46 protein-coding genes (1 of these 46 running past the window's edge) are annotated in these 57,671 nt (G+C 32.1%); 2 read left to right on the top strand and 44 right to left on the bottom strand.

Annotated features, from left to right (window positions below; translation table 11 throughout):
- From KPL50_RS15805 to KPL50_RS15635, 35 genes are all read right to left on the bottom strand, one after another.
- Window positions 1–375: the beginning of an aldehyde dehydrogenase family protein gene (locus KPL50_RS15805; RefSeq protein ID WP_216299504.1), read on the bottom strand. It extends 996 nt beyond the left edge of the window; only the first 375 of its 1,371 coding nucleotides appear in the window; the start codon lies at window positions 373–375; its stop codon lies beyond the left edge, outside the window.
- Window positions 376–416: 41 nt separating this feature from the next.
- A complete protein-coding gene (locus tag KPL50_RS15800) occupies window positions 417–1,925 on the bottom strand; it encodes an acetyl-CoA hydrolase/transferase family protein (protein WP_216299503.1) in 1,509 nt (502 codons plus the stop codon).
- 16 nt (window positions 1,926–1,941) lie between these two features.
- Window positions 1,942–3,243 carry an acetyl-CoA hydrolase/transferase C-terminal domain-containing protein gene (locus KPL50_RS15795; protein WP_216299502.1) on the bottom strand — a complete coding sequence of 434 codons (1,302 nt, stop codon included), beginning with the start codon at window positions 3,241–3,243 and terminating at the stop codon, window positions 1,942–1,944.
- Between the two features lie 103 nt (window positions 3,244–3,346).
- Window positions 3,347–3,625, bottom strand: a complete 279-nt coding sequence (locus tag KPL50_RS15790) for a NifU family protein (RefSeq protein ID WP_253200657.1) — start codon at window positions 3,623–3,625, stop codon at window positions 3,347–3,349.
- A 91-nt stretch (window positions 3,626–3,716) separates the two neighbouring features.
- Window positions 3,717–5,168, bottom strand: coding sequence for a 4-hydroxyphenylacetate 3-hydroxylase family protein (locus tag KPL50_RS15785; protein ID WP_216299501.1), 1,452 nt, complete (start codon window positions 5,166–5,168; stop codon window positions 3,717–3,719).
- 120 nt (window positions 5,169–5,288) lie between these two features.
- On the bottom strand, window positions 5,289–6,554 hold the full coding sequence (locus KPL50_RS15780; RefSeq protein WP_216299500.1) for a hypothetical protein: 1,266 nt from the start codon (window positions 6,552–6,554) through the stop codon (window positions 5,289–5,291).
- Between the two features lie 411 nt (window positions 6,555–6,965).
- Entirely contained in the window at window positions 6,966–8,771 is a 1,806-nt protein-coding gene (locus tag KPL50_RS15775; RefSeq protein WP_216299499.1) for a sigma 54-interacting transcriptional regulator, read from the bottom strand.
- A gap of 142 nt (window positions 8,772–8,913) precedes the next feature.
- Window positions 8,914–10,218: an acyl-CoA reductase gene (locus tag KPL50_RS15770; RefSeq protein ID WP_216299498.1), complete on the bottom strand. Its 1,305-nt coding sequence runs from the start codon at window positions 10,216–10,218 to the stop codon at window positions 8,914–8,916.
- Window positions 10,215–11,327, bottom strand: coding sequence for an acyl-protein synthetase (locus KPL50_RS15765; protein WP_216299497.1), 1,113 nt, complete (start codon window positions 11,325–11,327; stop codon window positions 10,215–10,217). The genes KPL50_RS15770 and KPL50_RS15765 overlap by 4 nt, the downstream gene beginning before the upstream one ends.
- A 5-nt stretch (window positions 11,328–11,332) precedes the next feature.
- Window positions 11,333–12,814 (bottom strand): AMP-binding protein, encoded by a 1,482-nt coding sequence (locus KPL50_RS15760; RefSeq protein ID WP_216299496.1) that lies wholly within the window; start codon window positions 12,812–12,814, stop codon window positions 11,333–11,335.
- Entirely contained in the window at window positions 12,811–13,053 is a 243-nt protein-coding gene (locus tag KPL50_RS15755; protein WP_216299495.1) for an acyl carrier protein, read from the bottom strand. The genes KPL50_RS15760 and KPL50_RS15755 overlap by 4 nt, the downstream gene beginning before the upstream one ends.
- 67 nt (window positions 13,054–13,120) lie before the next feature.
- Window positions 13,121–14,875 carry an Eco57I restriction-modification methylase domain-containing protein gene (locus tag KPL50_RS15750; RefSeq protein WP_216299494.1) on the bottom strand — a complete coding sequence of 585 codons (1,755 nt, stop codon included), beginning with the start codon at window positions 14,873–14,875 and terminating at the stop codon, window positions 13,121–13,123.
- Between the two features lie 166 nt (window positions 14,876–15,041).
- Window positions 15,042–15,677: a cyclodeaminase/cyclohydrolase family protein gene (locus KPL50_RS15745; RefSeq protein WP_216299493.1), complete on the bottom strand. Its 636-nt coding sequence runs from the start codon at window positions 15,675–15,677 to the stop codon at window positions 15,042–15,044.
- Window positions 15,671–16,945: an imidazolonepropionase gene (hutI, locus tag KPL50_RS15740; RefSeq protein ID WP_375372931.1), complete on the bottom strand. Its 1,275-nt coding sequence runs from the start codon at window positions 16,943–16,945 to the stop codon at window positions 15,671–15,673. The genes KPL50_RS15745 and hutI overlap by 7 nt, the downstream gene beginning before the upstream one ends.
- Window positions 16,946–17,017: 72 nt before the next feature.
- The gene (gene ftcD, locus KPL50_RS15735) at window positions 17,018–17,914 is read right to left on the bottom strand and encodes a glutamate formimidoyltransferase (RefSeq protein ID WP_216299492.1); all 897 of its coding nucleotides are present in this window, start codon (window positions 17,912–17,914) and stop codon (window positions 17,018–17,020) included.
- Window positions 17,915–17,995: 81 nt separating this feature from the next.
- Window positions 17,996–19,519, bottom strand: a complete 1,524-nt coding sequence (gene hutH / locus KPL50_RS15730) for a histidine ammonia-lyase (protein ID WP_216299491.1) — start codon at window positions 19,517–19,519, stop codon at window positions 17,996–17,998.
- Between the two features lie 184 nt (window positions 19,520–19,703).
- Window positions 19,704–20,564, bottom strand: coding sequence for a DMT family transporter (locus KPL50_RS15725; protein ID WP_216299490.1), 861 nt, complete (start codon window positions 20,562–20,564; stop codon window positions 19,704–19,706).
- Between the two features lie 220 nt (window positions 20,565–20,784).
- A complete protein-coding gene (locus KPL50_RS15720; RefSeq protein ID WP_216299489.1) occupies window positions 20,785–21,327 on the bottom strand; it encodes a nitroreductase family protein in 543 nt (180 codons plus the stop codon).
- Between the two features lie 33 nt (window positions 21,328–21,360).
- A complete protein-coding gene (locus KPL50_RS15715; protein WP_216299488.1) occupies window positions 21,361–22,449 on the bottom strand; it encodes a glycosyltransferase in 1,089 nt (362 codons plus the stop codon).
- Between the two features lie 47 nt (window positions 22,450–22,496).
- Window positions 22,497–23,216: a WecB/TagA/CpsF family glycosyltransferase gene (locus tag KPL50_RS15710; RefSeq protein ID WP_216299487.1), complete on the bottom strand. Its 720-nt coding sequence runs from the start codon at window positions 23,214–23,216 to the stop codon at window positions 22,497–22,499.
- Window positions 23,217–23,326: 110 nt separating this feature from the next.
- Window positions 23,327–23,983: a sugar transferase gene (locus KPL50_RS15705; protein WP_216299486.1), complete on the bottom strand. Its 657-nt coding sequence runs from the start codon at window positions 23,981–23,983 to the stop codon at window positions 23,327–23,329.
- A 230-nt stretch (window positions 23,984–24,213) separates the two neighbouring features.
- Window positions 24,214–25,365 (bottom strand): glycosyltransferase, encoded by a 1,152-nt coding sequence (locus KPL50_RS15700; RefSeq protein WP_216299485.1) that lies wholly within the window; start codon window positions 25,363–25,365, stop codon window positions 24,214–24,216.
- Between the two features lie 62 nt (window positions 25,366–25,427).
- A complete protein-coding gene (locus tag KPL50_RS15695; protein ID WP_216299484.1) occupies window positions 25,428–26,672 on the bottom strand; it encodes an O-antigen ligase in 1,245 nt (414 codons plus the stop codon).
- Between the two features lie 35 nt (window positions 26,673–26,707).
- A complete protein-coding gene (locus KPL50_RS15690; RefSeq protein WP_216299483.1) occupies window positions 26,708–27,739 on the bottom strand; it encodes a glycosyltransferase family 2 protein in 1,032 nt (343 codons plus the stop codon).
- A gap of 25 nt (window positions 27,740–27,764) precedes the next feature.
- Window positions 27,765–28,892, bottom strand: coding sequence for a glycosyltransferase family 4 protein (locus tag KPL50_RS15685; protein WP_216299482.1), 1,128 nt, complete (start codon window positions 28,890–28,892; stop codon window positions 27,765–27,767).
- 364 nt (window positions 28,893–29,256) lie between these two features.
- Window positions 29,257–29,997 (bottom strand): acyltransferase, encoded by a 741-nt coding sequence (locus KPL50_RS15680; RefSeq protein ID WP_216299481.1) that lies wholly within the window; start codon window positions 29,995–29,997, stop codon window positions 29,257–29,259.
- 37 nt (window positions 29,998–30,034) lie between these two features.
- Complete coding sequence (locus KPL50_RS15675; protein WP_216299480.1) at window positions 30,035–31,120, bottom strand: Gfo/Idh/MocA family protein; 1,086 nt, start codon at window positions 31,118–31,120, stop codon at window positions 30,035–30,037.
- Between the two features lie 97 nt (window positions 31,121–31,217).
- Window positions 31,218–32,534 carry a nucleotide sugar dehydrogenase gene (locus KPL50_RS15670; RefSeq protein WP_216299479.1) on the bottom strand — a complete coding sequence of 439 codons (1,317 nt, stop codon included), beginning with the start codon at window positions 32,532–32,534 and terminating at the stop codon, window positions 31,218–31,220.
- A gap of 27 nt (window positions 32,535–32,561) precedes the next feature.
- Window positions 32,562–34,424: a nucleoside-diphosphate sugar epimerase/dehydratase gene (locus tag KPL50_RS15665; RefSeq protein WP_216299478.1), complete on the bottom strand. Its 1,863-nt coding sequence runs from the start codon at window positions 34,422–34,424 to the stop codon at window positions 32,562–32,564.
- Between the two features lie 320 nt (window positions 34,425–34,744).
- The gene (galU, locus tag KPL50_RS15660) at window positions 34,745–35,653 is read right to left on the bottom strand and encodes a UTP--glucose-1-phosphate uridylyltransferase GalU (RefSeq protein ID WP_216299477.1); all 909 of its coding nucleotides are present in this window, start codon (window positions 35,651–35,653) and stop codon (window positions 34,745–34,747) included.
- A gap of 108 nt (window positions 35,654–35,761) precedes the next feature.
- Window positions 35,762–36,532 carry a tyrosine-protein phosphatase gene (locus KPL50_RS15655; protein WP_216299476.1) on the bottom strand — a complete coding sequence of 257 codons (771 nt, stop codon included), beginning with the start codon at window positions 36,530–36,532 and terminating at the stop codon, window positions 35,762–35,764.
- Window positions 36,533–36,559: 27 nt separating this feature from the next.
- Complete coding sequence (locus KPL50_RS15650) at window positions 36,560–37,237, bottom strand: CpsD/CapB family tyrosine-protein kinase (RefSeq protein ID WP_216299475.1); 678 nt, start codon at window positions 37,235–37,237, stop codon at window positions 36,560–36,562.
- Between the two features lie 12 nt (window positions 37,238–37,249).
- Entirely contained in the window at window positions 37,250–37,921 is a 672-nt protein-coding gene (locus KPL50_RS15645) for a YveK family protein (protein WP_216299474.1), read from the bottom strand.
- Window positions 37,921–38,991 carry a lipopolysaccharide assembly protein LapB gene (locus KPL50_RS15640; RefSeq protein WP_216299473.1) on the bottom strand — a complete coding sequence of 357 codons (1,071 nt, stop codon included), beginning with the start codon at window positions 38,989–38,991 and terminating at the stop codon, window positions 37,921–37,923. Before KPL50_RS15640 ends, KPL50_RS15645 begins: the two co-directional genes overlap by 1 nt.
- A gap of 123 nt (window positions 38,992–39,114) precedes the next feature.
- Window positions 39,115–40,848, bottom strand: a complete 1,734-nt coding sequence (locus tag KPL50_RS15635) for a phospho-sugar mutase (protein ID WP_216299472.1) — start codon at window positions 40,846–40,848, stop codon at window positions 39,115–39,117.
- A gap of 400 nt (window positions 40,849–41,248) precedes the next feature.
- On the opposite strand from KPL50_RS15635, the gene KPL50_RS15630 reads away from it, so the two are divergent.
- Window positions 41,249–42,739, top strand: a complete 1,491-nt coding sequence (locus tag KPL50_RS15630; protein WP_216299471.1) for an aminotransferase class I/II-fold pyridoxal phosphate-dependent enzyme — start codon at window positions 41,249–41,251, stop codon at window positions 42,737–42,739.
- Window positions 42,740–42,758: 19 nt separating this feature from the next.
- On the opposite strand, the gene KPL50_RS15625 is transcribed toward KPL50_RS15630, so the two are convergent.
- The 9 genes from KPL50_RS15625 to KPL50_RS15585 all read right to left on the bottom strand — a co-directional run bounded on the left by KPL50_RS15625 (window position 42,759) and on the right by KPL50_RS15585 (window position 55,071).
- On the bottom strand, window positions 42,759–43,607 hold the full coding sequence (locus KPL50_RS15625; RefSeq protein WP_216299470.1) for a hypothetical protein: 849 nt from the start codon (window positions 43,605–43,607) through the stop codon (window positions 42,759–42,761).
- Window positions 43,608–43,856: 249 nt separating this feature from the next.
- Window positions 43,857–44,435, bottom strand: coding sequence for an indolepyruvate oxidoreductase subunit beta (locus KPL50_RS15620; RefSeq protein WP_216299469.1), 579 nt, complete (start codon window positions 44,433–44,435; stop codon window positions 43,857–43,859).
- Between the two features lie 2 nt (window positions 44,436–44,437).
- Window positions 44,438–46,204, bottom strand: a complete 1,767-nt coding sequence (gene iorA, locus KPL50_RS15615) for an indolepyruvate ferredoxin oxidoreductase subunit alpha (protein ID WP_216299468.1) — start codon at window positions 46,202–46,204, stop codon at window positions 44,438–44,440.
- Between the two features lie 44 nt (window positions 46,205–46,248).
- Window positions 46,249–47,145 (bottom strand): phosphate butyryltransferase, encoded by an 897-nt coding sequence (locus KPL50_RS15610; protein ID WP_216299467.1) that lies wholly within the window; start codon window positions 47,143–47,145, stop codon window positions 46,249–46,251.
- Between the two features lie 53 nt (window positions 47,146–47,198).
- Complete coding sequence (gene glnA, locus KPL50_RS15605; protein WP_216299466.1) at window positions 47,199–48,629, bottom strand: type I glutamate--ammonia ligase; 1,431 nt, start codon at window positions 48,627–48,629, stop codon at window positions 47,199–47,201.
- Between the two features lie 148 nt (window positions 48,630–48,777).
- Entirely contained in the window at window positions 48,778–49,791 is a 1,014-nt protein-coding gene (locus KPL50_RS15600) for an alpha-hydroxy-acid oxidizing protein (RefSeq protein WP_216299465.1), read from the bottom strand.
- Between the two features lie 14 nt (window positions 49,792–49,805).
- Window positions 49,806–50,270, bottom strand: coding sequence for a DUF523 domain-containing protein (locus KPL50_RS15595; RefSeq protein ID WP_216299464.1), 465 nt, complete (start codon window positions 50,268–50,270; stop codon window positions 49,806–49,808).
- Between the two features lie 40 nt (window positions 50,271–50,310).
- A complete protein-coding gene (locus KPL50_RS15590; RefSeq protein WP_216299463.1) occupies window positions 50,311–52,674 on the bottom strand; it encodes an endonuclease MutS2 in 2,364 nt (787 codons plus the stop codon).
- Window positions 52,675–52,692: 18 nt separating this feature from the next.
- Window positions 52,693–55,071 (bottom strand): DUF3656 domain-containing protein, encoded by a 2,379-nt coding sequence (locus KPL50_RS15585; protein WP_216299462.1) that lies wholly within the window; start codon window positions 55,069–55,071, stop codon window positions 52,693–52,695.
- Between the two features lie 213 nt (window positions 55,072–55,284).
- Between KPL50_RS15585 and KPL50_RS15580 the strand changes: the two genes are divergently transcribed.
- Entirely contained in the window at window positions 55,285–57,279 is a 1,995-nt protein-coding gene (locus KPL50_RS15580) for a translation factor GTPase family protein (RefSeq protein ID WP_216299461.1), read from the top strand.
- Window positions 57,280–57,671: the final 392 nt, after the last annotated feature.

Here is a 57,671-nt window from a genome sequence, read left to right as displayed (position 1 = left end):
AAACATAGCATTACACATTGGTGTAACTATTGGATTTGTTGTTGGTGTAATAGAACCTATAACCCCCTTTGGTTTAGCTACTAGTAGTATTCCTTCTTTTCCTTCTTCAGGTCCCATGATATCTACTGATTTTTTACCTTTTAAGCTATTCCATATAGTCCTTGATTTTCCCATATTCTTAGCTACCTTATCTTCATAAACTCCCATTCTTGTTTCTGTAACTGCTTCTTTTGCAAGTACCTCTGCATTATCAAATATAACTTTACCAATTACTCTAACTAACGCATCCACCTGTTCTTGATTATAGTTTGCAATACCTGCTTGAGCTTTCCTTGCTTTAACCATCATTTCATTTATATAAGCTTTGTTATCCATTATTATTTTCCTCCTAAAAATTGTATATTATTATTCATTAATTATACTAATTTCTCCTTCATGGATCCTGTATCTAAAAATCTACTATGCCATCCTAAAGATTTATTTAGCATATGTGGTGTATGTTTTGCTCCAGTGAGTTGAGCATCTTCAAAATATTTCATAAGAGCTACTTTATAATCTGGATGTGCACAATTGTTAATTATTTTTAGTGCTCTTTCTCTTGGGCACAATCCTCTTAAATCAGCTACCCCTTGATCTGTTACAATAACCATAACATCATGCTCTGTGTGATCTACATGCGATACCATTGGAACAATTGAAGAGATATCTCCTTTTTTTGCAATGGACTCAGTTGTGAATATTGTTAAGTAAGCATTTCTTGCAAAATCTCCGGATCCACCAATACCATTCATCATTTTGCTTCCCATTATATGTGTTGAATTAACATTACCGTATATATCCACCTCTATAGCTGTGTTCATAGCAATAACACCTATTCTTCTCGCAATTTCAGGATTATTACTTATTTCTTGAGGCCTTAATACTATCTTATCTTTATAAAAATCTATTTCTTCTTTAAATTGAACCATTCTCTCTGGGGAAGGACTTATGGCTGTGGAGGATGCTACTGTTACTTTCCCACATTTTAATAAATCTAACATAGAATCTTGAATTACCTCTGTATAACAAGTCAAATTTTCAAAATTTGACTTGCAAAGACCACCAAGCACTGCATTAGCAACACTACCTACCCCAGATTGAAGTGGTAATAAATTCTCTGGTAGTTTACCTTCTTCTACTTCTTTCTCTAAAAACTCAATTAGATTCTTAGAAATTTTCTTTGATGCTTCATCAATTGCTGCAAGTGGCCTTGTTTTGTCTAAAAGATCTGTCATAACAATGGCAGCAATTTTCTCAATTCCACAAGGTATGCAGGTTGTTCCAATTCTATCTCCTGGATGTATTAGTGGAATTGGTTTTCTAAAAGGTGGTTTTTCTGTCATATATATGTCTGCCATTCCTTCTAGTTGGATGGGCTGACTTTCATTCACTTCCACAATTACAAAATCTGCATTTTTTATATAACATGCAGCATTTCCAATGGCGGTACTTGGTACAATACATCCATCTTCTGTAATTGCAACAGCCTCAATAATCGCTACATTTATTTTAGGAATAACTCCACAATCTACATATTGGGTACTATGACTTAAATGCATATCTATATAATCAATGTCTCCACTATTAATGCTATTTCTTACTTCATTATTGGTTTGGTATGGTAATCTCTTTGAAATAATTCCTGCTTCAGCCCATGCGCCATCGATTTCTGCCCCGACGGAAGCACCACTATATAAGGTTACTTTCATTTTTTCACCAGTAGCTTTTACTCTAGCGGCTAAAGCCAATGGAACTGCTTTTGGATAACCTGATGGTGTAAAACCACTTACTCCTACTACCATTTTATCCACTATTAACTTTGCAGCTTCCTCAGCAGTCATTATTTTACCTTCTAGACTTGCATTTCTTATTCTATCAGTATTCATACTTTCACCCCACCTTTTAAAATTTTCTCTTAAATCTTTTTTCCCACTCTTTTATAAGTTCTAATCTAAAATTCGGATGTGCAATACCTATTAGTGCTTTTCCTCTTTCACTTAGTGTTTTCCCCTTAAGTTCAGCAATACCATACTCTGTAATTACATAATGAACATCATTTCTAGATGTAGTTACTGCTGCACCTTCATCTAGTAATGGTACAATTCTAGACATTGTTCCTTTACTTGCTGTGGATGGCATAGCAATAATAGATTTTCCGCCTTTTGCCATTGCAGCTCCCCTTGTAAAGTCAACTTGTCCACCAACTCCACTGAATTGCTTAAGTCCTATACTCTCTGCTACTACTTGACCCATGAGGTCTACTTGTATACAGGAATTGATACACACCATCTTATGGTTTTGCATAATTACCACAGGATCGTTTACATAGTCCACAGAATGCATGGAAATCATAGGGTTATTATCTGCAAAATCAAAAAGTCTCTTGGACCCCATTAAAAAGGTAACTATGATTTTACCTGGATGTAAGGTCTTCATTTTATTTGTTATAACGCCAGCCTCTACTAGTTCAACCACTCCATCTGAAATCATTTCAGAATGAATTCCCAAATCTTTTTTGTCTTTTAAAAATAAGAGTACAGCATCTGGAATTGCTCCAATTCCCAATTGTAACGTAGATCCATCTTCAATCAAACTTGCACAATTTTCTCCAATTATCTTTTCCATATCACCTATTTTAGCTGCTTTTAACTCTATAATAGGATTAGAGGTTTCAACAATATAGTCAATATCTGAAACATGAATGAAGTTATCTCCCATTATTCTTGGCATGAGTGTATTTACTTCTGCAATTACTATCTTTGCGCATTCTGTAGCGGGCTTTGTATAATCATTAGATAACCCATAGCTGCAATAGCCATGTTCATCTGGAGTGCTAATTTGAATTATAGCAACATCTACTGGTAATCCACCTTCCCGAAAAAGTTCTGGAACTTTATAAAAAAAACACGGGGTGAAATCTGCTCTTCCCTCAGCTATAGCGATTCTTGTGCCACCACCTACAAAAAGTGCATTGTGATGAAAATACGGTTCCATTCCATCCTTTACATAACCCCCTTTTCCTAAAGACAACATGTGTACAATTTCTACATCTCGATAATTTTCTTTATTTGTAATCATAGCCTCTATAACATCAATTGGTTCTGAACAAGCATGTCCTGTTACAACTCTATCACCAGATTTGATTTTAGCTGCAGCTAATTTTGGAGAAACCACCTTACTTTTATAAGTTTCTTGCCAATTCACCTTTGTCACCTCTTCTTTTCATTTATAAATTTTTTGAATTTAAATTCACGATATTGTCTTATATTTCACAAAGTGAATAAAAATTTTTTAATGTGTTTCATTCTTAATTATCTTTTTTAATAATCTTTTTATAGGTATCCCACAATTCCGAACTTACATCATAAATTTGTATAACTTTCTTTACCTCTGGAATCTTTTTCTTTAAAGCTTTCTCTACTACATCTTCTATAGTAACTTTAGCAGAAGGACAACCTTTACAAGCTCCTAAAAACTTGATTTCCACAATTCCATTTTCCACCTTGATAACTTCAATATCACCATCATGTAATGCTAACTGTGGTTTTACTTCTTCTTCAATTACCTTTTTAATTTTATCAATCATAATAACCTCATATATAACAGGGGGATGCCCCCTGCTTTCTTTTAAATATTTTCTATAGTACATTCATATTCATTATCATAGATTTATTAATCTATTCGATTACATTGGCTATAGCTTTTGCTAATTTTTTCTTATATGCTAGGTTGCCCTGTCTTGCAATCATGATTCTTTGTGCTTGTGGTGATCCAGCTCCGTGCATGGATTCTGTTCTATAGCCCACTGCTGCTGTTCCAAGAGTCATGTTTTCTATTAACCTTAAAATTTTCATCCGATTTTCTGTAGAAACTGATGCAATACCTTTCAAATACTTATCAATATAAGGTCCTATTTTTTCATTTCTAAAATCTTGCTCTGAAGGCATTGTTACCATTATACCTCCAGCTATATCCTCTGCAAGTCTACAAATTTCATATGGGAATCTAGTTACGTTTTGCTTACATACATTTGCAAGTAAATTATCTATTTCATAGTTACCAGCTTTTGTTACATGGCCTTCTGCAGAACATGCTATTCCACAGGCGTAAAGTGTTTCATTTAAGTGAGTCATTTCTATTAATTTATCTTTAATATGTGTTGCTTTTTGAGCTCCATTATACTCTGAAGCTACCGCTGCTGCGCCGATAAGTACATCACCAACGCCAACTTTACATCCACCATAGCTTTGTCTATGATATCCAGCGAATCTTTCTACAAGCATTCCTACAAATTCAGTTTCTCCATTTAAAAATACTCTTTCATTTGGCACAAATACATCTTCAAATACAGTTAATGTTTCTTGTCCACCAAATTCACTGTTTCCTCTATCAATCATTCCCTCTTCTAGTTTCCGTGTATCACAAGATTGACGTCCGTATATATGAAACACACCTTCTGCATCTGTTGGAATTGCAAAGGATACTGCCCATTCTTTATCATTTTCCGTCATTGCTATTGTTGGCATTACCAAAATTTCATGTGAATTTGTCATACCTGTTTGATGTGCTTTTGCACCCCTTACTACAATACCATCTACTCTTCTTTCTACAACTCTTAAATACATATCTGGATCTGCTTGTTGACTAGGTGAAAGGCCTCTATCTCCTTTAGGATCTGTCATTGCACCATCTACGGTTAAATCATTTTTTTGAACATAAGTCAAAAACTTTTTAAAATTCTCGTGATAGCTTGTTCCATGTTCCTTGTCTATTTCAAAGGTAGTACTATATACAGAATTAAAAGCATCCATACCAACACATCTTTGAAAACATGATGCAGTTTTTTGTCCAAGCAAACGTTGCATTTTAACTTTCTTTATAAGGTCTGAAGTATTTTGATGAAGATGAGCAAAACGATTTACTTTTTCTCCAGTTAAGTCTGATGTAGCAGTCATTAAATCTTCATATTCTGGATTTTGTGCTAATTCGTAGGTCATAGCCACAGAATTTAATGATGGGCGAATAATTGGATGATCTACAACATTTTCTACTAATTCACCAAACATATAAACCTTTAGATTTAACTTTCTAAGACTTTCTATATATTGTTCTTTTGTCATGAGTCCCATTAAGAACAGCTCCTTTATTATTTATTATAAATTTAATCAAATTTTATTTTTGTTTACACGTTTCATATAGCAATAACTATGCCAACTTGTTAAATCATAGATATGAAGCCATTTTTAGATTTATGTAATCATATGAAGTATGATTACGAATATTACAGTAAATAAGAGTCCAAAGGGATAGGTGGCTCCATAACCAGCAGCAACTTCATCAGTCTTTGTAGCATCAATTGCAGCCCCAAGTCCTGGTGTACTTGTCATACCTCCGCATATTGCGCCTGCAATAATGATCCAGTTCATTTTAAATATATATCTTGCCACAAAAAAACCAGCACTCAACGCAATGAGACCAACTATAAATGAAATTAATGCAAGTGTTGCACCACTTCCACCAAGTGCTGCTACAGTTTCATACCCATATTGTAACCCTACTATAGCCAAGAAAAGAGAAAGAGATAAGTCTCTTATGGCAGAAAGCACGCGGGTGTTCATTCTAAATGTTAATGGTCCAATCTTTCCGATATGACCAAGCCATAATGCCATTATAAGTACTCCACCAGTTGATCCCAAACTAAACCATTTAACAACTGGTAGGTATATATTTATTAAACCAACAAAGTATCCAACCAAACACACTGTGAGGAATGAAACTACATCCATACCAACTTCTTTAATGTTTTTTTCTGCAGCTTCATTTTCATTAAAAGATGTCATCTCAGATTTAAATCTTTGTTTTTCCTTTTCTACATCCATTTTAAATATAACCGGGAAAAAGTTCATAGCGATAATCACTACTAATACGCCTGGTGCATATCCAATAGCATGTCCAAGTCCGACTTGTGCTTGTGCTACTGCACCATACTTAGCAGTGGATTCTAAGGCTGCTGCAAGTGCTGGTGAACTTGTTAAAGCTCCTGTATAAACTCCAGCAACAGCAAAATTATTTTGACCAGTAAATACAAGCGTAGCTAAATATGTAACCAATGCACCTGTAGCAGTTATCACACCACCAAGTACAACGAACCTGGCTCCATATTTCTTAACAACCTTTCCGATATCTTTTCCTGCAAGTAACCCAACTGATGCAATAAAAAGAATCAGTGTAAATGTAAACAAGGTATCGCTAACAACTCCGTTTTTAAAATAATTAGCCGCATATTTGGGTGCGCCTACAATTAAACCTTGTTTATGATTACTTGGGTCTACCATAAATGGAACGCAGTATTTCGAATAAAGTAACCAGCCAAAAAATATTCCAGTAAATAAACCACCTGATTGTCCAAGATTGAATTTCCCAATTTTAATGTTACCTAGCAACAATCCCGTTACCGTTGCTAAAAACATAGGAACAAATGGATTGGTTAAAAAAGCTGTTAAGTCAAATCTCATTTTTTATGCCTCCTCAATTAATTAGAATAAATATTTACTAGTTTCACAAGAAATAAAATGTTATATAATTGACAATAATGTTAATAATTTAACATTTATATTTATATATCTAGCAATACCTGTGCCAAAGTTATAAACGGGTGTTATGTTTTTCAATAAATGCTATGAATTAAATGTATATGATTTCATTTTACTTAGTATTTAAACTAATTATTGTGAAAACAATCACAATAATTAGTTTTTAAAAAACAACTTGGTTGTGAAAATAATCACAACCAAGTTGTTCGAAATTCAATATTTGTTGCATAAAAGAAACAAAAAACAGAAATCAACTTTACATAAAACATAAATTCTTGCATAGTATATGTATTTCACAAGATATATTCGTTTATTGCATTTTTGCAACACGTTTCATTTTTGCAACACTTCTTTTTCTAAATATCTTTTACGCTTTCTAACAAAAGTAGAAGCATCAATACCAAGTATTTTAGCCGCAGCCCTTACATTACCTGTATTTTCAAATGCTTGACTAATAAGCTTGGCTTCTAATCTTGCAACCGCTTCTTTTAAATTACACATATCATCCCAACAATTATTTTGTTTGTTGATTGTACCATGAGTGGTCATTGGCAAATCACTTTCGAATATTTTATCACTGCTGCTCATCACTATAACTCTTTCTACAATATTTTTAAGTTCCCTAACATTACCTGGCCAACCGTAATTATACAGGGTATTCACTGCCTCAATAGTGAAAGTTTTCTCAAAGTTATATTTGCTATTTAATTCAGATAAGAAATGTTGAACTAAAGGTACAATATCTTCTCTTCTTTCCCTTAATGGCGGTATAGTAAGAGGGACAACGTTTAACCGGTAATATAAATCCAATCTAAAGGTTTTCTCTATAGTCATCTCTTCTAAGTTCCTATTAGTAGCGGCTAATACTCTTACATCAATTTTGATGGGTTTCACCGCTCCAACTCTTTCCACTACGCCCTCTTGAAGTACATTAAGCAGCTTAACTTGTATATCTAAAGGAAGTTCTCCAATTTCATCTAAAAAAACTGTACCCCCATCTGCCACTTCAAAAAGTCCCATCTTCCCTTCCTTATTAGCCCCTGTAAAAGCACCTTTTACATAGCCAAATAGCACTGATTCTATTAGATTTTGAGGGATTGCTCCACAATTAATTTTTATAAAATTTTTGTCACACCTCATACTATTCTTATGTATAAATTTTGCGATTTCTTCCTTTCCAACTCCAGTTTCTCCTAATATTAAAACCGTAGTATCCACAGTAGCTACTCTTTTAGCAACCTCTAATAAATTTATCATTGCTTTATCCTTAGCAATGATATCGGTTAAATCTAAATATTGAATTCTCATAGCCTCTATCTCTGAATGATATTTTTCTGTAAGCTTCATATTTTTAGCTAGCTGTTCTCCTAACTCGTACAATTCCGTTATATCACGTACATTTGTAACCACCATGCTTATATTACCTTCTGCATCAAATATTGGATTACTAGAAACCAATACTTTTTTTCCCGTACTGAATTCCTGCTCAATAGTATTAGATTTTTTATTTTTTAATACCATAAGAGTTGATGACTTAGATATATATCCCTCTTTTTCTAGTTCATACATATTCCTATTCAGCATATTTTTTCTTTGTAAACCAGTTATAGTTTCATAAGATTTATTAATCCTTAAAGTATTAGCTTTTCCATCAGTTATATATATACCATCATAGGATGATTCAATAACTTTATCTAATTCAGTGCAATTAAGATTTGCAATGCCGCATTCATCAACACAGTTTAATTTTTGCTTTAGCTCACTTATTTTCTCTATTGCAGTATCAAAACGTTGCTTAAATATATTATTCACGTTAAAAATTCCAACAAACTTACCTTGCTGATTTTTAACTGCCATATAATTTTCCTTGACGTTAATATAATTTTGTATTTTAGAATCTTCATTGATAATATTTTTTTTGTCTAAGGTAAGGTTTTTTATACATATATCAAGGCTAGTGCATTTAATAAAATTCGCAATTATATCATTTTTAGTTATAAGCTCAACCAAAATTTCATTTTCATCTAATATAGGTATAACTTCAACTTCATTATTCATAAATAACTGTGACGCTTCATAAAATGTATTATTTTCTTTAAGTGTAACATTACCTTTTATCATAACATCCCTTACTTTCATAAAAACACCTCACAATTTATAAAAAAATTGCGCTATGTTTTTATACATTTCATAGCACAATTTTATTATAACAGAAAAAATATAATTTAATATAATTATTTAGTTTATATTTTAATTAAAGCAAAGATATCAAGCAACTTCATTAAACCATTCCCTTTATATTAATAGAACACCATCTAACTAATTCACTCATTATTAACTTACCATCCCAAGGAGAATCATAGAAATTCATATACCCAATTTTCACAACTCTATCTACTCCAAGAGCTGTTGTTTTGTCAGCAAAATGTATTGACTTCTTACTATTCTTTGATGCTATGCCAATGGTTTGTATCTTCTTGGTAATTAATGGACATATATCTAATATATCCTCTACTTGCTTTATAAATATTGTTCGTCCTGTAATGGCTTCCTCAAGCTTTACTTCACTATCAATTAATATTGTATATTGAAGTCCCTTACTTATATAAAGCGACTTATCCAAACACAGAGAATATTCCCCTCTTTTATTAATTACCTTTGCAGCTATTGCCTCATCTAAGTCTAAGTTAGTGTGTCTCTTTATCAATTTCTCGAATTTTACACTTAACATTTGACCTACTTCTTCCACAGATAGTTTGCTTTTCTCTATAAATAAAACTTGAGGGGAAGAACATGCCTTCTGCTTAAATGAAATTATATCTGTTACTAGATTTTCTAAGTATTCATCAAAATCTTCACTTTCAATGGCTGATTTATCGAAAACTGCAAAAGAGTACTTTGGACCAAAAATTAAATCCACACAAGTATGTTTTTTGGGTAGAATTGATATAGCATTTACGGCTGTTTCACCACCCCAAACGATTCGTGCATCTGCTTTTAAAGACATCTGTGAATTGTGTTTCACATCCTCACTATTAAAATAGATAAGGGCAATATTATTTAATATAACTTTAGAGGAATATGAATGTCCATGATATACAACCTCAATATTGTCTAAAAGAATTAATAATTCATATAATGCACTAACACATTCCATAGACACGCGAAGAATATTTGCATTTTTGCATAATATACTCTGAAGTACTGAATAAATTCCAAGAGTAATTACATTCCCAGCCATCCAATGGCAAACTACGCCACGTGGCTGAGCTTTAATATATTTTTCATCATCTACTTGCACAAAATTATTCAGGTATTCCATACTTCCTAAGTTAAGCTCTAACTGTTTCTCCATATTTATCTTTTTTAAATAAAAGCATAAGAATGGAACTCCTTCCATTCTTAATATTTCTCTGTTTGTTGCTATTTTCTTACTGTATTCATTTATAATAAGTATTATAGCTTCTACAGGAAATTCATGAAGCTCTGCAAGATTCTTATTTAAACAAGTATGTATTACACCAAAGTCCAGAAATTCTATCCCATTTTTATAGAATTCTCCATTTAATTCATAACACTTTATCATCTTCCTACCTGCCTTTCCGCAAAGGTATCTCCACAGCCGCGAGTTTCGGCCTTGTCTATTCGTGACTTAAATTTAAAATATTTACCGCATCTACCACAAGGACAATCATCTACTCCTATAAATTCACCAATATCCTCAGTTAGAATCGCTTGAGATGGATAACTTGAGCCTAAAATACTAATAACTTCTATAAGCCCTGCTTGCCCAAACTTCACCTCTTCTAAAGTCTGTATATCCCTTATAATAACATCTGCAAAATTAGGTACATGTTTATGTCCGTACTGACAATCAATAAAAACTACTCCTACTTGTTCCACCATTCCATAAAAATCTATTACATTAGCTGCATTTGTGTTAAATATCTGCGCTACTGTCTCTGAAAAAACACTTTTTTCCACCTTTTGAGAAACTAGTTTTTTCCACCCACCACTATGTAATAGCTTTAACTTAGGCATATCTAGTTTTATTCCTTCCTGCGCTAGTACATTTAAGAATTTAGACCACAGTATATAAGTAAATCCATAAACTAAAATTTCCTCTCCCTTATACGCTCTTTCAAACTCGCGAAGTCTATCTATATTTAATTTAAGTTCATCCTTTTCACTATCCATAACATAGAAGATTTTACTTCCAAAAGTGCTTATCCCTCTTATAGCCGCCCCACGCGCAGTTATATTGTCTCCTCTTTTATTGCTGTCCGCGGAATCTATTATAAGCATAGGTCTTCTCTTTCCTCCTAGAAAACTTGTTAAAGTACTTATTAATCCCTGCGTTTGTCTTATTGATGTCCCTTTGTCTAAATAAATTTTGCTTGGAATCCCTGTGGTGGTAGCACTAGAGTTTAAGACTCTTACCACCTGATCTTGCTTACATATTCTAAGATCAAAATATTTAAACATATTTACAGGTATATATGGAACCTGTTCTAGTGATTTTATACTTCTAATATCTACACCTGATTTATCATACATAGCTTTCATGTTTAAATTTGACCTATTGTGTTCTAGTTGCGATAAGATAATATTCAAAAGTAGCTTTTCCTTTTCCTTTTGTTCTATATTAAACTGCTCGCCCAGCACTAGATCATCCATTAATTCTGAAGCCTCCATTTAACTCACCTCTTATTTTTACTTAATCCCTTTGTTAACACCTTGCCAGAGGAATTTTTGGGAAGAGTCTTTAGAAATTCTATATATCTTGGAGTTTTATAGGAGGGTAACTGCTTTTTACAAAAACCTAATATATATTTAAAGTCTATAGAAGATTTATTTTCTAATAATACTACAAATGCCTTTACTGCTTCTCCTAAAATATCGTCGTAAACTCCTATAACCGCACATTCCACTACCTCAGGAATTTGTACTATAACATCCTCTATTTCCTTAGGACTTATTCTATTCCCAGCACTTTTAATAATATTTTTTTCTCTCGAAACTATATATATGTATCCCTCATCATCCACTTTTGCAAGATCACCCGTATATAAGTATCCCTGCTTTATAACCTTTTCAGTCTCGATCCAATCATTGAAATATCCCTTCATTACATTTCCACCTCGTGCAGCAATCTCCCCTATTTCTCCAGGTTTCACAGGGGTTCCTTCACTATTTAAAACCACCAGTTCTGTTCCACTAATACCTTTTCCTACAGAATTCATCTTTTTACCAATTAAATATGGCGGTAAATACGATAGTCTTGATGTTGCCTCAGTCTGACCATACATTATAAAAATGTCTACTCCTTTTAACACATCTATCAGCTCCCGTATAAAAACCTCTGACAATTTTCCTCCAGCTTGAGTTATGTACCTTAAGGAAGGAAGCTTGGTGTGCTTTATATCTGTCATTCTAAGAAGTATTTGATAATTGCTCGGAACTCCTGAAAATCCTGTGCAATTATATTTATTTATATCCTCAATAACTGTTTGTGGAAACATAAATCTATTATTGATAACAATGCTTCCGCCTACCCTAAAGTGGGTATGCAAAATCGAAGTACCATAGCAATAATAAAAGGGTAAAACCATTTCTATTCTATCTTTCACTGTAAGCTTCAAATACTCTATTATAGAATTTGTGTTATACATGAGATTATAATGAGTAAGCATCACCCCCTTAGGAGTTCCTGTGGACCCAGAAGTAAAGAGTATTACAGCTACATCTTCTTTTATGCTTATATCATCACTATAATTTATTTCATGTTCCTGAGTAAAATTACACACACTGTCTTGTGTACAAATCTCAACGTCATCATCGATTAAAGCATTTATTTTTTCTCTAAATTTATTCTGAGTAAAGATTAGCTTAATATTAAGAGAATCAATAATATATTTTATTTCAGAGCTATTTAAAGCTGGATTTATGGGGACACAAATAACTCCACTTTTAATTATCCCAAAATAATTTTCAATAAAAAAATTAGAATTATCTGAAACCAAGAGTATAGCGTCCTTTTTAGAAAGCCTTTTGTTTTTTATAAAAGAAACTTTCTTATTTACATTCTCAAAGGTTTCTTTATAACTTATTTCATTTTCAAAAATTACAGCTGTTTTATCATATTTTGATGAAAATTCAAAAACATAATCTGTAAAGGTCATATCTGAATGCCATATTTCTCAAGTATTTTTTTTATACCTCCTATTGTATACATTCTAGAGATATCTACTACCTCTAGGGATATGTCAAAAACTTCCTCCAAACTTGTAATTAGTTCTACATGTCCTAAAGAATCCCAATTTTCTATATCATCTGGTCCCAAATCATCCTTTATATCTTCTAATTTTTTAAAATCAAATACATCACATAACACCTTGTTTAATTTTTTTAAATTACTCATAATAATGCCTCCTAAGTTATTATAATTTATTATATTTATAGCAATTTTTATGCCAAAAAGAAAAAGATTATACTTCTCCAAGTATAATCTTTTTCTCTTCTTCACTAAATTGAAAATAATCGTATAAATAATTCTGGTCACTGTTGTTCCAATCTGTCATAATTGGAATGCATAATTTCATTAAATTGTTTGGATAATACTCATAAGCATCTTCCCCAAGTTTTTTTGCAAAGGTCTTAAAGTAAAATTCATAGATTTTACTATTTAATAAGTATAATAGAAAATCATAAGTAAAAGGTACATCCTCTTTTAATATCAATGCATAGACATCAGCACTAAAATAACTTCCCTTGTCAAGGGCAAACCTATTGCTGCTTGCTTTAAAAGGGAAAATTATCTTTTCTGCTTCAAATATGCTTTGATCTCTGCCCCATTGAAGTTCATACCACTTCCTAATACCCCTTTGGCATTCTCTTCTTTTTAATAGCTTTTCCATCTTTTCCTCAATATGAGCTATGGCCCTTGGATACTCCTCTAGATTATTAATTAAATCTGAATATATTATATAACTATCTTGTCTTAAAACAGAATTTTTTTCTATGTAACTACTTTTAATCCAAGGTTTTATTAAATTTTCTTCAATATTTTCTTTAAGCGCAGTATCTTTACTTACTACAAAAGCTTTGTCACAGCCAGTTATTACACCTTGATAACTATTGCATATATTACTCAAATGTGTAAAACACTTTTGTTCTATTTTATTTATTATATTTCTCTGTTTTTCATCTATTAGAATCCAACCCTTGTCATTTAATTTGTTTTTATTAAGGCGAAAACTATTATAGTTGTTCCCGCTTTTTAGGAATATGCTATTGTAAAATTCATTTTTGTTTTTGCCTTTTACAGCTATTGGTTTCATGATTTGAATTTCACTATCATGATTTCTAATATTTGTTATAAACAAAATTACAGGGTCTATTCCTATATTTTTAAATGGTCTTATGCCATAAAAATCTATGATTTTGTCTACATTGCACAAATCTTTTAATACTTTCCTTAAATCCTCTCCACTAGGGGATTCTAAAAAGTATCTAGAAGTAATAAAGGTGAGTTTTCCACCATTTTCAAGGTCTTCTAATGCCTTTTTAAAAAAACAATAAGATAAATCCCCTTTATCACTATACACTTCACTGTATCTAACTTTCAAATGCTCTGCATATTCCTTATCTATAGATTTCTTACCAACATAGGGTGGATTGCCTATGAAAATATTATATTTATTGTCACTTTCATATAATAAAAAATCCACATTTAAGATATTATTACATATGCTACCCTTACTTAAATCATACAAATCTATAATAAGAATTTTTGTAGCTATATCATCAATATCGAAGCCATATAAATTGTGTTTTATTATATGCTCATCAAGATTTTTCAAATTTAAATCCAATCCGTTTTTATCATTTATTATGTTTAGATTATCCACATATAAGTTTCTAAGAAGTTTAAAACAACAAATTAATATATTTCCCGTGCCACATGAAGGATCCACAATTTTTATATAGGGGTTCTCTATTATCTGCTTAGCCTTTATTGTATTTTCTATCATATAGGAAGATATTGGTTCTGGAGTGTACACTGTGCCTTTTTCTTTATTGTTTTTAATAAACTCATAGTAAGCACCGCCAAAGCTTTTCTGATGTGAAAACTCAATTTCCCTTTTATAATTTTTTAGCGCAGTTATTTTAAATATATCATCTATTGGACACAGTATAATGTTATATAATTCATGTATTTTCTGTTTAAATAGTTCTAACATTTATATCCCCCACCTATGCAACTACAACTAGAGCATAATTAATTGTTCAAATACACATTTCTCATTAAACATGTATTTAAAAGTCTTTTAAAGTATAACATAAATCATCATTATGGTGAAAGAAAAAAACAAGTCAAGTACGCTAGCGTACCGACTTGTTATATAATTACATGCTTTTATTAACAATAACTAATATTTCGTCCCGTTTTAATCTTCCTTGTTCTACTAAGCCATGGCATGCTGCACTAATCTCTTCCTTATAAGTTTCATCTTTAATGCTAGAAAGATTTATCCTAACATTTAAAATTGCGCTTTCTATAGATGCTTGAAGCATTAAAGCTGAAACCCCCGCATCCGAAATTGCATTTTTGTTACCTAATTCTGCTGCTATTTTAACATATTCATATATTTTGTAGGATTCTTCCGCTACATTTAGTGGAATTTCTAATGCCTTTTGATATCCTTCTTGGATTTTAGCGCTTCTTGCACTCTTATCGTCCACTGTTTCCTTAGGAAGTTTGAAAGCTGACATCAAAATCAGAAAAACCTCTGTATCTTTGTTCATTAGCTCTAAGAATCTATCATTATACTTAAGACATTGCTCTAAGCTTTTATCAACCTTCATTTTATCTTCAGGGCTAAATTCATTGTAAGCCTTCTTACCTACAGTTAAACTGAATACCATGGCACCTAATGCACTAGCTAGTGATGCTCCAAGAGCTGCAACACTCCCACCTCCTGGTGCAGGCGAATTTGAACCCAATTCATTAATAAATTCTCTTACGGTTTTTTCATCTAACATTTTGTACTCTCCTTCTTGAATCCTTGATTTTGTATTACAATTTTTCCGCTTTTTATTACTGTATCGACCGCATTGGCACCAAAATGATATATTAGATAATTTAAATTTTTACTATTAAAGATAGCTATATCTGCTTTCTTTCCCACTTCAATACTTCCAATTTCACTTTCGCGATTAATGGCACAAGCCGCATTTATTGTCATTGCATTAATAATCTCCTCTGGAAACAATTTCATACCAAAACAAGCAAAGGTCATAACCGTCTGCAATGATTCCGTAGGGGAAGTGCCAGGATTACAATCTGTAGCTAAGGATACAGCCACACCTTCTTCTATCATTTTTCTGGCTCTAGCAAAATGATTTAACATTAAGTAGAAGGATGTTGATGGTAATAGTACAGCAACCACATCATTTTCCACTAGTGCCTTTATTCCTTCGTCTGAAGCTGCAACTAAATGCTCTGCTGATGTAGCTTTGAGTTCCCCTGCAAGTTCCGCAGCCTTTACTGTTTCAACTTCGTCTGCATGGATTTTTATGTTTAACCCAAATTTTTTCCCTGCTGTTAAAATCCGTCTGCACTCTTCTACTGAAAATACGCCTTTCTCACAAAAACAATCAATAAACTCTGCAAGTTTATTTTCACTTACATATGGAATCATATTATTAATTATTTCTCCAATATAGGCTTCTCTATCGCTTTTATACTCCTTTGGCAATGCATGTGCTGCCATAAATGTAGATACTACATCTATAGGGTGCGTTTCATTTAAAATTTTGTTTACCTCTAAAATTTTAACCTCCGTTTGTAAATCGAGACCATATCCTGATTTGCTTTCAACAGTGGTAGTACCATGTTTAAGCATTATGTCCAGTCTTTTTCTACTTTCTTCTACAAGCTGATCCATTCCAATTTTTCTAGTGTTTTCAACTGTACTTAGTATTCCCCCGCCACTATTTAATATTTCAATATATCCAACCTTATTTAGCTTTAGTGGCAGTTCATTTTCCCTTGAACCAGCATATACAACATGGGTATGTGGATCTATAAGCCCAGGCGTAACAGTTTTTCCTTTTCCATCAATAACTGTGCACTCACTAGTTATATATTCTTTATACCCAGACCCTTCTCCTACAGCTTTTATTTTGTCATTTTCAATGACTACATAGCCATTTTCTTTAATTTTAGCATCTTTAAATTCTTCACGTTTTTTTCTATAGCTTCCTTCGCAAGTAACTAGGCAATCGATATTTTTTATTATAATATCCAATATACTTTCCTCCATTCTATATAAACTGTAATCGCATAGTTATTACAGTTTATATATAGTAAATTTCAAATTTTATTCCCAAATTCTCTTTTCTAAAATTTGATCCATTGAAAAATTTTCTATTTGTAAATAGTATTCCGCACATTGAATTAGTGATTCCATTGGTACTAGTCCAATAACTTCACTTCCGATTACAGGAACACCATAACGTTTTGCTTCCATCTTAACCATTTCAAAAGCTCTATAAACTGCTGTTTTTTCATAATTAACTAAATTCATAGATACTTGAGCTACATTTCTGTCCTCAAGTTTTACCCCCATAGCTTTTACAAATCTTAAGCCTCCACCAAGGTTTCTAACAGTTTTAGCAATTTTATCAGCAATTTCAAGGTTATCAGTACCTAAATTTACATTAAAAGCTACTAGTGGAACCCTTGCTCCAATTGCAACGCAGCCACCTTTTACATTGACTTCAGCTTTGCCATAATCAGGTGACCATTTATCTTCTTTGATTTTTTCAAAAAAACCTTCATATTGTCCTTTTCTAACTACAGCTAAATTTTCTCTATGAGGTGCTGATGCCGCCTTTTCATATAGATATACTGGCACATCAAATTTACTAGCTATTGCACTACCTACTCTCTTAGCTAGTGCAACACATTCCTCCATAGTTACATCACTAATTGGTACAAAAGGAACTACGTCTAGTGCTCCCATCCTAGGGTGTGCACCTTGTTGCAGGGTCATATCAATGTTTTCATAAACTCTTGTTGCCATGTCTAAAATAACTTGTTCTACTCTTTCTGGTGTTCCAAAGAAAGTAACAACAGTTCTATTATGATCACTATCTGATGAATAATCAAGTAGCTTTATTCCTTCTGCATTTCTAACCGCATCAACTATTTTTTCAATTACCACTTTATTTCTTCCTTCACTAAAATTAGGTATACATTCAACTATTCTTGCCATTTTATTTTCCCCCTAAAGTTTATTTTTTATTATAATATATAGTTAAATTATACTGTAAAAATATAATTCAGCTATTGTAATTTAAACTATTACCTTTACCTTTTGTTCTACGCTTTCCACTATTGATCCATCCGCAATTAAATTAGTAACTTTATCTAATTCAATATACATAACCACATCTCTTTCAATAAACTGTACTTTTTCTCTAACCACTTTATATGCTTCCTTTGTACCTACCCCTAAAGTATAGCCTTCTCTAAAGTCTATAGCTTGGCAGGATGCCAAAATCTCAGTTGCTAAAACTCTTTGAACATTTTCAATAATATCTCTGCCCTTTCTAGCTGCTATAGTTCCCATACTTACATGATCTTCTTGATTTGCAGAAGAGGGAATAGAGTCAACAGATGCTGGATGTGCTAAAATCTTATTTTCAGACACTAAAGCTGCCGCTGCATATTGAGTTATCATAAACCCAGAATTTAATCCACCTTCTTTTACTAAAAAAGCTGGCAAATCATTCAGTTGGTAATTAATAAGTCTCTCCAGTCTTCTTTCAGAGATACTAGCCATTTCAGCCATTGCTATTCCTAAAAAGTCAAAGCTTATTGCCATAGGTTGCCCGTGAAAATTACCTCCAGAAATAACATCCCCTTCTTCTGTAACTATTGGATTATCCGTAACGGAGTTAATTTCAATTTCCACCTTACTTTTAATATACTCTAATGCGTCTTTGCTTGCACCATGAACTTGAGGTACACATCTTAGTGAGTAAGCATCTTGTACTCTTATCTCTCCTTGAGATGTTATAAATGTGCTTCCGTAAGTGAGGTTTAAAATATTTTTAGCAGTTTGCATTTGACCTCTGTGAGGCCTTAAGCTATGTATTCTTGGATCAAAGGCATCTCTTATCCCTCTAAGAGCTTCTAAACTTAATGCTGCTGCAATGTCACTTATTTTCAATAAATTAATACTATCATATACAGCTAGTGCTCCCACTGCTGTCATAACTTGCGTGCCATTTATAAGTGCCAAGCCTTCTTTTGCTGTAAGCTCTACTATTTCTAAGCCTGCCTTTTCCATAGCTTCTTTTCCCGGTAAAATTTTGCCGTTAAACTCTGCTTCACCTTCTCCAAGCATTGGTAAAACCATATGAGATAGTGGTGCCAAATCTCCTGAAGCTCCAAGTGAACCCTTTTCAGGAACTACAGGGCATACTCCACTGTTAATCATTGCTATTAATGTTTTTAGTGTACTAAGTCTTATTCCAGAATATCCTTTTGCAAGAGCGTTTGCTCTTAGTAGCATTATACTTTTTACTATTTCATTAGAAAAACGCTTTCCAGCTCCGCAAGCATGAGAAATTATTAGATTCCTTTGTAATTTCTTACAAGCCTCTCCGGATATAGTTACATCGCTAAATTTACCAAAACCCGTGGTAATACCATAGATCACTTTATTATTATCTACTATTTCATCTACAATATTTCTAGATTTAATAACTCTTTCTTCTGCTTCCTTAGTTAATTCCACCTTGCAACCTTTTCTTGTAACCATCACTATCTGCTCTAAAGTAAGATCATTTCCATTAATTTGTATCACTGTCATATGTTTCACCCTCCAGATTTCTAATTTTCTTAATAATACTAATATTCTTTATTGTTACCCAATAATCCTTTTAAAAAGCTACACTGAATATTCTGAATATTTTTAATTAGTTAATGTGGTACTAGGGTAAACTGCTACCACCTTAAAATATAAATTCATTAAAGTAAATCCCGATGCACAAATATTATTCTCTTGTTAATATCACTACAGATGTGACAATCATAATACTTCCAATTATAATCCTAGCTGATATAGGTTCCCTTAAAATTATTATTCCTAAAGTTAAGGCAACAATAGGTTCGATAGTACTAAAAATTGAAGCCTTGGAAGGACCTATTATTCTAACACCTTCTAAAAATGCCATTAGTGCCACGGCTGTGGATATTAATGCTAATAATAAAATTGCTACAAGTGCATAAAAAGAAATATGCATATTAAAATTTCCAGTACCGATTGCTGCCATAAACATCATAACAGCAGATGCACATGAGATATAAAAGGTTAAAACATAACTGTTGATGACCCTAAATTCCTTATGAGACGCACCTAACACATATAATGAATACATTACTGCAGCTATACCCGCCAGTATTATTCCTATTAGATTAAAACTCGCACTTTCCATGTCAATTAAAATAAAAATACCTATTGTTGAAATCATCAAAGATATTATTTTCCTAGGATATATTCTCTCCTTATAAAAAACATAGGAAAATAAAGTAACGATAGCCGGGTATGTATACACAATCATAGTTGCCATTCCAATACTTATATAATTATAGGACATAAATAAACTAATAGCTGAAACTGTAAATCCGAACACCCCTATTATTATTACTAAAAATAATTGCTTTCTAGCTAATTTCAAAGATATACCTTTAGATTTCAAATAATAGAAAAGCATAATAGCTGCAAAAAAAAACCTAAGGAATAATGTGGTATATGTGTTTGCACCTCCTCTATACGATAACTTTGCTAGTATTGGCATAATTCCAAAGGAAATAGCCGATAAAATAATAAATAAAATTCCTTTTGTTTTTTCCATAGTAATCCCCCTTGTGCTAACATTAATTAAATACCTACTAAATTGTATCATCCTTTTGTTAATCTTTCATCATTTATGTATAAATTTTATAAATAATCGAGGCGAAATAATCTTAAATAAATTAAAGACTCTAGCGCTGCATATGCAGGGCTAGAGTCTTTAATTTATTATTCATAAAAGTTTTTTGGGGAAATCACACTTGCAGTTTACTAACTATAGTTTACTCAGAATAAGGATTATTCCAAGAATTCATAAACACAAAATCCTTCACATCTTTTTTATCATTATGCTCATTACTTTCAACAATTTCTCCAACAGGAGTTATGGCCACTATTTTATAATTCTTAGGGATTGATAATGTGTTTTTTATAATATCCTCATTAATTGCAGCAATCCAACAAGTTCCATAGCCCTCATTTGTAGCGGCTAAAACAAAATGCTCCATAGCAATAGCGCTATCAACTAAATAGTAATCTTTGTTTTCTACTTCACCAGAATCATCTGGATTTGCAACTACAATAGCTGTCATTGGTGCCTCCAATATTGACTGCGCTGCTGAATTATCTTTATTCATTATAGCTTTAGAAATTTGTTCTAATTCATTTTTTTCATCAACTAAAATAAATTTATAAGAAGTCTTATTTTTCCATGAAGGCGACATCATTGCAGCATTAATCATTCTAGCTAATTTTTCTGTATTTATTGGGGTATTCTTAAATTTTTTGGTACTTTGTCTTGACTTGACTACATCATAAAATTGCATATAACCACACTCCTTTAACTTTAGTATGTGTAATTATTTCTCTAGTATTCTCTTATAAATCCCAAGATAACTTTTCCAGAAAATTTCTATAGTAAATCTTTTTACAATAATTTTATGTAAATTTTCACCTTTTAAGCTTAAGTTATTAACATCTAAATACGCTGTACTCATAGCTTTGTAAATATTTTCATGGTTTTGGTTTTCTATTTTATATCCACTATTTTCATCCAATATACACTCTAAGTCCCCTACCACAGTATAAATGGTTGGAATCTTTACAATTCCTGATTCTAAAACTGTTAAGGGCGGAGCTCCGCCCTCACTTAAAGAAGCCAAAACACTAACATTGGAACAGTTTATATAGTCTAGGGGGTTTGTTACATTTCCAACCATAGTAACGCTATTTTCTAATTTTGAATCAACTATTAACTTTTCAAGTTGGTGTCTTAGTTGTCCATCACCAACAATGAGCAATTTTACATCATGAAATTTGAGAATTAATTTATTAAATGCCAGTATTACCTCTTTATGGTTTTTTATAGGATGTAATCTTGCAACCATAACATATACAAAATCCTCCTGGTTTAATTTTAAATTATTTCTCATGTCTTCTGCAGAGGTCACAACACTATTTTTTTTTATATCTATGCCATTGTTTACAACTGCCTTGCTTCCCTTAAACTTTTTTGATTCTAATAGCTCTTTTAAGTTATTTGATACACAAATATAATTATCAAAGCTCTTTAAGCCTTTAATACTAAGAGGCGTAAAAATAAAGTATTTTACCTTATTATTAAGAAAATCATATCTATAGTCACTGTGAACTACAGCTACTGTAGGCACTTTTATCTTTCTTTTTAAAATTAAATGCATCAAAAATGGTTTTGCACCATGAAAATTCACTATACTTATGGAGTTATGGTTTATAAAATCAACAAGCTCCATATTATTGAGCTTGTTTGTAAAAAGTTTATAGCTAACATCTATAGTTTTAGCTTTTGAGTAAAGTGGCCCTTCTCCTACACAACCAATTATGTTTTCAAAATTTTCATTACGTTTATTGCATATGTTTAGTACGTGGTTTCCACCCCCACCATTGTCATTGCCAGATATTATATGCAAAACTTTAATGTGGATCCCCTCCTTGCACTCGTCTTTATATATGACATTTATTTACGGCTATGCTTATCCTTTATAACCATTAAAATGAATTTAGGTATAGACGACAATCTTTTAATTCTAAAGGGCTCTTTTGCAACCCTATATAACCATTCCAGCCCTATATTTATCATCCATTTAGGTGCACGCTTAAGATTGCCAGCAATAATGTCAAAACTTCCTCCAACACCCATAAATACGTTGCAAGGAAGTCTGTCCATATATTTTGCTATGAATAACTCTTGCTTTGGGCATCCCATTGCAACAAATAAGACTTGTGGTTTAACTTTTTCTATTTCTACTAATATTTCTTCACAATTGTCTATTTCGAAATATCCATCATGACTACCTAATATATTTAATTTCCGATATTTAGTTCGTAAATTTATATTGCACATATCTACTGTTTCTTGAGTAGCACCTAGTAAATATATTCCTTGGTTTTCACTTTCACATTTTTTTACTAAAGAATCCATAAGTTCTATACCTGCAATTTTTTCTTTCACTGGTTGACCAACAATTTTCGAACATATTACAGTGCTAATTCCATCTGGAATGATGATAGAACTTTTACCAATGAAATTATCTAATAATATTTTATTTTGTAGTCCATTATTAAGCACTTCTGGATTTCCTGAAACAATATGTACTTTTTCAAAATTATTTATACTTTTAAGTAATGTTTCTATGTTGTCATTAAAAATTTCAAATTGAAAAATTCTTGTTGTCATAAAACTCCTCCAAATAATCTATGTTTTGTAGATACTCCATAATAATAAACAATATATAATAAGTGATTATGCAAACTATTTTAGCCAATTAGTATCACTTTAGCGAATGATTAATAAGCACCCTCTTTTTTGAATACAGATACAACTGTTAAAAAGAGTATCTTTATGTCCAGTGAAACAGAAAAATCCATAATATACTTCAGATCAAAAGCAATAGTTTTTCCCAGTTCAATTTCTCCTCTTCCACTAATCTGTGCAAGTCCAGTAATACCAGGCAGAACTAGAAATCTTTGACGATAACTTTCTGGATAATAATTAACTACCTCAGGTATTTCAGGTCTAGGTCCTACAAGGCTCATTTGTCCAAACAAAACATTAAAAAGTTGTGGTATTTCATCTAAGCTACTGCGCCTTAAAAAGCTCCCAAGCTTTGTTATTCTACTGTCTGACTTACTTTGAAATACAAAATTTTCTAAATCATTTGGGTCTATATTTAGGTCTCTTTTACTTTCAGCTTGAACTATCATAGTTCTAAATTTATAAATAGTAAAATCTTTACCATCCTTACCAACTCTAATTTGTTTAAATACAGTTGGCCCTTTTGAATCTAGTCTAATAGCAATAATGGTAATTAAATATATAGGTGATAGTATAATTATGCCAAGTATTGATAATATTATATCCATTAATCTCTTCAGAGCGAATTGAAGCTTTTTATTCTCAATGTGTATTTCCTTGTCTATGGTTTTCATGTTGCCTTTCTTCATCTTTTACTCCTACCTTCTCTTGAATATTTAAGTGAGATATTTATTTCTGATTTTTTACGGACTGATATTTTAAAATTATTTAGTATATAAACATATATACCATATTATAATTCGTTTTATTTTTTTATACTTATTTATACATTAATAATAATATCATATTTTATTCCTTACGACAACTATCAACATAATTCAAAAGGGTATATCAAAGTGAGATATACCCTTTTATTTTATCAGTGATTTTTAATGTTCGCTTCCAAATCCATCACTTCTTTGTACACTTCCAATAATTTTTTAGAAACACATTCAGGTGAAAACTTGAGTTTTATCTCTGCAGATATTTTCTTCCTGTCAAATGCTATGTTATTCTTGTACATATATTTCATCACTCTTACTAATTCACTAAGATCATCCACTGGAATCATACACCCATTCTCGTCATGAACAAATACTTCAGGTCCGCCACACTTAGTTGCGATGACCGGAACCCCAGAAGCCAAAGCTTCAATATAAGCAACACCAAAGGTTTCAGAACGTGAAGCTAACACAAAACAATCACTATTCTTTAGTTTTTCTTTAATAACTTCCCTAGAACACATACCCATAAGCTCAACTCTATTCTCTAAGTGGTATTTTTTTATAATGCCCTCTAGTTTAGCCCTCTCATCACCTTCTCCAAATATTGTCAAGGTAACATCTGAAAAATCACTAAAAGCGCTATAAAATGCCTCAATGGTCAAATCCATTCTTTTTCCATAAATTAAATTTCCGATTGATACAAAGTTAAATGTCTTGCTTTCTTCTCTTATTGTATGAGTGAATAAGTCTGTATCAACAATATTAGGAATGTACAATGCTTTAATGTTTAATTTGTTTTTTATGGCATTTACGAGTGTCGGGCTTACTGCAATAACAGCATCAGCTTGTTCGTATGCAACTGTTGCCATGTTTAAAAGCTGTTTGTCTATCACTGGCTTATTTATGAGCGATGAATGCTCAGTTATTACAAGAGGAACGTTTTTTTGTTTTTTAAGTGTCGCTGCCGCATAACCTAGACCAGTAAAATGTGCATGGAGTATATCTGGCTTGCCTATTTCTTTTAAAATAAGTTTATACAAAATACTCAGACCTATACTAGTCACTTTGTTCAAAATCGCTTTGGGAAGTCTGCCACCCGGAATGTTTATAACATAAACATTCACGCCGTCTATTTCATTCCGTTCAACCCCCCATTTACGCCACCGTCTTATGGAGCGGACATCAATTGCAGCAAAAGCTACTTTGCAGCCTGCTTTAGCTAAAGCTTTTGCCTGGTCAAATTCAAATATACCATTCATCTTATATTTATTTGTGGGGAATCCACGTGATATGATCATGACAAACATTAAATTATGCTCCTTTCATATATTACAACTTGTTCAAAAATTTTCAAATATCTTTAAAGGCCCTATGTACTCTTATGACTAGGGTTTAATAATGCTTCTACTGTAGCTAATAAAAACCAAAAATAAGTTGTTGCTTTAGGTACGAAGAATAAATTATCAAATAAATTCATAAATAGAAACGCAATCATGCTTGCCATTACACCCATATAAAATGGCTTGTAAAATTTATCTGTAGTAGTACTATACATTTTTTTAACTTTAAATAACGCTATTGCTATTATTCCTAAAAAAGAAACAATCCCCATTATTCCTAACTCACTTTGTACTTTAAAATACGAATTATGGGAAGGATAATTCTTAAATGACTCATATTCCAATTTATACTTAGTTACATATTCATTATATCTAGTGACGAAATTACCATTACCAACACCAAGAATTGGATGTTCCTTTATCATCATCATAGCTGTTTTCCAAAGTTTAATTCTTGATTCATTTTGAGATAAATTAGTAAGATCTTTAACTCTTTGAAAAACAGAAGGTATGAAAATCATTAAAACGCTAAAACCACCAAGCGCAAAAATCAACTTAATGCTATAAATAAGCGCGAGAACTAATAATCCAAGTCCAAATCCTAATAATGCATTTCTAGAAAAAGTCATCAATAAATTAGTAAGTAGTAATATTGAAAGAAATATATACACTATTTTTTTATTCTTTTTCTTTTCGTAAATGGATAACATAATCATTGGAAAAATAATTAATATTAAATAAGCACCATAAGCATTTGGATTAAAAAGCGTGGAAGCAATCTTTATACCAGTTCCAAATTCATTTATTCTTGTAAACCTTTCAGTCAATGCAAACCCAGTAAAATGCTGCACAATCCCTATACAGCTTAAAATAAAGGAGATAAATATATAGCATCTTAATAAAATATTTATTTGTTTCTTATTATTGAACTCATATTTTATAATAAAATACATAAAGATATATGTTATAAACCTTGCACTTTCACTTAAAGCTATTTTTTTATCTACCGCATAAATAGTAGATGCCAGCATAATGACCAATAATATTGATATAAATATACTTAGTTTAGACGTGAAAAAATCTATAATTCCATTAATGAAAATCTCTCTACTTTTTTTAGATACAACTAGACTTATTATGTAAACAAAAATCATTAGTCCTAAAATCAAATCAGTAAATAGTACCCCATTAACCATAATTTCTTTTGGAATTAAAGGTAATAACATAATGTAAGCACATGTTAATATAAATAAAATATTTTTACAAAAATTCATTCCCATTTTCCCACCTTATTTCAAATTATCCCAAATTACCTTGATGACTTTGTATTCTTTTCAACTGCACTATTAGATCTTAAACAATAAAATACTATTAATCCCTCTAAAAATCCTATTCCATAGCTTAGATGTAGTATCAAGAAGGCTATTATCATCCTAGGTACATATCTAATTTTTCCTTTGGAAGCTCTTAAAGAGAATGTAATCGCTCCGAATAAATATACTATTAATTCTGTTATAAATAAATATCTAGCTACCTTTGAGAGTGGACTTACTACTGTGCCTAAAATTAGACTTATAACAAATAGTAAGGGTATTAAATGTCTTACTGCTGCTGGCTTTTTATGTTTTTGAATAACTCTAACTTTCCAAAATCCATACTGAAAATATTGTGTCCAAAGCTTTCCAAAAGATCCTCTCGTATAATAGTGAGATATTATATCAGGAGCTAGAAGAATCTTATTACCACTCTTAGCTATTCTAAAATTCAATTCATCATCTTGATTGCGTACAAGCTCTTCATCAAAATATCCTATTTCATCAAATATGCCTCTTCTATAAGCTCCAAAAGCAACGGTGTCAACAAGCTGTTCTTTTTCTGAGAATCTAAATAGCGCATTGCCTACACCAAATGGGGACCCCATAGAGAAAGATATAGCCTCTGCCATACTATTTTCACTAATATTTATGATTCTACCACCTACACAAGCAATATCATTATTCTTTAGTTTTTCTACGCAAATTTTGATATAATCTTTATCCATATAGGCATGGGCACCAAAAATTACAATTATCTCCCCCACCGAAGCTTTTATTCCTAAATTCATTGCTGTAGGTGCCACTCTTTTTTCATTTATCACTAATTTTATCTGTGGATATTTATTGTTATATTCTTTTATTACTTCCTGAGTACTATCATCTGAACATCCATCACAAACCATAACTTCAATATTATCTATTCCATAGCTTTGTTCTATTATGGATTGTATACATTTTCCAATATGATTTTCTTCATTTCTGCAGGGGATAACTACAGATACTTTTACATTCCCTTTATCATTCATTTTATCACTCCTCACTAAGATTAAGTTAATTGATATTTTTTAAATTATCTTGGAGTATATCTTTATACAAATTGATTAAATTTATTTTTTCAGCTTCCCAAGAAAGCATAGTTTCAACTACATGTCTATTATTTACGCCTATCCGCTTTGTATTCTCAATGTTTTTTACTAATCCATGAATATTCTCTGCCATTTCTTTAGGTTTCTTAGGGTTTACAAATATAGCATTTCCCTCAAATGCTTCCATCCAATATGAAAAATTAGACATCAATATTGGTATTCCACACGCCATATATTCATAGGCTTTTACTGGCGAACTTTTTATATGATTAAGAGTTGGATAGAGGGTGCAAAGTCCCAGATCTACGCTTTTCATGTAAGAATAAACCTCTTTTACTGGCATAAACCCCAGAAATTTTGTGTATTTCCATCCTTCAAGTCCTTCACATTCACTTTTATATTCGGGCTCATCCCATTTACCTAAAATTAATAATTCTACTTCACCATCTAAGTAATTAGCAGCTTGTATCAATTCTCTTATGCCTCTTATTTCAGTAAGTCCTCCTGCATAAAGCATAGTGAATTTTTCTCGTTTTACTTCTAACCGCTTGCTTTCATCTATTATAGCAATAGACGGTAAATTTCTTAATAGTGTGGTTCGTTTATTCATGTAAAATTTCTCAACTATATCATCGGTAACCGTTACTACGCCATCAAAATATTTACAGGACCACTTTTCAAAGGTATTAAATATTTTAGAAATTATCTTCCTAAAAATAAGGCTACCTAGCCAATCCTTATTCAAAATTTGTGCTGGTACATCTTCATGTACATCATATATTACTTTTTTACCTAATAATTTTAACTTAAGTCCTAAAAAAATCATTTCCGGATCATGAAACTGATATATATCAGCATTTATTTCTTTTGCTTTTTTTAATGCAATTCTTTTTTTAAATATAAATCTATATAAACGACCACTCTTTTGAGGAAGCGGAATAATATGTACTCCATCTATTTCTTCTTCTTTATCATGAGGAGCTATTAAATAGACCTCATACCCTTCCCTGGCAAGTGTTTTACATTCTTTGTGAAAAATTCTAACATCTGATGATGAATGAACTGTAGTAATATGACATACTTTTATAGGCATAATTGAATCCTCCATAATACTTGAATAAAAAAATATACTATTTACTCAAAAAGAATTTAATAGTATCTTTAATATTCTTATTTAATTTACTTACATGCATTATCTTTTATACTTTCCGTTATTTATTTCTTTTTATCATACTTTCGTCAAAATTTCGTTTCATAAATAGTCGCAATAAAGCAACTCTAATTATATAATACATACTTAACATATGCAACTAAATATAAATCTTAATCTATTGTTAAAGAACTCAAGTTAAAATTTCTTATGTACTTTTGTTTCTATCATTCCCGCATTATACGTAGAAATACCCTGTAGTGTAGACTTTCTTAACTTTTGTCTGCACTATAGGGTACATTACCTTTTATTGATTTTTTAGCAATTGATCTTCTGGTACAACTCGAAACACCTTAGCAGGATTTCCGGCTACAATTTTGCCTGCTTGCACGTCTTTTGTAACTACACTACCTGCTGCTACTAATCCATCTTCATATATAGTTTTACCAGGTAGGATAACTGCTCCGGCTCCGATTCTGCCACCTTTTTTTATAGTTACTCCTTTAAATTTTCCAAACCGTTCCTTAGAACGAGCTGCGTAATTATCATTAGAAGTTGTAACACAAGGGGCAATAAATACATAATCTTCAACTTCTGAATATGCTGTTAAATATACATTAGTTTGTATTTTGCAGTTAGACCCAACGCTGCAGAAATTTTCAATAGTTGTTCCTCGACCAATAATTGTTTTTGATCCTACGACTACATTTTCTCTTATTACAGCGGTGTCAGCAATAAGCGTTTTTTCTCCGATTATGCAACCGCAATAAATTATCACCCCTGCACCTATAAGACAACCTTCGCTTATTTTAGCTGGAAGCAATTTTTCTTCATCTTTAAAAATACTGTTTACAGACCTCATAGGCTGCTTGCCTATTACCGTATTATCATCTATTCTAACATTGTCTCCAATAATAGTTCCTAGGTGTATAACCACATTACTACCTATAATACAATTAGTGCCTATTACTACTTCATCATCTATTACTACAAAATGTCCCATTGTTACATTATTACCCAATTTACTTTTTTCTGAAACATAATTCATGAAAATAACCCCCTTTCATATGATATTTCTAAAATTATTACTTCATTTCGAGCGTTGAGAAATCTCCCATTGGGAATTTAACTGGAAGTCCAGTAAGTCTTGATTTATAAGCAGCAAGTATAATCGACATACCTTTTTTACCTTCTTCTCCATTTATGAGAGGTTGTCTATTCATATTTATAGAATCTATCATATCTTTATATAATGGTGTATGTCCGAAGCCATATACTGAATCGGGGTCACCCTTTTGCTGACTTAATATTTCTTCCTCGGTATCCAGATCATCTGCAAACTTCCAAGTTTCTATGGAATTAACTGCAAGTCCTCCTATGCAAACCGTACCAGTTTCTCCAAAGATGCTCAAAGTTTCTTCTAAATTTTTAGGATATACACAAGCTGAACCTTCAATTATACCTATAGATCCATTTTTAAATCTTATCATTATTGCTCCAAAATCCTCAGCTTCTATATCTCGAAGGAAAGTATCACACTGAGCATAAACAGTGTCTATTTCGCCACCCATCATCCATTGTAATAAATCAATATTGTGAATACATTGATTCATTAGTGTACCACCATCGAGCTCCCATGTTCCTCTCCAAGGTGCCTGTTGATAGTATCCCATATTTCTATTCCAAAGAATTCTTGCTGTTCCATTAACTAATTTTCCAAACCTATTTTCTTCTACAGCATCTCTTAGCTTTTGTATTGGCTCATTAAATCTATTTTGGTGACTAACACAAAGCTTTACATTATTTTTTCTTGCACACTCAATCATTCTATCAGCATCCTGAGTAGATAGTGCCATTGGTTTTTCAACAATTACATGTTTTCCGTGATTCATGCAATAAATAGCTATTTCTGGATGATATCCACTTTCAGTAGCTATAGTAACCAGATCAATATCAGCACTCTCAAGCATTTCTTTATAATCTGTATAAACTTTTACATCTTCACTCTCACCTAATGCTTTTATGTACTCTTCTCTTTTGGACGTTGCATTAGCTTCTACCACATCGCAAACTGCTGTAAGCTGGATTTCTAACTTATTTTGAGTTATAGCCTCTATATGCTTGTAAGATATTCTTCCACATCCTAATATTGCTACCTTTAATTTTTTCATTTGAATTCCTCCTTGATGATTTTCTATAATTTTGGCATGCAACATTGTGAATAATTTACAATGCTTGCATGCCATAATTTTTATTACTTTAATTATATTAAAGTTTATTAATTTTTTCTCTATTATTTACAACATATTTTGTAGCATTTCTAGTGTCATATAATAAACCAGCTTCTGCTACAATTCTTTCATAATCATAATCACTATGATCTGTTGTTATTATTACTATATCTGCATTAACTATTTCTGTTTCCCAATTTACAGATACGTATTCTTTACCCTTGTGCATGAATTTTGGGATAAATGGGTCATTTACAATTATGTCAGCACCATTCTTTTCTAACTGATCAATAACCTTTAGTGTTGGTGATTCTCTCATATCATCTATATCTTTCTTATAAGCTGCACCCATAAGAAGAACTTTTGCTCCGTTTAGTGCCTTTTTCTGACCATTTAAAAGTTTCATAACATTTTCAAGGACAAATTCAGGCATATAATCATTGATTATACCTGAAGCTTCTATTAATTTCGTATGATAATCAAATTCTTTTGCTTTCCACTCTAAGTAGAATGGATCAAGTGGTATACAATGTCCACCAAGTCCTGGGCCTGGGTAAAACGGCATAAATCCATAAGGCTTAGTTTTAGCTGCATCTATGACTTCCCAAATATCAATATTCATTCTTTTACACAAAATAGCCATTTCATTTGCTAGTGCTATATTTACATTTCTGAAAGTATTCTCAAGAATTTTTTCCATTTCAGCTACCGCTGGAGAAGAAACTTCCATTATATCTCCCTCTAGCACACTTCTGTATAACATTCCTGCTACTTCAGTACAGTCTTTAGTACATCCCCCAACTATCTTAGGAGTGTTTTTTGTATTAAACTCTTTATTACCTGGATCAATTCGCTCTGGAGAGAAGGCAAGGAAAAAGTCAACTCCACATTTTAAACCTGATTCTTCAAGCAGCGGTTTTAGAACTTCTTCAGTTGTTCCTGGGTATGTCGTGCTCTCTAAAACAACTAGCATTCCCTTATGTAAATACTTAGCAACACTTTTGGTTGATTCTACTACATATGATAAGTCCGGTTGCTTATATAAATCTAGTGGTGTAGGCACTGCAATACAAACCGTGTCAACATCAGCAACAAAGCTAAAATCTGTAGTGGCTTTAAGTTTTCCTTCTCGAACCAACTTAGCTAAATCAGAATCTAGAATATCTCCAATGTAATTATGTCCTTCATTTACCATTTTAACCTTTTTATCTTGAACATCAAAGCCTATTACTTCATAACCTACCTTAGCCTTCTCTACAGCTAATGGCAAGCCCACATATCCGAGGCCTACTACACCAAGTTTTGCTGTTTTATTTTTTAATTTTAATAATAATTCGTCTTTATATTGAGACATTTTATTACCTCCTATAACCTTAAAGGTCTAATTTAATACATCTTTTTTTAAATTGCTCTTTCTTTTATAGGTAGGAACCTTTTGTTCCATTAAAGCAAACACAGCTTCATTATCTTTTCCCACTACATTTTTAAAATCCTCAATAGATTTTTCAATAAAATCTATATCATTTCCAATAGGCTTTTCAACGTAAATTTTATTATGTGAAGTGGATGTTAATGCTACCTCATCCATCAAGAGCTCTTCATAAAGTTTTTCTCCTGGCCTTAGCCCAACAAATTCAATTTTTATATCTACATCGGGTTCAAGTCCTGAAAGCGTTATTAAATCTCTGGCTAAATCGACAATTCTTACAGGTTCGCCCATATCCAAAACAAATATTTCTCCACCTTTTGCCATTCCTCCAGCTTGAATAACTAATTGTGCAGCTTCTGGTATTGTCATAAAGAATCTATTTATATCCGGATGCATAACTGTTACCGGTCCTCCATGAGCTATTTGCTTTTTAAATAATGGTATCACTGAACCATTACTTCCTAAAACATTACCAAATCGTACAGCCACATATTCAGTGTCGCTAACTGTATCAAAGGCTTGAATTATTAATTCACAAAATCTCTTTGTAGCTCCCATAATATTCGTAGGGTTTACTGCTTTATCTGTACTAATTTGAACAAATCTTTTAACACCAGATTCATGACTACATTTTACCACATTATAAGTTCCTATTACATTGTTCTTAATGGATTCTGCTGGGTTACTCTCCATAAGTGGCACATGTTTATGAGCTGCTGCATGAAATACTACATCCGGTTTATGGGTTTCAAAAACTTCTTTCAATCTATCAACGTCTCTAACAGATGCAATAATGAACTCTTTATTTAACAGTGGAAACTCGTAGTTAAGCTCCATCTGTAAGTCATACGCATTGTTTTCGTAAATATCTATAACTATTAGTTTTTTAGGTTTAAACTTAGCAATTTGCCTACATAGTTCTGAACCTATAGAACCACCACCACCTGTAACTAATATTGTTTTACCTTTAATATACTTATCAATATCTTCGGTGCTTAATTTAACTGGTTCTCTTCCTAAAAGATCCTCAATATTTACATCGCGAAGTTGACTAATGTTTACTTTTTCATCTACGATTTCGTAAATACCAGGAATTGTTTTTAATTTACATTTCGTCCTTTTGCAGATGTTTAATATTTCTGTTTTAGTTTTAAAATCTGCTGAAGGCATGGTAATAATTATTTCCTCAACGGATTGCTCCTTGCAAATTGAAATTATTTTGTCTCTACCACCTAATACTTTTATACCGTTGATTATTTTATGCTTTTTAGATTGATCATCATCAATTAATCCCACAACATAATATTTCAATTCGCTATGTTTACTAATTTCTTTTACTAACATAACACCTGCATCGCCGGCACCTACAATAAGAATGTTTACGTTCTTATCACACTGTTTATTTTCTCCTTTTTTTTGCTCTGATATTCTATATATAATTCTAATTCCACCCAAGGTAATTACACAAAGAAGCCAAAATATAATATGTACAGTAAAAGGGAATCTATAATAGTCACTTTTAAATAAGATATAGCTAACTAAATAGCTATAAATTACGAACGCTATATTTGCGAGTGATATGGAATATACTATAGAAAATAATTCTTCTATTGAGGCATATTTCCATATACTTCGATACAATCCAAATATTTTATTAAAGCTTATTATTAAAATCAAAACTGGAATAATTGAAAGTTTAAAAAATTCAAGGTCTTTAATAGGGATATTAAAATCAAATCTCAATAGCAGAGATATATATAATGAAGCCAAAATACAAATAATATCCACCGCAAAGACCCTTTTGTCAGTTTTCATGAAGTTCACATCCTTTATTTAGTCTTAAACCCTTTGCTTCTCCCCTTAATCATTTTACCTCATTTCCAAAATTATTCAACATATTTTTTATACTTCTAGTATGCTGTATCTTTGCATATATTATTATATCCTAAAACCTTGTTTTTGTATAATTTAATGGAGTTTATTAACTATTTATTTATAATTTCTCAAAATTCAGTTGTTTAATGCGTTATAAATTTATAATTTAAGAAGACCCAGCACTTAAAAGTTGCTGGGTCTTCTTAATTTTTGTTAATTACCAATTTAATATATTAAATTATTTCTCTTATTTCCTAAAACTATCTTTTGTTATTGCATTCATTATAAATTTCTTTAAACATATCGTTATCCTTAATAGTTAAGAGATATTTCATAAAAGTTTCTTTAAGATCATCTCTTTTAAGTGCATATTCAACAGTTGCCTCTAAGAATCCTTCTTTATCGCCTACATCATATCTCCTACCCACAAAATTATAAGCGTACATATCTTCCTCTGATATTAAAGTCTTAAGTGCGTCTGTAAGTTGTATTTCCCCACCTTTTCCAGGCTTTGTATTTTCTAAAATATCAAATATTCTAGGGGTTATAATATATCTTCCGAGTATTGCTATGTTGGATGGTGCTTCAGATGCATTGGGTTTTTCAATAACATCCTTTACCTTGTAAACTCTATCCTCTATTGATGATCCATCTACAATACCATATTTGTAAACTTCACTTAAGGGAACCTCTTGAACTCCTAAAATCGAAGTCTCATATTCCTCGTAGCAATCAATAAGTTGTTTTAGACAAGGAACCTCACTATCTACCACATCATCACCCAGCATTACGGCAAAAGGTTCATTACCAACAAAAGTTTTTGCACAACTTATTGCGTGACCTAGTCCTTTAGGTTCTTTCTGACGTATATAATAAATATTGGCCAGGTTTGATATATCTCTAACCATTTTCAGAACATCTTCCTTACCATTTTGCTGTAATTGATACTCAAGTTCAATTGACTTATCAAAATGATCTTCGATTGCTCTTTTATTCCTTCCTGTTATTATTAAAATTTCCTCAATTCCAGAGGCAACCGCTTCTTCTATAATATATTGAATTGTTGGTTTATCAACAATTGGCAACATCTCTTTAGGTTGTGCCTTTGTAGCTGGTAAAAATCTTGTGCCAAGACCTGCTGCTGGTATTATAGCTTTTTTAACTCTCATAGTTCTTCAGCTCCTCAATTAAGGCATCTGAAAAAAATAACAAGTTTATGCTTGTTATTCTTTTATGATGACTAATATACTCTAAGATTATAACCTTTTTTTCAAAACTTATTTAAAAAAATTGAAAAATGAAATTCCTCTCTTTATAGGTTCTAATTCTAAAAATTCCATAGTGGATACCTTATTAACAATATTAGTTTGATTTTCTAAAATCCAGTTATAGGCAGCTTCATTTGTCCCTTTTACTTTTTCATAGGCTACTTTTAGCCTAGTTTTCCTACTTGTAATATTATGCCCATCACTACCCAAAATATGTATCATATTCCTTTTTACAAAGGATTCAGCAGTTTTTTTCACTTCTTTCCCATAGTCCCCCAAGAGGCTTCCTGCATTAATTTGCATTAATACGCCTTGCTCAATTAAATTAATAATCAAATCATGATTTTTCATAATTTTAACATTTCTCTCAGGATGGGCTAATATGGGCCTGGCTCCAAGTAACTTTAATTCATAAAACACATTTTCAGTGTACATAGGAAATTGCCCCATAGGAAGCTCAATAAGTAAATATTCTGAGTCATTAATCCCCCAAATTTTCTTTTCTTTATAGAGTTTTGGCAAGTTGGGATGCATATAAATTTCTAGTCCTGATAATATTTTAATTTTTAAATTTTCCTCCCTACAGGCTAGAACTAATCTATTTAGTTTTTCAATATATTTTTCTCTATTAATTTCAAATTCTTCAGTTATAAAATGAGGAGTTGCACAAATATATTCTACCCCTTCACTCTCTGAAATCTTCACCATCTCAAGAGACATATCTAAGTTTTTTGCTCCATCATCAATTCCATGGATTATATGACTGTGAAAATCTATCATAAATTTACACCTTCTAAAATAACAATTTTATTTTTCATAATACCCTGTGTAATATTTTCCATAATAACCACTTACAGCTTCTGGTACTTTATTAAACACAATTCCTATTACTTTTCCACCAACCTTATCAATCAACTCTTTCGCATCTACCATAGCATTTTTTTGGGCTTCCCCGTAAGAAGCTACAAAAATTACACCGTCCGATATTGTCGACAAAATTTGTGCATCCGTTACTGCAAGTACTGGTGGTGCATCAATAAGAACCATATCAAATTCGTTTTTTAAGTCTTCAATAAAATCGCGCATTTTTTTAGTTCCTAACAGTTCTGCTGGATTTGGGGGAATAGGTCCACTTGTCAATATAAAAAGATTTTCAACATTGGACTCCACCATACATTCTTCTTTTTTTATATTTTGGACTAATACATTTGTAAGTCCCATAGAATTGGTAACTCCCATTTTTTTATGTATTGAAGGTTTTCTTAAATCGCAATCTATAAGAATAACCCTTTTTCCACTTTCAGCCATAGTAATAGCTAAATTTGCCATTACTGTTGATTTACCCTCTCCAGAACCAGCGGAAGTAACTAATATAGATTTAAGCTCTGTATCTAAGGAAGAGAATTGAATATTTGTTCTTAATGTTCTAAAGGCTTCTGCGGATCTAGATTTTGGATTTTTTAATGCTATTAAATTTTCTAACATATTCTCACTCTCCTATCGTTTATCTTCAGTTAATGGAATAATTCCTATAACAGGTATTCCAGTTAGTTTTTCTATGTCTTCTTGACTTTTTACAGTGTTATCTAGGTATTCTAGCAAAAATGATATACCTAGTGATACCATAAGTCCAATGAAAAACGCAATTGCCATATTTAACTTAGGGTTCGGACTATCTGGCGCTATTGGTAATTGTGCTTCATCTAAAAGTTGAACATTATCTGCTTTTTTCACATCATTGCTTACAAATTTTAATGATTTAGCAAACTGATTAGCAATGTTCATAGCTTCTTTAGGATTCTTAGATTTAACTGTTATAGTTAAAAACTCGGTATCTCCTTTTGGTTCTACTGATACCATTGCTTGAAGTTCACTAGGTTCTATATTTAGTTTTAGTGCTGCAATAACATGTTCTGAAACCTTTCTTGATTTAGTAAACTCACTATAGGTTTTAACTAATTTTTGATACATAAGTACATCATTCATGCTAGCTTGTGGTACTTCAGCTTTATTTTCTATTTTTCCAATTATTACTGATATATCAGCCTTATAAGTAGGTTTAATAACGAAATAACTTAAAACTCCGCTAAGTACCGTGGCTCCTATTGTAATTAAAATCACCAATAGTATTCTCTTTTTTAGTATAATAAAGTACTCCGTCAATTCCATTATTTACCCTCCGTCAATAGCTTTTCTAACTGAATTACAATTTCATCTAGTGGATCTATTTTTTCAGCAATGTCTAAATGTATTCTTGCCTGATCAAAGTCTTTAACATTTATATAACACATAATAAGATTTGTACATACTTCTATGGATTTTGTAACTTCAAATGCCTCTCTAAAATATCTTATGGCAAGCTCGTAATTTTCAAGACATGCATAGTTAATTCCATACTCAATTACTACCTCGATTAAATCACTTTCAATTGCTACTGCTTCATTCAAATAGTATATAGCCTTCTCGTAATTTTGTAGAATTCTATAGGCTACAGCACTGTGGTAATATATATCTGGTCTGTCTCCTAATTGTTCCATTAGTGGTATTAGAATTTGGAGTGCAGCCTTAGGACTGGTGGGTATTAGCTCCTTTGCCTTTTGGAAACTTGTTATAGTTTTTAAATTGCCTTTAAGTTCAAGTACCTCTGCTGTTAGTTCTCCACCACTTGCAACATATTTATTTAAAGATATTAATGCTACATCATGTTCCATATCACTATTAAAAACTAATGACTCATATAGGTATGGATTACTGTAATTTGTGATTTTTTTAGCCTTTTCTATAAGTTTTAGTTGTTCCTGCTTGAACATAATATTAGTGGCTCTTAATCTATCCACTAACAGAAAAATCTTATCATAATTTTCACTATTTTCTTCTATAGTTAATAGCCCTTTTAAAATAATATATGCTTCTTCATAATTTTCATTTTGAATTTCTTTGAAAATCACGCCCTTAATAAATCCTGTTGAATTTGGAATGTTATTTATGATTTTTTTATAATCGTCAGTATATTTAAAGTGTTCATCTGCTCCTAGAACATAAAACATTCCTTCTATAAATAGATTAACTGGTATATTATCAAAATCCTCTTTTTTCTTTACTTTTTCTATTATCTCATTCGTTCTCACTGGGAAGTATATGTCCTCCAAAATGACATATTCATTGATTTTGCTATTCTTCTTAATCTCTAAAAAAAGAAGCGCTGATAATTTTTCTGAAAAATATGTTTTTATGTCCATGATTACACCTTCCTACTAGTCTTAAATATTTATGCTACAAGTATCAATCTTAATGATAGTATACTGATGATAATTTGTAAACCATACTATTGGGAATTATGGTCCAAAATTAATGAACAGTTCTTAAATTTTACATGCTTCATCAATTATTAACATGACATTTTCTTTGAGCTGAATTATTTTTTTAGATGTATTTTCTAGTGAATTTCCTTTAACAGATATATAAATTTTCATTTTTGGTTCCGTTCCAGAGGGTCTAACTACAAACCAAGAACCATCCTCTAAAACAAACTTTAAAACATTTGATTTCGGAAGATCTATTATTTTCTGGCTGTGATCTATTAAGTCCACTTGCAAACTAGCTCTATAGTCCATTTTTTTTATAATTTTATTATTACCTAGGTTGTCCTTCATTGAAGACCTTAAATGTTCTAATATATCACTTGTTTTTTCTGCACCATCTTTTCCTTTTAGCTCTATTGAAACCAGTGCTTCCTCATAGTATCCATGTTCACTGTAGATGTCCATAAGTGCATCATACAAACTCATGCCTTTATTCTTATAGTAAAGTGTCATTTCACAAATTAGCATTGCTGCTATAACTGCATCTTTATCACGTACAAAATTTCCAGCTAAATAGCCAAAACTTTCCTCAAACCCAAATATAAATTCTTTTTCACCCGTAAGTTCAAATTCTTTAATTTTTTCTCCAATATATTTAAATCCTGTTAGCACATCTACTACTTCAACATTATATTTTTTACCAATGGCCTCTACCATATCGGTAGTAACAATTGTCTTTAATATCACGCCATTTTTAGGCAATTCACTATTTCCACACAATGAATTTAAAATATAATTACATAATAACACGCCTGTCTGGTTTCCTGTAAGAACCTTGTATTGCCCCTTTTTATCTTTGACTACTACTCCAATTCGATCACAATCGGGGTCTGTGCCAAAAATTATGTCTGGATTAAGGTCTTTTGCCATTTCAAGAGCTAATGCAAATACCTTTGGATCCTCGGGATTAGGGTATGGCGCTGTTGGAAAATCTCCATTTGGCAATTCTTGTTCTTTCACTACAAAACAGCTATCATAACCGAGTTCACTTAAAACCCTTCTCACAGGTAGATTTCCAGAGCCATGAATAGGAGTGTAAATTATTTTTAAATCCTTGGCACTTTTCGCAACTAAGTCTTTTCTCACAGTTAAATTTTTAACCTTCTCAATATATGATAAATAAAGGTTTTCTCCAATGATCTTTAACATTCCATTTGCTTTTGCACTGCAAATCTCCATAGTTTTCACTTTTGAAAAATCTTTTATGCCTTTTGCACAGGTTATAATTTCAGTTGCCACTTCATCAGTAACTTGTCCACCATCATCTCCGTAAACCTTATATCCATTATACTCTTTAGGGTTATGTGATGCAGTGATAACAATACCCGCTTTACTTTTTAGTGTGCGAACAGCATAAGATAAAATTGGTGTTGGTGTTAACTTCTCAAATAAATTAACAAAAATACCATTAGCACATAGAGTTTTTGCAGTTGCTTCTGCAAATTCCTTTGACATATGTCTTGAATCATAGGCTATGCTAACCGATATATCCCCCGTATATTTTGAGTTTAAGTAGTCAGCTAGACCTTGAGTAGCTTTACCTATAGTGTGTATATTCATTCTATTGGTTCCTGCACCTATTACTCCTCTTAGTCCTCCAGTACCAAACTCTAAATCTTTGTAAAATCTATCTTCAATTTCTTTTTCATCTACTAACTGCTCTAACTCACTCTTTAATTCCAAATCTATGGAATTAGCATTAATCCAACTATTATACCTTTCTTTGTAAGTCATATTTTACCCTCCTTGTATTCCTGTAGATCAAATAACAATTGTTATCCTCCTAGCTATTACTGCTTGGTTTCCTCACAATTTATAATTATTCTCTCACATTATATTATCATACCATTACAAATAGAAGTGACTTTTTATCAATAACCTATATTTTACATTCTCTATTGGTTACAATATTAATTATGGATAAACCTACACAATATAGTTAATAATTTGTTTTTATTTAAACTTATTATTGCATTTGCATATTTTATCCTTTATAATTATTAATTGTTTGAATGAATATATTATAAAAGTTAATTTTATATGTTTGGAACATTCAAATAAGTAGATTAGTATATTTAATCCATATTTATTTGAATGTGCCATAGAATAAATTCTTTTGAAAGGGGTGTATAAATTGTATAGATTAAATCAAAATGAAACTCCGTTGTTTGATGCCCTAATGGAATATGTTAACAGAGATACATTGCCGCTGCACGTACCTGGGCATAAAAAAGGGTTAGGTGCTGATGAACAATTTAGAAATTTTATGGGGGAAAATCCTTTTAAAATTGACGTTACAGTTTTTAAACTTGTTGATTCTTTCCACCACCCAACTGGACCTATTAAAAAGGCTCAAGAATTAGCAGCGGATGCTTATGGTGCTGATGCTTCCTTTTTCTCAGTTCATGGAACTTCAGGTGCTATTCAAGCTATGATTATGTCTGTAGTTGGATCTGGTGAAAAAATAATTGTGCCTAGAAATGTTCACAAATCTATAACCGGTGGTATAATACTCGCAGGTGCTGTCCCAGTTTATATGCAACCAGAACTAGATAAAAAAATTGGTGTCGCTCACGGAGTTTCTCCAGAGACAGTAGAAGCGACCTTAAAGGAAAATCCTGATGCAAAAGCTGTACTTATAATTAATCCAACATATTATGGAGTTTCAACTGATATTAAGAGCATTGCAGATATTGTTCACGAATATGATATACCCCTTATAGTAGATGAAGCTCATGGGCCTCACCTTAAATTTAATGAAAGATTGCCAATGTCTGCAATGGAAGCTGGTGCAGATATATGTTGTCAAAGCACTCATAAAATTATAGGATCATTAACTCAGAGCTCTATGCTCCATGTTAACTCAACCCTTGTTAACCCGGCTAGAGTTAAACAACTAATAAACTTAATGCACACAACTTCACCTTCCTATATACTAATGGCTTCATTAGATTGTGCTAGGCGACAAATTGCATTAGATGGCAATGAGCTTTTAGAGAAAACTATTGATTTATCTAATTATGTAAGAAGTGAAGTAAACAAAATCCCCGGACTTTATTGTTTTGGAGAAGAGGTTTTAGATGGTTTTGGAGCTTTCGATATTGACCCAACTAAAATCACGATAACGTGTAGAGATTTAGGTATAACAGGTTATGACTTAGATATGATACTTTCTAACAAATATCATATACAAATGGAATTATCTGATCTTTATAACATATTAGCAGTTGGTTCCTTTGGTGATACTGAAGAGGGAATGGAGAAGTTACTTACTGCTTTAAGAGAAATAAGCAATGAATACTATGGTAAAGGTACAAAAAAATCTGATTTTATTGATATTCCTAGTATTCCAGAGCAAGTTCAAATTCCTCGTGAGGCTTTCAACAGTGTAAATACTGCTGTAGAAATTAAAAAGAGCGTTGGTATGATAAGTGGAGAATTTTTAATGGCTTACCCACCAGGTATTCCAATACTATGCCCTGGCGAGAGAATAACTCAAGAGATTATAGAATATGTTGAGAAATTAAAAGCAACTGGATTATACGTTCAAGGAACTGAAGATCCAGAAGTTGAATATATAAAAGTTGTTAGAGAAGAAGATGCTGTCTATATAACTGTTGAATAGAAATAAAAAGGACTCCAAATTAATTGGAGTTCTTTTTGCTTCTATTCAATTTTACTCTATAATCAATATTTTCTTTTTCAATAGTGCCCAAGTACTTAAAGTATTCAGTATCTGATTTTTTACTTATGATTTCACAAGTTTCAACCAATTTATTAAAATATCCCATCATATAACTTATCTTCATTAGTGGTCTAGTTATTTTATAGTTAAACCTAATGGACATCTGTTTGCTCTTTTTTTCTGCAGTTCTTTTAATGTTTGAATAGCAGCCCCTTGCAGAATCTATCAATTTTATCTTTTGTAAATTTACGCTTAAGGCCTCTCTATATATGGGTAATAGTTCTTCCAGCATATGCGCATTAAAATATTTTTTTTCTGTCTTATATTTTTCTGATTTATCCATGAGTTGTTTTAACACTTCGTTATTTCTTTTTCTAATAGTGGGCAATTTAAAAACAACTTGTTTCACTTGTTCTGAGTCCACAATTCCTTCTTTAGTTAAGAAATCTAAACCCTCCACCATTAATTTATGATCCTTATTATCCTTTTCAATTGCAACATCATCTTGAAGTGCATTCACAATGCAGATTCTACTTTCTGTATTATAAAACACCTCTGAAAAATAGGCTAATTTTGCTAATCTTTCTTGAAGTGATTTTTCAGTTACTATTTCATTTTTTTCATTAATATAAAGATATCCCAAATTTTCTTTTCGAAAATTATTAAACATTTTTTTAGAAAATGTAATTTCTCTATATAATATATTATTGTATTCCAAAGCGTCAAATATCTTAACTACCTCGCCTCTCTTAGTATATTGTTTTATATGCTCTAATATTTTTTTAGATGCTAGTGAGTATATTGGCATTTTAATTCCTCCCTGTCGTTCTTTGGGGAACAAAACAAATATTAATTGTTTTGTTTCTTGATACAGTCTTTATTTATATTATAACAAATTTTTAGAAATATCCTACAAAAATATACTATATTCTACTTAGTGTGCTATTTTTAATATATATTTTACATTAATCACTGTGTTACAATGAAAAATAAGAAATAAGAGCTCTAACACAAAGCCCCTATTTCTTATTAAAATTCTCTAAAATTCAACAGTTAATTACCTAATATTCATACCTGCACTAAATGCCTTCTTATTTATTTCTATAGCTTTTGGAGGCACTATATCACTAATAACTTCCTCCCAATTTATGCTTTCTAATTTAAGCACTTTGATTAAAGCTCCGAGTAGAACTACATTTTGAGCTTTAATATTTCCAAGACTTTTAGCAATTTCAGCTGCATTAACAATTACTATATTTTCAACTACTTCAGTTAATCTTTCATTTACATTCTCCGGATATTTTTCTTTACCTGTTAAAACTGGTACTGGATGTATTTCATAATCATTAATGACAACATGACCGTCTTTCTTTAAATAAGGTAAGTATCTAGCTGCTTCACTTTTTTCAAAGGACACTATTACATCTACTTTACCCTTTTCAATTAGTGGAGAATAAATTTTTTCTCCAAACCTTACTTGTGTAGTAACACTTCCACCTCTTTGAGCCATACCATGAACTTCAGACATTTTTACATCATATCCACTTTTTAAAAGTCCTTCTGTCAATATTTTAGATGCTAGAATAGTTCCTTGTCCACCTACACCTACAAATAATACGTTTTTACTTTCGCGCATAATTATTCACCAACCTTTTCTATAGCTTTAAATGGGCATACTTGTTTGCATAATCCACATCCATTACACATGGAACTATCAATACTTATAACTCCATCTCGGAATCTTAATGCCGGGCAACCTGTTTTTAAACAAGTCTTACACTTTTTACATTTTTCTTGATCAATAACACATTTAATTCCTGCTCTAGCTTTAAGTACATCTTTAATTAATGCACAAGGTTGTTTTGTTATGATTACAAATGGCTCTGTACTATCATGTGCTTCTTTTACTGCCTTTTTAGTTTCCTCCAGTTTATATGGATCGACTACTCTTATATTTTCTGGTTTAATACCACATGCAAGAACTAATTTTTCAATATCAATCATTGGTGCAGGAGTTCCTTGAAGGGTTTTTCCTGTACCAGGATTTTCTTGATGTCCTGTCATACCAGTAATTCTATTATCTAAAATACAAGTAACTATTGGAGTATTATTATATACTGTATTAATTAGCCCTGTTATCCCTGAATGGAAGAAAGTTGAGTCTCCAATAAAAGCAAAAACTTTTTTATCATCTCTATTTGCAACCATATTGGCTCTTTCAATACCTGTGCCTGCAGAAATTGAAGCTCCCATACATATAACTGTATCTGTTACATTAAGAGGGTCTACCATTCCCAATGTATAGCAGCCTATGTCACCAGATGCTATTACATCTTTGTATTTTGATACTTGATAAAAAATCCCTCTATGTGGGCAACCTGGGCATAATACTGGCGGTCTTGAAGGTGCTTGTACATCAGTTTTATAAGTGATGTTATTAACTTCACCTAAGATAGCTTTTCGTATTATGTCAGGATTTAATTCATCACAAATTGGAATTATTTCTTTTCCTATGCACATTATCCCCATTGCTTTTATTTCAGTTTCCATATAAGGGTCATTCTCTTCTATTATATATAGCTTTTCAACCTTACTTGCAAATTCCTTAATCATCTCATCTGGAAGAGGATAACTCATCCCAATTTTTAAATAAGATGCATTATCTCCAAAAACTTCTTTAGAGTATTGATAAGAAATACCACTTGTAATTATCCCTATTTTAGTATTACCAATTTCCATTCTATTTAAAGGCGATGTATTAGAGTATTGTCTTAGTGCTTCTAATCTTTCTTCTACTTCGTAATGCTTAGCTTTTGAATTTGCTGGTGTCATAATATACTTCTTAATATTCTTTTCGTAGGGTTTAACTTCTACTGATTTTTTTTCTCCAAGCACTATTGAAGATTTCGAGTGGCATACTCTTGTAGTAACCCGAAATAATATAAGAGTATCGAATTTTTCACTAATTTCATAAGCTGCTTTCATATAGTCTAAGCATTCCTGAGAATCAGAGGGTTCCACCATGGCTACTTTAGCATGCGGTGCATAGTACCTATTATCCTGCTCATTTTGAGATGAATGCATTCCGGGGTCATCTGCTGTTACCACAACAAATCCTCCGTTAACGCCTTCATAAGCCATTGTAAATAATGGGTCAGCAGCTACATTTAATCCTACATGCTTCATGGTAGTGAGTGCTCGCGCTCCTCCTATAGATGCACCGGATGCAACTTCAAATGCTACTTTTTCATTAGTGCCCCATTCTGCATAAACGCCTTCATATTTTGCGAGATTTTCAAGTATTTCTGTACTAGGAGTTCCTGGATAAGCTGAAGCTATATGGCATCCAGCTTCATAAGCGCCTCTTGCAATGGCCTCATTGCCTGACATTATTACTTTTTTCATATATTATATCCCCCTTTATATTCCTTATATGCACTTAACAACTTTTATACTACCACTGCTCCAAGAGCTATAGAGTATAATTTTGATTTTGCACTATCCGCCCTGGAAACCAATACTACTGGACATTTTGCTCCTACTATAATTCCTGCACTTTCCGCCTTGGCAAAGTACGTAAGAGATTTACCTAAAAAATTTCCAGCCTCTATATTTGGTACAAGTAAAATGTCACTATCACCAGCTACATCGCTTATAATACCTTTATGCTCTGCAGCTTCCTTTGAGATTGCGTTATCTAGCCCCAACGGACCATCAATTAAGCAACCCTTTATTTGTCCTCTTTTATTCATTAAGGATAGTGCCGCAGCATCTAGTGTTGCCTGCATTGATGCATTCACAACTTCAACTGCGCAAATAGGTGCAACCTTTGGAATATCTATTTGCAGGGCATGTGCTACTTCCACTGCATTATTAATTATTTCAATTTTTTCTTTAAGTTCAGGGCATGTGACCATACCTCCATCGGTTAAAAACAATAATTTATGGTAAGTAGGTACATCATAGACCATAACATGTGATAAAAGTCCCTTGCCTCTTAAATTAGCCTCCTTGTTTAGCACTGCTTTTAATAAGTCGGAAGTACCAAGCATCCCCTTCATTATGAAATGAGCCTCACCACTGGATACAAGTTCTACAGCTTTTGCTGCGGCTTTTATGATGTTTTTCTCATTTACTATTCTAATATTTTCAAGACTTAAATTTTCATGTAGTGCAATTTCAACTATTTTATCCTCATCACCAACTAATATGGCATCAATGATTTGTAGTTTAACGGCTTCTACCACCGCCTTTAAAACTATGTTATCTTGCGCTACAGCTACTGATAATATTTTTTTATCTTTGCCTATAGCAAGTTCAATTAACTCATCAAGTCTTTTAATCATGATCTAACCCCTTTCTCTTAACATACATAATGCTAGTTGTGCACTATTATTAATTATAAATCATAGTACAATTGAAATTCTATAGGTGATGGAACAGGAATTACTTTATTAATTTCTTTTTCATATTTGAACTTAATCCAAGTATTAATGAAATGTTCATCAAATACTCCACCTTTTAATAAGAAGCCACAATCTTTTCTAAGTTCCTCAAGTGCTTCATCTAAAGACTTTGGTAATGCCTCGATTTTATCCTGTTCTTCCTTGGGTAAATTAAAAACGTTTACATCATATGGTCCATATCCTTCACCAGTTGGATTGATTTTATTTTCTATACCATCAATACCAGCCATAAGTAGTGCAGAATATGCTAAGTATGGATTTGCAGTAGCATCTGATGGTCTAAATTCAAATCTTCTGGCTTCAGGGTCTTGAATATATCCAGGAATTCTTATTACTGCTGTTCTATTTCCTGTAGCAAAGCAAATTGATACTGGTGCTTCAAAACCAGGTACTAATCTCTTATAAGAATTAGTCGATGGGTTAGTAAATGCAAGTAATGCTTTAGCATGCTTTAATATTCCACCAATGAAATATAGAGCAGTATCACTCATTTTAGAGTATCCATTTTCATCATAAAAAAGGCTTTTTCCATTTTTTCTTAAAAGCATATGAACATGCATTCCACTTCCTGCTTCTCCAAACAATGGTTTTGGCATAAAAGTAGCTGTTTTTCCGTGAGCTACTGCTTCATTTTTAATTAGGTATTTTGCCATCATTGTAGCATCAGCCATTTTAGTCATTTTCCCAAGTTCAACTTCTATTTCAAGTTGACCAGCAGACCCTACTTCATGGTGATGATATTTCACAGGAATTCCTGCTTCTTCTAATTTTAAACACATTTCGCTTCTTAGATCATTATTAAGGTCATAAGGTAATCCTAAATGGTAACTCTTTTGGAAAGGTGCTTTATATCCAAAGTTTTCTGTTTTATCATTTGTATTCCATGGTGCTTGCTTAGAATCTATGAAAACCTCTTGATGATGATTTGTAACTTCATAATTTACATGGTCAAATATATAAAATTCAAATTCTGGCCCTATTACATATTCATCAGCTATACCTGCTTCAATCATGTATCTTTCTGCTTTTTCAGCTATAAATCTAGGATCCCCAGAAAATCTTCCTTCATTTTTGCCAAGAGTGTACATATTTGCAATCATACTTAAAGTTGGTATTTTGCAATATGGATCAACAAAGGCTGTAGTCATATCAGGAAGAAATCTCATATCTGAGTCCTCTATAGTTGAATATCCATAACTTGATCCGTCAAAGCCTATTCCTTCAGAAAAAGTCTTTTCTGATAGCCTTTCAACAGGTATTGTTAAATGATTCCATCTGCCTGGTAGTGTTACCACTTTAAAATCTATAAATTTAATATTATTTTCCTTTATAAATTCTTGTATTTCATTAATATTACTAAACATTTCTAAGCCCCCCTGTTTCTTTATTGGAAATTTTTTAATATTCATAATTTTAGTATAATACATGATTTTCTTTTGTCAATTCAACCTGCTAAAGGAATTAGAATAAATCAAAAAAAGCCACAATATTTCAGCGGCTTTTGAGGAATATTTAATATAAAATTCTTTCTTTGATACTTTTTATGGAATTACATCCTGTAAGTACCATAGCTGATTTTAATTCACTTTTCAAGAAATCTATGTATGATTTTACACCTTCTGCCTTGCCTCCAAAGGATGCCACCACAATTGGCCTACCAATAAGCACAGCGTCTGCACCTAATGCTAGCATTTTAAGTATATCTGCACCACTTCTAACTCCGCCATCAGCTAAAATAGTTATTTTTCCATTAACCTCTTCCACAATTTCTTTTAGGACATCTGCTACACCCGGAGTTTGGTCTAATACTCTTCCTCCATGGTTTGACACTACAATTGCAGCTACGCCTGCTTGTACTGCAAGTTTTGCTTCATCTGCTGTCATTATTCCCTTAAGAATAAATGGAAGATTCGTTGATGCAACAATTTCTTTAATCTCTTCTACGTTTTTTGGCATAACTGGTTTACCAGCAAGGGCCAAGGTAATAAGGCCGCAAGCATCTATATCCATACCTATTGCAAAGGCGCCAGATTTTTCTGCTAGTTTAATTTTTTCTATAACATTAGCATTTTCCCAAGGTTTTATGATTACAATTCCATTTCCACCTTGTTTTTCTAATTGCTCAAGATTAGTTGTAAGAAAAGAATCTTCAGCAGTATCTCCAACCATTGGGAAAATCCCGCCTGCGAGGCATCCACTAATAACCCAAGATATATACTCTTCTTCAGTAAATTTACCACCCATATTTAAGGTTGTACCTGATACTGGAGCTGCAAACACAGGCATATCCATTTTTCTCCCAAATAGTTCCGTTGAGGTATCAGGATTTTTCGCATCATGTATGGTTCTCATATTAAGTTTATAAGCTTTAAGTGCCTCTATATTAATTTTAAAAGCATCTCCAGTTCCTTTTCCACCCATTCCAGGTACCTCGCCAGCGCAAGCTACTCCATTGCATATAGGGCAAACTCTACAGCTTTTGTTTAAATTGCCCCTAGCTTCTTTTAAAACATCTTTATAATTCATATCTTATTTCCCCCTTAGTCAAATTTTATTCCATCTAAATTTTCCTCTGTATAAACACTTATGCCTTTGGATAATAATAATTCCGCAGTAACTCCATTACCAGGTCTTTTACTTCCACTAAAAGTCCCATCGTATATTTGCGATGCACCGCAAGATGGGCTTCTTGCTTTTAGTATAGCGATACTAGCGGAAGCTGCTTGTGCTATTTTTAGTGTTTCATAAGCACCTTTTATAAACTTTGAAGTTACATCATCACCTTCATTTGGACCAAGAATTCTGGCTTTGCCTATTAATACATCAGCGCCATTTCCATTTATAATCTCGTGAGGAGCCCTAGGCGTTTCCTGTCCGCCTAATTGTTCTGGACAAATAGGTATTGCTTTTCCTTCTTGCAAAAGCTTAAGTACTCTCACATCTAAATTATTGCCACCATCATACTTACAATTAATGCCACATAAACATGCACTTACAATAATCATACACTAATCCTCCTTTAGTTACCTGCAAATTGACACGCAACTATTTAAGTTCTACTACAGTAACTCCGCTACCACCTTCACCATAATTTCCCAATCTATAAGTTTTAGCATGACTATGTCTCTTAAGCATATCAGTAATAGTATTTCTTAGAACTCCTGTTCCTTTTCCATGAATAATGGTAATCTCTTTAAGTCCTCCTAAATAAGCATCATCTAAATACTTATCAACAGTATAAATAGCCTCTTGAGCGTCCATCCCTCTTAAATCTACGGAAGTTGAAACATTTTTTAAATTTAGCTTAAGCTCTCGCTTATTAATCTTTGCCTTTTTCTTTTCTTCCTCCGTAACCTTTGATTCTCGCAGATCATCTACTTTAACATTTATCTTCATAATACCTGCTTGAACTTGTACTTCTCCTCTACTATCAGGTTTTGAAATTACAATAACCTTTTGGTCTAGAGATGGTAAATATACCTCTTGACCTTCTTTTACAATCTTCAACTTTTTACCTAAATCATCTTTATTTTTTTCTACATGTTTATCCAAGCTTTCAAGCTTATCTTTTATTTTCGTTCTTTCCTCTTCAAGCTTTTGCCTAGCTTCAGATGGATAACCCAACTTTTCTAGTTCTCTCATATTTTTAAGAATTACATCAGATTCTTCTTTAGCATTTCTTATCAGTCTCTTTGCTTCTCTTTGAGCTTCATACATTGCATTTTCTCTAATATTTTCAAGTTTATATAGTTTTTCCTGATATTTATCCTTTAACTTACTAGCCTCAAGTTTCAATACTTCTGCCAGCCTAGCATCTCTTTCTGCCTTTATGCTCTTTTCTTGTAGACTTTGAACTAATTCTTCAAACTCTAAGGTTTCTTTAGAAATGTTTTCTCTAGCATTTTTAATAATATAATCAGGTAACCCGAGTCTCATGGAAATCTCAAAAGCATTGGATTTTCCTGGCACTCCAATTATTAGTCTGTAAGTAGGGCTTAAGGTGTCCACATTAAATTCTACAGAAGCATTTTCAACCCCTGCGGTTTTTAGTGCATATCCTTTTAATTCACTATAATGTGTAGTTGCAACTACTTTTGTGCCTCTTTCTCTTAAATTTTCTAGAATTGATACAGCAAGAGCTGCTCCCTCTGTGGGATCTGTTCCAGCTCCTAATTCATCAAACAAAGCCAAGGTTTTTTTATCTGCTTTTTCAATTATATTTACTATATTTGTCATATGAGAGGAAAAAGTAGATAAGCTTTGTTCTATGCTTTGCTCATCGCCTATATCTGCAAAAATTTCATTGAAAAAACTTACCATGGAACCATCTCTAGCTGGAATTAAAATTCCGCTCATAGCCATTAACTGGATTAAACCTACGGTTTTTAAAGTTACTGTTTTACCTCCAGTATTGGGTCCTGTTATTACTAGTGATGTAAATCCTCTTCCTAAGTAAATATTACTTGGAACTACTACCTTAGGGTCTATCAAAGGGTGCCTGGCCTCTATTATATCTATTATACCCTCATCATTAACATTCGGGATAATAGCATTAACTTCTATTGCATATCTCGCTTTAGCAAAAATAAAATCTAGTTCCCATACTATATTTGCATTACTTGTAACAATATTTATATTTTCATATACCTTATAGGATAATTCAGCTAAGATTCTTTCAACCTCAGCTTTTTCCTTTAACATGATTTCTTTGATTTCGTTGTTTAAATTCACTAAGCTCATTGGTTCAATGAATAATGTGGCCCCTGAGGAACTCTGGTCATGAACAATACCCGGAACACTACTTTTATGCTCTATTTTAACGGGAATTACATATCGATCTCCTCTTATAGTGTAAAGACTTTCTTGAAGATATTTTGCATTAGATCTAACTAGTGAATTTACCTTTTCTTTTACGGAAGCATTCTTCTCTTTTAGTGATTTTCTTAGACTAAAAAGGAGACTACTAGCCCTATCTGAAATTTCATCATCACTTATTATAGCAATAAAAATTTCATCTTCTAATTTTTTCATTGGAACAATTCCAATGCATATATCCTCTAAGACTCTTGAAGTTTCGCCACCTTTGTTACCAACATAATTCTGAAATAGTCTAGCACACCTAAGCATTTGTGCTATTCTAAGTAGTTGCGTTGGCATAAGTGAAGCCCCTTTAGATGCCCTGTTTATAGCATCACGAACGTCATATATCCCTTCAAAAGGTGCGCTCCCTTTTTTTGATAAAAGTAATAGTGCCTCATTAGTCTCCTGAAGGTGTTCGCGTACTTCATAAATATTGGTGTAAGGTTCTAATTTCTCTATAATATCCTTGCCAGCTGTAGTATGGGTATATTCTTTAATTTTATCTTTAATCTTATAATATTCTAATACTCTTAATGATTTAGTATTCATAGTTTCACCGTCTTTCCTTTATTCCACGCCTCTTTTATAATGGCCCCTAGTATAATTTTTAAAATCTGTGCTCCAAGTTCTTTTTATATAACTTCTTAGAACATCAAGGGTTTCTTCATAATTCTCATGTATAAAATCTAATCTAAAACAGCAGATTTTGTTTTTCATGATTTCTGTCATATTAGAAATCAAATTTACTGGCACATTATTGTAAATATAGCTTCTACAATATTTATCAGTATTAATCCTAAACTCTTCACCCATTCTATCTTTAAGTGAATAAGTTCCATTAGTGCATTTCTCTACGCAAGCGCTATTATCATTTTTGTTACCAAAAACACTTCCTATAGCACAGTATTCACTAACCATAAGCTCATATTTTCCGTAAACCATAATTTGCAGTGGCAAGGAATTTTTAGCTGCTATTTCTTTGATTTCCTTTTGATTAAGCTCTGCACTAATGCATGTTCCCGTAAGGAAATCCTTGTAAAAGTCTCCTGAATAACTATTAAAAGCATTTAATTTATAATCTCCAATTATACTGATTTTTTTGCTAAACCTATTAATTATTCCTAAATTAGCTGTAATAATACCTTTTAATTTGGTTAAATTATTTTCAATAAAGTCACAAACACTTTCGAATTCACCCTTAATAATATTAGGTACTTTCAGATAAATATTTACATCATACTTATTAAAGTTTATGTTACACTCCCTCATAAAAGGGTTTATAGCAATATTATCAAAGCCCATTTCTAGTACTGCTCTTAGCTGCTCCTCATTACTTACATAAATAAGTGTCTCCGGCATAACATTATCTTGCTTATGCAGGGCTTCTAAATTATTCACTTCTATTTGTAAACTCTTCATTTTATCATAATTAATCTGTGTACTGTTTTTTTCTCTTTTATACTTTCCTATTATATGCTTTTGAATATTCTCTGTTAATTCTCGCCTAACTGAATTTAATGCTGCCATTGGCAGGAAGCCGTCTTCAAAGCTTTCAAAGTTCACCTCATTTATTTTGAAAGGAGTGTCTCCTGTTTTGGAGAGATTCTTGATAATACGTTCTCTGTCTAATGGCTTATTAACAGCTGCTTGAACAAGCTCTCCTAGCACATTGAAGTTCTCTCCCATATAACTAGCACTTATACACAGTGGTTTATTTACACTAAAGTCTATTGAGAGATTTAATTCTATCTTCCGCTTAAACGCATCACTATAACTTTTGGAAAGCTCACTCATAAGTTCCACATCGGAAATCTTATATAAAGTGTCTCCGGCTTTAAATTTAGTTGGTTTTAATAAAACCCTATCTCCCATTACTGCTTTTTCAATTTCTATTCCATTCATAATAATTTTTGATATGGCAAACCCATCTTCACCAAACATAACGCCATCTTTTAAAGCCACCTTTTCTAAAAGAGTTACTGACAAATCAGGGGCAACTTTTCCTATTGGAATTCCAGAATTCTTAGGAACCTTATATGCCATCATATCTTTCCCTTTATTGCCATAAAGATACGCCTTTGAAAATCCTTCTCTATTAAACAATTGTGTTAAAATTTTAGTATCCCTATCTAACTTTTGTATTTTATTGTTATAAATGTTGTCTAATGCCCTTCTGTATATCTCCACCACACCTGTTACATATTCTGGTTTTTTCATTCTTCCTTCAATTTTTAATGAAGAAGTCCCGGTCGCTACTATATCTTTTAAGTTATCTAAAGTACAAATATCTTTAGGGCTTAAAATGTATGCCTTATGCTCCCTGTTAGTGTTTTTGTCTATTAGTGTATAAGGTAATCTACAGGGCTGTGCACATCTACCTCTATTTCCACTTCTACCACCTATAATACTACTCATAAGGCACTGTCCTGAATAACATATACATAATGCTCCATGAACAAAAATTTCTGTTTCCACTTTTAGTGTGTTAGATATGTAATCAATTTCTTTTAAACTAAGCTCTCTTGAAAGAACAATTCTTTTAAAGCCCATATTTTTTAAAAATAGTGCAGCTTCACCATTATGAACTGTCATCTGTGTAGACGCATGGAGCTCAAACTCTGGAAAATTATTTCTTATTAAGTATATGAGTCCTGTATCTTGAAGTAATAAAGCATCTACTCCTATGCTATATAAAAATCCTACATACTCCATAATTTCTTTTAATTCATTATCCTTTACTAATGTATTTAATGTAACATATACGCGAACTCCATATAGGTGGCAATAATCTACCGCGCGAGCAATATTCTCATCATCAAAATTAAAAGCATAAGCTCTTGCTGAGAACTTGCTTCCTCCTATATAAACTGCATCTGCGCCCATTTGCACTGCAGCAGTTACGCTTTCCATACTTCCAGCAGGGGCTAGTAATTCAATTTTATCCATTTTCATCTCTCCTATTAAGTGTTCTATGTCTTATTATACAATAAAAGTCGTGATAAATTAAGAAATTATATTATTTTATATTAATATTGCTCATATTTCATACTCATAGACACAATAAAAATAATGGAATATAATAAAAATTAGACTAGCTAACTTCCTGATTTTTTTTTGGGGATGATTAGCCTAAAAAAATTGATTAATGGAGATATAAATATGACAGTAAAAAATAGTATTAGAAATATTGGTATAGTTGCCCATGTAGATGCTGGAAAAACAACTTTAACTGAACAATTACTTTATCAAAGTGGTTCTAGCAGATTTTTAGGCAGCGTAGATAAAGGTACAACCCATACAGATTCTTTAGATATGGAAAAGCAAAGAGGTATTTCAGTAAAAGCTGCTGAAATTGATCTTACTTACAAAAGAACTAGTATCCATGTTATAGATACTCCAGGGCATATTGATTTCAGTTCTGAAGTAGAGAGAAGTATAAGTGTTCTAGATGGAGCTATCGTAGTATTGTCCTCAGTAGAAGGAGTACAACCTCAAACAGAGGTATATTTTAATGCTTTAAAGGAATTAAATACACCTTCAATATTCTTTATAAATAAACTAGATCGTTTGGGAGCATTACCCTCGAAAATTATTGTTGATATGAAAAAGCTTCTTACAAAGGATCTTATACCACTACAACTCGTCTATGAAAAAAATAACGAGTTTATTGTATGCAACCTATTTGATAAGACAAATTACACAAAAAATATATCAGAAATAAAAGAGCTTTCTCACAAACAATTACTTGAAGATATAGTAGATATTCTAGGTAATTGTAATGAAGAAATTTTCAAGGAATTTTTCCAGGGTACTTTAACCTTAGGAATGATAAAAGATGAGATAATGGTGCAAGCTATTAAAGGAAAAATCTACCCTGTGCTATATGGTACTGCACTAAAAGGCGAAGGAATTAAGGAACTGCTGGACGCCATAATGGATTATCTTCCAGGGCCTCAAAATTTAGATGATTCTGAGCTCTCAGCACTGGTATATAAAATCTCTCATAACAAAACCACAGGTAAAATAGCTCATATAAAAATATTTAGTGGATCAATATCTACTAGAGATGATATTTTTAATGTAACAACAGGCAAAAGTGAAAAGATTACTATGATAAAAAAACTGATCAATCAAAAACAAATTGATGTAAAATCAGCTAGCAGCAGTGATTTGGTAATGGTGAGTGGTTTGAATTGTAGCACCTACGATATCCTTGGAAGCAAAACTTATATTCCTAGTCTCCAAACAATTACAACCCCACTTCTCACATTAAGAATATATTCAAAAATTCAAGAAGACTATATAGCTTTAGTTGATGCTTTAACGCTCTTACAAGAGGAAGATCCCCTTCTAAACATGCAATGGATAAAAGAAAAGAAAGAACTTCATATTCGGATTATGGGTAAAATACAAATTGAATATATTGAAGCTACTTTAATGGAAAGATTTAACCTACAGGTTACCTTTGGTCCACCCTCTGTTATCTACAAAGAAACTCCTATAGCAAGTGGATATGGTGAATCTCGTTATACTATGCCCAAACCCTGCTGGGCTATAGTTGAATTTTTAATTGAGCCACTACCAATGGGAACTGGTCTTATCTATGAATCTAAGGTAAGAACTGAAAAAGTAAAGATAAAGTATCAAAGAGAAATAGAAGATAATTTAGATCAAATTCTAAGTCAAGGTATATACGGCTGGCCAGTGACCGATTTAAAGATAACCTTTACGTGCGGTGAAGACCATGTTATGCATTCACGTTCAGGAGACTTTGCCACCTCATCCGCCATGGGCATCATGAGAGGTCTAAATGAAATAGGCACTACACTCCTCGAACCAATAATTAAGTTTAGAATTACTGTACCTGAGGATGTAGGGGGAAGAGTTTTAAATGATATTATAAAAATGCGTGGGAGCTTTGAAACTCCATTTATACACAACGGTACTTTTACAATAGAAGGAAAAATGCCTGTATCCACCTCACTTGAATATCCAGGAGAATTAGGAAGAATTTCCTCAGGGAAAGGAATTATGACAACTGGATTTTTGAGTTATGAGCCTTGCTCCTTAGAAATAGGATCCATAAGAGAAAGAATTGGTGTTAACCCTTTAGATAGAGCTAAATATATACTTTATGTGAGAAATGCATTATAAAAAAGAATCATCCGTCATTTGATACTTAAAATAAAAGCTAATCATTTTTAATTAATCCATGTATTACCATAACAAAGAAAAAACTTCAGTTGGATTTTTAACCTCCTACTGAAGTCCTTAATAGTTGAAAATAATAATAATAGTTTTCAAACTTAAATATTTTTTCTTATATTATGCTAACAAAAGTATATATTGCGCAGAATGCATTTGAGTAAGCCCTAGTAATTCACAATTTATTTTATTTGCAGATGCGTAAAGAAAAATTCATGTCTGAGCGATAGTAAAATGTACCCTATAGAGTAGACGATTTAAAAAAACCTACGCTATAGGGTTTTTCTATGTATAATGGAATAAAGATTAGAGGTGGATAAATGAGCATTAAGGATTTTACA

This window comes from Clostridium sp. CF012, assembly GCF_018861755.1.
Taxonomy (GTDB): domain Bacteria; phylum Bacillota; class Clostridia; order Clostridiales; family Clostridiaceae; genus Clostridium_AD.
Note: the sequence above shows the minus strand (reverse complement) of the source record. Positions and strands in the feature narration are given on the sequence as shown.

Excerpts from the sequence above, each read along its gene's own strand:
- KPL50_RS15800 (WP_216299503.1), bottom strand. The coding sequence starts at position 1,925 with ATGAATACTGATAGAATAAGAAATGCAAGTCTAGAAGGTAAAATAATG.
- KPL50_RS15790 (WP_253200657.1), bottom strand. The coding sequence starts at position 3,625 with ATGATTGATAAAATTAAAAAGGTAATTGAAGAAGAAGTAAAACCACAG.
- KPL50_RS15785 (WP_216299501.1), bottom strand. The coding sequence starts at position 5,168 with ATGGGACTCATGACAAAAGAACAATATATAGAAAGTCTTAGAAAGTTA.
- KPL50_RS15780 (WP_216299500.1), bottom strand. The coding sequence starts at position 6,554 with ATGAGATTTGACTTAACAGCTTTTTTAACCAATCCATTTGTTCCTATG.
- KPL50_RS15775 (WP_216299499.1), bottom strand. The coding sequence starts at position 8,771 with ATGAAAGTAAGGGATGTTATGATAAAAGGTAATGTTACACTTAAAGAA.
- KPL50_RS15770 (WP_216299498.1), bottom strand. The coding sequence starts at position 10,218 with ATGATAAAGTGTTATGAATTAAATGGAGAATTCTATAAAAATGGGATA.
- KPL50_RS15765 (WP_216299497.1), bottom strand. The coding sequence starts at position 11,327 with ATGGAGGCTTCAGAATTAATGGATGATCTAGTGCTGGGCGAGCAGTTT.
- KPL50_RS15760 (WP_216299496.1), bottom strand. The coding sequence starts at position 12,814 with ATGACCTTTACAGATTATGTTTTTGAATTTTCATCAAAATATGATAAA.
- KPL50_RS15755 (WP_216299495.1), bottom strand. The coding sequence starts at position 13,053 with ATGAGTAATTTAAAAAAATTAAACAAGGTGTTATGTGATGTATTTGAT.
- KPL50_RS15750 (WP_216299494.1), bottom strand. The coding sequence starts at position 14,875 with ATGTTAGAACTATTTAAACAGAAAATACATGAATTATATAACATTATA.
- KPL50_RS15745 (WP_216299493.1), bottom strand. The coding sequence starts at position 15,677 with ATGTTAGATGAAAAAACCGTAAGAGAATTTATTAATGAATTGGGTTCA.
- ftcD (WP_216299492.1), bottom strand. The coding sequence starts at position 17,914 with ATGGCAAGAATAGTTGAATGTATACCTAATTTTAGTGAAGGAAGAAAT.
- hutH (WP_216299491.1), bottom strand. The coding sequence starts at position 19,519 with ATGACAGTGATACAAATTAATGGAAATGATCTTACTTTAGAGCAGATA.
- KPL50_RS15725 (WP_216299490.1), bottom strand. The coding sequence starts at position 20,564 with ATGGAAAAAACAAAAGGAATTTTATTTATTATTTTATCGGCTATTTCC.
- KPL50_RS15720 (WP_216299489.1), bottom strand. The coding sequence starts at position 21,327 with ATGCAATTTTATGATGTAGTCAAGTCAAGACAAAGTACCAAAAAATTT.
- KPL50_RS15710 (WP_216299487.1), bottom strand. The coding sequence starts at position 23,216 with ATGACAACAAGAATTTTTCAATTTGAAATTTTTAATGACAACATAGAA.
- KPL50_RS15705 (WP_216299486.1), bottom strand. The coding sequence starts at position 23,983 with ATGAAGAAAGGCAACATGAAAACCATAGACAAGGAAATACACATTGAG.
- KPL50_RS15700 (WP_216299485.1), bottom strand. The coding sequence starts at position 25,365 with ATGTTTGTCATGATCATATCACGTGGATTCCCCACAAATAAATATAAG.
- KPL50_RS15695 (WP_216299484.1), bottom strand. The coding sequence starts at position 26,672 with ATGAATTTTTGTAAAAATATTTTATTTATATTAACATGTGCTTACATT.
- KPL50_RS15690 (WP_216299483.1), bottom strand. The coding sequence starts at position 27,739 with ATGAATGATAAAGGGAATGTAAAAGTATCTGTAGTTATCCCCTGCAGA.
- KPL50_RS15685 (WP_216299482.1), bottom strand. The coding sequence starts at position 28,892 with ATGCCTATAAAAGTATGTCATATTACTACAGTTCATTCATCATCAGAT.
- KPL50_RS15680 (WP_216299481.1), bottom strand. The coding sequence starts at position 29,997 with ATGAATTATGTTTCAGAAAAAAGTAAATTGGGTAATAATGTAACAATG.
- KPL50_RS15675 (WP_216299480.1), bottom strand. The coding sequence starts at position 31,120 with ATGAAAAAATTAAAGGTAGCAATATTAGGATGTGGAAGAATATCTTAC.
- KPL50_RS15670 (WP_216299479.1), bottom strand. The coding sequence starts at position 32,534 with ATGTCTCAATATAAAGACGAATTATTATTAAAATTAAAAAATAAAACA.
- KPL50_RS15665 (WP_216299478.1), bottom strand. The coding sequence starts at position 34,424 with ATGAAAACTGACAAAAGGGTCTTTGCGGTGGATATTATTTGTATTTTG.
- galU (WP_216299477.1), bottom strand. The coding sequence starts at position 35,653 with ATGAGAGTTAAAAAAGCTATAATACCAGCAGCAGGTCTTGGCACAAGA.
- KPL50_RS15655 (WP_216299476.1), bottom strand. The coding sequence starts at position 36,532 with ATGATAGATTTTCACAGTCATATAATCCATGGAATTGATGATGGAGCA.
- KPL50_RS15650 (WP_216299475.1), bottom strand. The coding sequence starts at position 37,237 with ATGTTAGAAAATTTAATAGCATTAAAAAATCCAAAATCTAGATCCGCA.
- KPL50_RS15645 (WP_216299474.1), bottom strand. The coding sequence starts at position 37,921 with ATGGAATTGACGGAGTACTTTATTATACTAAAAAAGAGAATACTATTG.
- KPL50_RS15640 (WP_216299473.1), bottom strand. The coding sequence starts at position 38,991 with ATGGACATAAAAACATATTTTTCAGAAAAATTATCAGCGCTTCTTTTT.
- KPL50_RS15635 (WP_216299472.1), bottom strand. The coding sequence starts at position 40,848 with ATGACTTACAAAGAAAGGTATAATAGTTGGATTAATGCTAATTCCATA.
- KPL50_RS15625 (WP_216299470.1), bottom strand. The coding sequence starts at position 43,607 with ATGCCAATATACTCACTAGCATCTAAAAAAATATTAGAGCATATAAAA.
- KPL50_RS15620 (WP_216299469.1), bottom strand. The coding sequence starts at position 44,435 with ATGCGCGAAAGTAAAAACGTATTATTTGTAGGTGTAGGTGGACAAGGA.
- iorA (WP_216299468.1), bottom strand. The coding sequence starts at position 46,204 with ATGAAAAAAGTAATAATGTCAGGCAATGAGGCCATTGCAAGAGGCGCT.
- KPL50_RS15610 (WP_216299467.1), bottom strand. The coding sequence starts at position 47,145 with ATGATTAAAAGACTTGATGAGTTAATTGAACTTGCTATAGGCAAAGAT.
- glnA (WP_216299466.1), bottom strand. The coding sequence starts at position 48,629 with ATGTTTAGTAATATTAATGAAATACAAGAATTTATAAAGGAAAATAAT.
- KPL50_RS15600 (WP_216299465.1), bottom strand. The coding sequence starts at position 49,791 with ATGAATTATAAAGATGTTTTAAAAGAAGCTAGGGGCAATTTAAACAAA.
- KPL50_RS15595 (WP_216299464.1), bottom strand. The coding sequence starts at position 50,270 with ATGATTATTGTAAGTGCATGTTTATGTGGCATTAATTGTAAGTATGAT.
- KPL50_RS15590 (WP_216299463.1), bottom strand. The coding sequence starts at position 52,674 with ATGAATACTAAATCATTAAGAGTATTAGAATATTATAAGATTAAAGAT.
- KPL50_RS15585 (WP_216299462.1), bottom strand. The coding sequence starts at position 55,071 with ATGGATAAAATTGAATTACTAGCCCCTGCTGGAAGTATGGAAAGCGTA.
- KPL50_RS15580 (WP_216299461.1), top strand. The coding sequence starts at position 55,285 with ATGACAGTAAAAAATAGTATTAGAAATATTGGTATAGTTGCCCATGTA.